General features: G+C 40.2%; 56 protein-coding genes (1 of these 56 cut by a window edge). 14 read left to right on the forward strand and 42 right to left on the reverse strand.

Annotated elements, in window-relative coordinates; all coding sequences use genetic code 11:
• Nucleotides 1–113 precede the first annotated feature (113 nt).
• Complete coding sequence (locus tag H0185_RS02890; protein WP_221871034.1) at nucleotides 114–602, forward strand: pyridoxamine 5'-phosphate oxidase family protein; 489 nt, start codon at nucleotides 114–116, stop codon at nucleotides 600–602.
• A 155-nt stretch (nucleotides 603–757) separates the two neighbouring features.
• Here the strand turns inward: H0185_RS02890 and H0185_RS02895 are convergent, their stop codons facing one another.
• The 14 genes from H0185_RS02895 to H0185_RS02960 all read right to left on the reverse strand — a co-directional run bounded on the left by H0185_RS02895 (nucleotide 758) and on the right by H0185_RS02960 (nucleotide 14,536).
• Complete coding sequence (locus tag H0185_RS02895) at nucleotides 758–1,288, reverse strand: chromate transporter (RefSeq protein WP_221871036.1); 531 nt, start codon at nucleotides 1,286–1,288, stop codon at nucleotides 758–760.
• Nucleotides 1,285–1,866 carry a chromate transporter gene (locus H0185_RS02900; protein WP_221871038.1) on the reverse strand — a complete coding sequence of 194 codons (582 nt, stop codon included), beginning with the start codon at nucleotides 1,864–1,866 and terminating at the stop codon, nucleotides 1,285–1,287. The genes H0185_RS02895 and H0185_RS02900 overlap by 4 nt, the downstream gene beginning before the upstream one ends.
• A 54-nt stretch (nucleotides 1,867–1,920) precedes the next feature.
• Complete coding sequence (ggt, locus tag H0185_RS02905) at nucleotides 1,921–3,573, reverse strand: gamma-glutamyltransferase (RefSeq protein ID WP_221871041.1); 1,653 nt, start codon at nucleotides 3,571–3,573, stop codon at nucleotides 1,921–1,923.
• Between the two features lie 90 nt (nucleotides 3,574–3,663).
• Nucleotides 3,664–4,869, reverse strand: coding sequence for an amidase (locus H0185_RS02910; protein WP_221871043.1), 1,206 nt, complete (start codon nucleotides 4,867–4,869; stop codon nucleotides 3,664–3,666).
• 51 nt (nucleotides 4,870–4,920) lie between these two features.
• Nucleotides 4,921–5,568: a GntR family transcriptional regulator gene (locus tag H0185_RS02915; RefSeq protein ID WP_221871045.1), complete on the reverse strand. Its 648-nt coding sequence runs from the start codon at nucleotides 5,566–5,568 to the stop codon at nucleotides 4,921–4,923.
• Between the two features lie 399 nt (nucleotides 5,569–5,967).
• Entirely contained in the window at nucleotides 5,968–6,714 is a 747-nt protein-coding gene (locus tag H0185_RS02920) for an SDR family NAD(P)-dependent oxidoreductase (protein WP_221871047.1), read from the reverse strand.
• A 105-nt stretch (nucleotides 6,715–6,819) separates the two neighbouring features.
• The gene (locus tag H0185_RS02925) at nucleotides 6,820–7,566 is read right to left on the reverse strand and encodes an SDR family NAD(P)-dependent oxidoreductase (RefSeq protein WP_221871049.1); all 747 of its coding nucleotides are present in this window, start codon (nucleotides 7,564–7,566) and stop codon (nucleotides 6,820–6,822) included.
• A 76-nt stretch (nucleotides 7,567–7,642) separates the two neighbouring features.
• The gene (locus H0185_RS02930; RefSeq protein ID WP_246628975.1) at nucleotides 7,643–9,355 is read right to left on the reverse strand and encodes an AMP-binding protein; all 1,713 of its coding nucleotides are present in this window, start codon (nucleotides 9,353–9,355) and stop codon (nucleotides 7,643–7,645) included.
• A 163-nt stretch (nucleotides 9,356–9,518) separates the two neighbouring features.
• A complete protein-coding gene (menB, locus tag H0185_RS02935) occupies nucleotides 9,519–10,358 on the reverse strand; it encodes a 1,4-dihydroxy-2-naphthoyl-CoA synthase (RefSeq protein ID WP_221871051.1) in 840 nt (279 codons plus the stop codon).
• Between the two features lie 12 nt (nucleotides 10,359–10,370).
• Nucleotides 10,371–10,775, reverse strand: coding sequence for a hotdog family protein (locus H0185_RS02940; protein WP_221871053.1), 405 nt, complete (start codon nucleotides 10,773–10,775; stop codon nucleotides 10,371–10,373).
• Between the two features lie 18 nt (nucleotides 10,776–10,793).
• Complete coding sequence (locus H0185_RS02945) at nucleotides 10,794–11,945, reverse strand: acyl-CoA dehydrogenase family protein (protein ID WP_221871162.1); 1,152 nt, start codon at nucleotides 11,943–11,945, stop codon at nucleotides 10,794–10,796.
• Nucleotides 11,946–12,138: 193 nt separating this feature from the next.
• A complete protein-coding gene (locus tag H0185_RS02950) occupies nucleotides 12,139–12,573 on the reverse strand; it encodes a DUF3888 domain-containing protein (RefSeq protein WP_221871055.1) in 435 nt (144 codons plus the stop codon).
• A 187-nt stretch (nucleotides 12,574–12,760) separates the two neighbouring features.
• Complete coding sequence (locus H0185_RS02955; RefSeq protein ID WP_221871058.1) at nucleotides 12,761–14,107, reverse strand: sigma-54 interaction domain-containing protein; 1,347 nt, start codon at nucleotides 14,105–14,107, stop codon at nucleotides 12,761–12,763.
• Between the two features lie 9 nt (nucleotides 14,108–14,116).
• On the reverse strand, nucleotides 14,117–14,536 hold the full coding sequence (locus tag H0185_RS02960) for a hotdog family protein (protein ID WP_221871060.1): 420 nt from the start codon (nucleotides 14,534–14,536) through the stop codon (nucleotides 14,117–14,119).
• A gap of 225 nt (nucleotides 14,537–14,761) precedes the next feature.
• On the opposite strand from H0185_RS02960, the gene H0185_RS02965 reads away from it, so the two are divergent.
• Complete coding sequence (locus H0185_RS02965) at nucleotides 14,762–16,474, forward strand: SulP family inorganic anion transporter (RefSeq protein ID WP_221871062.1); 1,713 nt, start codon at nucleotides 14,762–14,764, stop codon at nucleotides 16,472–16,474.
• Between the two features lie 94 nt (nucleotides 16,475–16,568).
• On the opposite strand, the gene H0185_RS02970 is transcribed toward H0185_RS02965, so the two are convergent.
• Both H0185_RS02970 and H0185_RS02975 read right to left on the reverse strand, forming a co-directional pair.
• Nucleotides 16,569–16,787: a helix-turn-helix domain-containing protein gene (locus H0185_RS02970; RefSeq protein WP_221871064.1), complete on the reverse strand. Its 219-nt coding sequence runs from the start codon at nucleotides 16,785–16,787 to the stop codon at nucleotides 16,569–16,571.
• Between the two features lie 10 nt (nucleotides 16,788–16,797).
• Nucleotides 16,798–17,289 carry a DUF2975 domain-containing protein gene (locus tag H0185_RS02975; protein WP_221871065.1) on the reverse strand — a complete coding sequence of 164 codons (492 nt, stop codon included), beginning with the start codon at nucleotides 17,287–17,289 and terminating at the stop codon, nucleotides 16,798–16,800.
• Nucleotides 17,290–18,033: 744 nt separating this feature from the next.
• Between H0185_RS02975 and H0185_RS02980 the strand changes: the two genes are divergently transcribed.
• Nucleotides 18,034–18,543: a hemerythrin domain-containing protein gene (locus H0185_RS02980; protein WP_221871067.1), complete on the forward strand. Its 510-nt coding sequence runs from the start codon at nucleotides 18,034–18,036 to the stop codon at nucleotides 18,541–18,543.
• A 231-nt stretch (nucleotides 18,544–18,774) separates the two neighbouring features.
• Here H0185_RS02980 and H0185_RS02985 read toward each other — a convergent pair whose 3' ends face one another.
• The 10 genes from H0185_RS02985 to H0185_RS03030 all read right to left on the reverse strand — a co-directional run bounded on the left by H0185_RS02985 (nucleotide 18,775) and on the right by H0185_RS03030 (nucleotide 29,604).
• The gene (locus H0185_RS02985) at nucleotides 18,775–19,719 is read right to left on the reverse strand and encodes an alpha/beta hydrolase (RefSeq protein ID WP_221871068.1); all 945 of its coding nucleotides are present in this window, start codon (nucleotides 19,717–19,719) and stop codon (nucleotides 18,775–18,777) included.
• Nucleotides 19,720–20,152: 433 nt separating this feature from the next.
• Entirely contained in the window at nucleotides 20,153–20,875 is a 723-nt protein-coding gene (locus H0185_RS02990; RefSeq protein WP_221871070.1) for an SGNH/GDSL hydrolase family protein, read from the reverse strand.
• 157 nt (nucleotides 20,876–21,032) lie between these two features.
• On the reverse strand, nucleotides 21,033–21,770 hold the full coding sequence (locus H0185_RS02995) for a CPBP family intramembrane glutamic endopeptidase (RefSeq protein ID WP_221871072.1): 738 nt from the start codon (nucleotides 21,768–21,770) through the stop codon (nucleotides 21,033–21,035).
• 15 nt (nucleotides 21,771–21,785) lie between these two features.
• Complete coding sequence (locus H0185_RS03000) at nucleotides 21,786–22,346, reverse strand: hypothetical protein (RefSeq protein ID WP_221871074.1); 561 nt, start codon at nucleotides 22,344–22,346, stop codon at nucleotides 21,786–21,788.
• An 18-nt stretch (nucleotides 22,347–22,364) separates the two neighbouring features.
• Nucleotides 22,365–22,844, reverse strand: a complete 480-nt coding sequence (locus tag H0185_RS03005; protein WP_221871076.1) for a MarR family winged helix-turn-helix transcriptional regulator — start codon at nucleotides 22,842–22,844, stop codon at nucleotides 22,365–22,367.
• Nucleotides 22,845–23,150: 306 nt separating this feature from the next.
• Nucleotides 23,151–24,053 (reverse strand): selenium metabolism-associated LysR family transcriptional regulator, encoded by a 903-nt coding sequence (locus H0185_RS03010; protein WP_221871078.1) that lies wholly within the window; start codon nucleotides 24,051–24,053, stop codon nucleotides 23,151–23,153.
• A 14-nt stretch (nucleotides 24,054–24,067) separates the two neighbouring features.
• Nucleotides 24,068–26,314, reverse strand: coding sequence for a molybdopterin-containing oxidoreductase family protein (locus H0185_RS03015; protein ID WP_221871080.1), 2,247 nt, complete (start codon nucleotides 26,312–26,314; stop codon nucleotides 24,068–24,070).
• A 4-nt stretch (nucleotides 26,315–26,318) separates the two neighbouring features.
• The gene (locus H0185_RS03020) at nucleotides 26,319–26,903 is read right to left on the reverse strand and encodes a 4Fe-4S dicluster domain-containing protein (RefSeq protein WP_221871082.1); all 585 of its coding nucleotides are present in this window, start codon (nucleotides 26,901–26,903) and stop codon (nucleotides 26,319–26,321) included.
• Between the two features lie 14 nt (nucleotides 26,904–26,917).
• On the reverse strand, nucleotides 26,918–28,780 hold the full coding sequence (gene modA, locus H0185_RS03025; RefSeq protein ID WP_221871084.1) for a molybdate ABC transporter substrate-binding protein: 1,863 nt from the start codon (nucleotides 28,778–28,780) through the stop codon (nucleotides 26,918–26,920).
• Nucleotides 28,781–28,797: 17 nt separating this feature from the next.
• A complete protein-coding gene (locus H0185_RS03030; protein WP_221871085.1) occupies nucleotides 28,798–29,604 on the reverse strand; it encodes an ABC transporter permease in 807 nt (268 codons plus the stop codon).
• A 400-nt stretch (nucleotides 29,605–30,004) separates the two neighbouring features.
• On the opposite strand from H0185_RS03030, the gene H0185_RS03035 reads away from it, so the two are divergent.
• Nucleotides 30,005–31,150 (forward strand): NADH-dependent flavin oxidoreductase, encoded by a 1,146-nt coding sequence (locus tag H0185_RS03035; protein ID WP_221871087.1) that lies wholly within the window; start codon nucleotides 30,005–30,007, stop codon nucleotides 31,148–31,150.
• 87 nt (nucleotides 31,151–31,237) lie between these two features.
• Here H0185_RS03035 and H0185_RS03040 read toward each other — a convergent pair whose 3' ends face one another.
• Nucleotides 31,238–31,789: a DUF4256 domain-containing protein gene (locus H0185_RS03040; RefSeq protein ID WP_425515807.1), complete on the reverse strand. Its 552-nt coding sequence runs from the start codon at nucleotides 31,787–31,789 to the stop codon at nucleotides 31,238–31,240.
• A 286-nt stretch (nucleotides 31,790–32,075) separates the two neighbouring features.
• On the opposite strand from H0185_RS03040, the gene H0185_RS03045 reads away from it, so the two are divergent.
• On the forward strand, nucleotides 32,076–33,506 hold the full coding sequence (locus H0185_RS03045) for a hypothetical protein (RefSeq protein WP_221871091.1): 1,431 nt from the start codon (nucleotides 32,076–32,078) through the stop codon (nucleotides 33,504–33,506).
• Nucleotides 33,507–33,768: 262 nt separating this feature from the next.
• Here H0185_RS03045 and H0185_RS03050 read toward each other — a convergent pair whose 3' ends face one another.
• Nucleotides 33,769–34,026 carry a hypothetical protein gene (locus H0185_RS03050; RefSeq protein ID WP_221871093.1) on the reverse strand — a complete coding sequence of 86 codons (258 nt, stop codon included), beginning with the start codon at nucleotides 34,024–34,026 and terminating at the stop codon, nucleotides 33,769–33,771.
• Nucleotides 34,027–34,323: 297 nt separating this feature from the next.
• Here H0185_RS03050 and H0185_RS03055 point away from each other — a divergent pair, with 297 nt between their 5' ends.
• Complete coding sequence (locus tag H0185_RS03055; protein WP_221871094.1) at nucleotides 34,324–35,160, forward strand: RMD1 family protein; 837 nt, start codon at nucleotides 34,324–34,326, stop codon at nucleotides 35,158–35,160.
• A gap of 109 nt (nucleotides 35,161–35,269) precedes the next feature.
• Here H0185_RS03055 and H0185_RS03060 read toward each other — a convergent pair whose 3' ends face one another.
• A complete protein-coding gene (locus H0185_RS03060; protein ID WP_221871096.1) occupies nucleotides 35,270–36,247 on the reverse strand; it encodes a S8 family peptidase in 978 nt (325 codons plus the stop codon).
• 569 nt (nucleotides 36,248–36,816) lie between these two features.
• On the opposite strand from H0185_RS03060, the gene H0185_RS03065 reads away from it, so the two are divergent.
• On the forward strand, nucleotides 36,817–37,017 hold the full coding sequence (locus H0185_RS03065) for an iron-sulfur cluster assembly accessory protein (protein WP_221871098.1): 201 nt from the start codon (nucleotides 36,817–36,819) through the stop codon (nucleotides 37,015–37,017).
• A gap of 90 nt (nucleotides 37,018–37,107) precedes the next feature.
• Here H0185_RS03065 and H0185_RS03070 read toward each other — a convergent pair whose 3' ends face one another.
• Entirely contained in the window at nucleotides 37,108–37,671 is a 564-nt protein-coding gene (locus tag H0185_RS03070) for a hypothetical protein (RefSeq protein ID WP_221871100.1), read from the reverse strand.
• Between the two features lie 87 nt (nucleotides 37,672–37,758).
• Between H0185_RS03070 and H0185_RS03075 the strand changes: the two genes are divergently transcribed.
• Nucleotides 37,759–38,676: a phosphatidate cytidylyltransferase gene (locus H0185_RS03075; RefSeq protein ID WP_221871102.1), complete on the forward strand. Its 918-nt coding sequence runs from the start codon at nucleotides 37,759–37,761 to the stop codon at nucleotides 38,674–38,676.
• Nucleotides 38,677–38,714: 38 nt separating this feature from the next.
• Here the strand turns inward: H0185_RS03075 and nagB are convergent, their stop codons facing one another.
• From nagB to H0185_RS03110, 7 genes are all read right to left on the reverse strand, one after another.
• Nucleotides 38,715–39,452, reverse strand: coding sequence for a glucosamine-6-phosphate deaminase (gene nagB, locus H0185_RS03080; protein WP_221871104.1), 738 nt, complete (start codon nucleotides 39,450–39,452; stop codon nucleotides 38,715–38,717).
• Nucleotides 39,453–39,458: 6 nt separating this feature from the next.
• Entirely contained in the window at nucleotides 39,459–40,619 is a 1,161-nt protein-coding gene (gene nagA / locus H0185_RS03085; protein ID WP_221871106.1) for an N-acetylglucosamine-6-phosphate deacetylase, read from the reverse strand.
• Between the two features lie 149 nt (nucleotides 40,620–40,768).
• Nucleotides 40,769–41,785: a MupG family TIM beta-alpha barrel fold protein gene (locus tag H0185_RS03090; protein ID WP_221871107.1), complete on the reverse strand. Its 1,017-nt coding sequence runs from the start codon at nucleotides 41,783–41,785 to the stop codon at nucleotides 40,769–40,771.
• Nucleotides 41,782–43,143 carry a PTS transporter subunit EIIC gene (locus tag H0185_RS03095; RefSeq protein ID WP_221871109.1) on the reverse strand — a complete coding sequence of 454 codons (1,362 nt, stop codon included), beginning with the start codon at nucleotides 43,141–43,143 and terminating at the stop codon, nucleotides 41,782–41,784. The genes H0185_RS03090 and H0185_RS03095 overlap by 4 nt, the downstream gene beginning before the upstream one ends.
• 46 nt (nucleotides 43,144–43,189) lie before the next feature.
• The gene (locus tag H0185_RS03100; protein ID WP_221871111.1) at nucleotides 43,190–44,041 is read right to left on the reverse strand and encodes a MurR/RpiR family transcriptional regulator; all 852 of its coding nucleotides are present in this window, start codon (nucleotides 44,039–44,041) and stop codon (nucleotides 43,190–43,192) included.
• Nucleotides 44,042–44,072: 31 nt separating this feature from the next.
• Entirely contained in the window at nucleotides 44,073–44,972 is a 900-nt protein-coding gene (gene murQ, locus H0185_RS03105; RefSeq protein ID WP_221871113.1) for an N-acetylmuramic acid 6-phosphate etherase, read from the reverse strand.
• A 316-nt stretch (nucleotides 44,973–45,288) separates the two neighbouring features.
• Nucleotides 45,289–46,152, reverse strand: a complete 864-nt coding sequence (locus H0185_RS03110; RefSeq protein ID WP_221871115.1) for a Cof-type HAD-IIB family hydrolase — start codon at nucleotides 46,150–46,152, stop codon at nucleotides 45,289–45,291.
• A gap of 264 nt (nucleotides 46,153–46,416) precedes the next feature.
• Between H0185_RS03110 and glcD the strand changes: the two genes are divergently transcribed.
• Genes glcD through H0185_RS03125 form a run of 3 tightly spaced genes read left to right on the forward strand, consistent with a single transcriptional unit; the run spans nucleotide 46,417 to nucleotide 50,312 of the window.
• Complete coding sequence (gene glcD, locus H0185_RS03115; RefSeq protein ID WP_221871117.1) at nucleotides 46,417–47,829, forward strand: glycolate oxidase subunit GlcD; 1,413 nt, start codon at nucleotides 46,417–46,419, stop codon at nucleotides 47,827–47,829.
• Entirely contained in the window at nucleotides 47,826–49,148 is a 1,323-nt protein-coding gene (locus H0185_RS03120) for a (Fe-S)-binding protein (protein ID WP_221871119.1), read from the forward strand. The genes glcD and H0185_RS03120 overlap by 4 nt, the downstream gene beginning before the upstream one ends.
• 60 nt (nucleotides 49,149–49,208) lie before the next feature.
• Nucleotides 49,209–50,312, forward strand: a complete 1,104-nt coding sequence (locus H0185_RS03125) for a CdaR family transcriptional regulator (protein ID WP_221871121.1) — start codon at nucleotides 49,209–49,211, stop codon at nucleotides 50,310–50,312.
• A gap of 174 nt (nucleotides 50,313–50,486) precedes the next feature.
• On the opposite strand, the gene H0185_RS03130 is transcribed toward H0185_RS03125, so the two are convergent.
• Nucleotides 50,487–52,493 (reverse strand): acetoacetate--CoA ligase, encoded by a 2,007-nt coding sequence (locus H0185_RS03130; protein WP_221871122.1) that lies wholly within the window; start codon nucleotides 52,491–52,493, stop codon nucleotides 50,487–50,489.
• Between the two features lie 266 nt (nucleotides 52,494–52,759).
• Nucleotides 52,760–53,995: a serine/threonine transporter SstT gene (gene sstT, locus H0185_RS03135; protein ID WP_221871124.1), complete on the reverse strand. Its 1,236-nt coding sequence runs from the start codon at nucleotides 53,993–53,995 to the stop codon at nucleotides 52,760–52,762.
• Nucleotides 53,996–54,550: 555 nt separating this feature from the next.
• Here sstT and H0185_RS03140 point away from each other — a divergent pair.
• From H0185_RS03140 to H0185_RS03150, 3 genes are all read left to right on the forward strand, one after another.
• Nucleotides 54,551–55,129, forward strand: a complete 579-nt coding sequence (locus H0185_RS03140) for a CD3073 family putative ECF transporter S component (RefSeq protein WP_221871126.1) — start codon at nucleotides 54,551–54,553, stop codon at nucleotides 55,127–55,129.
• A complete protein-coding gene (locus H0185_RS03145) occupies nucleotides 55,119–55,583 on the forward strand; it encodes a CD3072 family TudS-related putative desulfidase (protein WP_221871128.1) in 465 nt (154 codons plus the stop codon). Before H0185_RS03140 ends, H0185_RS03145 begins: the two co-directional genes overlap by 11 nt.
• Before the next feature lie 170 nt (nucleotides 55,584–55,753).
• Complete coding sequence (locus tag H0185_RS03150) at nucleotides 55,754–55,936, forward strand: YolD-like family protein (protein ID WP_221871130.1); 183 nt, start codon at nucleotides 55,754–55,756, stop codon at nucleotides 55,934–55,936.
• Nucleotides 55,937–55,977: 41 nt separating this feature from the next.
• Here the strand turns inward: H0185_RS03150 and H0185_RS03155 are convergent, their stop codons facing one another.
• The 3 genes from H0185_RS03155 to H0185_RS03165 form a co-directional block, all read right to left on the reverse strand.
• Nucleotides 55,978–56,574 (reverse strand): CPBP family intramembrane glutamic endopeptidase, encoded by a 597-nt coding sequence (locus tag H0185_RS03155; RefSeq protein WP_221871132.1) that lies wholly within the window; start codon nucleotides 56,572–56,574, stop codon nucleotides 55,978–55,980.
• A gap of 192 nt (nucleotides 56,575–56,766) precedes the next feature.
• Nucleotides 56,767–57,288, reverse strand: a complete 522-nt coding sequence (locus H0185_RS03160) for a GrpB family protein (RefSeq protein ID WP_221871134.1) — start codon at nucleotides 57,286–57,288, stop codon at nucleotides 56,767–56,769.
• A 32-nt stretch (nucleotides 57,289–57,320) separates the two neighbouring features.
• Nucleotides 57,321–57,671: the 3' portion of a YdeI/OmpD-associated family protein gene (locus H0185_RS03165; RefSeq protein WP_221871136.1), read on the reverse strand. The gene runs 234 nt beyond the window's last position; only the last 351 of its 585 coding nucleotides appear in the window; its start codon lies off the right edge, out of view; the stop codon is at nucleotides 57,321–57,323.

Consider the following 57,671-nt stretch of genomic DNA (forward strand, 5'->3'; position numbering starts at 1 on the left):
TCTTCAATTCGTTCATAATGATTGTTATAACTATTGTTCGATTTAATAGACAGCTATCCCTGAATAAAAGAAACAATAGAGGGTAGGTTATAAAAATAAAAGAGGTGATAAACATGGATAACATGATGAACCAAAATGAAATTGAAACTTTAAGAGAGTTAATTAAAGATGTAGACACGGCAATGTTGACTACAGCTACTGAAGAAGGACTTGTTTCTCGTCCCATGAAAACGCAGGAAGTAGAGTTTGATGGGGACTTGTGGTTTTTCACTAAAAAAGAGACAAATAAATATGAAGAAATATTACATAATCAAGATGTTAATGTAGCATATGTAGGTAAATCATATGTCTCCATCCGTGGAAAAGCGGAAATCGTTGAAGATATAAACAAGAAAAAGGAATTGTGGAGCAAAGTATATGAGAAAATGATGGAAACTTCTTATGAGGATCCTAACCTTATCTTGTTAAAGATAAACGTTGAAGCAGCTGAATATTGGGACTCAGGAAATCTTATTAAAAAGATTGGCTTTTACTATAAACGCATGACTGGGCAAAGTTCTAAGTCAACAGATATAAATGAAACAATTGAATTGAATCATTAACTTTCAAGTATGGGTTGTCTGGTATAGGACAATCCGTTTTGCTTTGAAAAGCCCTTCATGCCTTTAAGGACTTTATATCCCTACAAATAGTAGCCCAATTCTAATGCGAATTGGACTACTATTCAATGTTCAACTTCTATTGCTGTTCTGAGCTGTCACGCTAAAAAAATCGCTCCAAACACCAATCCTCCAACTATTACAAAGGCCGGATGCACTTTCCACTTTTCTAAAATAAATAAAGTTAAAATAGCGATAAAAAAGGTTTCCCATAGACCAATTGAAGAATAAGACTCATAGAAAAAGTCAAAAGTGAGCGTGCCCATTAAGATGGCAACAGCAGGTAAAACCACTTTGGATAATCTTTTGACTCTTGGGGAATCTTTATAGCGATAAATTAGACTTAATAATAAGACCATTAACAATAAAGATGGGGCCACCGTCGCAAATAAGGCAACAATCGCACCGAAAACTCCTCCGACTTCAAAACCAATATAGCCAGCCATTTTCGTTGCAATAGGACCTGGAAGAGAATTTCCTAATGCTAACACTTCACTAAATTGACTCGTCGTCATCCACCCATAATGGGTGACCACTTCATGTTCAATTAAGGGAATTGTAGCAGGTCCCCCTCCATAGCCAACAATGCCAGGGATTAAAAACGCTAAAAAGATGTGTAAATAAATCATAGTCCCTCACTTTTTCCTTCGACATGAACTTCGATTTTCTTCTTTTTATCAGGTAAAACTAAAGCACCTACCAACAACACACCAATGACAATTCCAGGATGTAGTTGAAGCACAATAATCGAGAGGAAACTGACAATTAACAAGATCCCGCCATTTATCCACCCTAACCCTTCCTTCGCCTTTTTCAAGAAACTCCAGGTGAGAACCCCCATCATCACACCCACAATGGGTACAACAGCATGGGTCATCCCTTGTACATTTGGATTGTCTTTAAATTGATTGAAGGAGGTTAGTAGCGCAAGCATTAGCAGAACCGTAGGTAAAACCGTTGCGAACATGGCAACGAGTAAGCCTAAGATTCCTGCGATTCGATAGCCTATATACCCTGCCATCTTAGTTGCAATTGGCCCTGGCAACGTATTTCCGAGTGCCAATACATCGCTAAACTCCTCATCATTCATCCATTTGAAAGTCCCAACCACTTCCTTATGAACAAGTGGGATCGTGGATGGGCCTCCCCCGAACCCTAACATCCCTGAACGGAAGAAGGCGATGAATATATTGATATAAAGTTTCATGATTATAAACCACCTTTTAAAAAATCACATAAGTACATCGATAGAGTCTGAGAGTTAAAAGCCTAATGCCGCGCCATCGCCACGAGGGTCAGCACCACCGAATTTTACACCAGTCTGTTGATCAATTTTAATTGCTCCTGCATGGCCCATCACGTCGGTAAAATCCTCAAGGACCTCCACTTCATGCCCTCTACTCTGCAAGTTTGAACGTATTTCTTCCTCAATTCTTCCTTCTAGCTTCAAGCTGTTTGACGAAGCACCCCATGTTCTTCCATACAACCATCTTGGCGCTTCAATCGCAGCTTGAATCGGAAACTTGTAATCTAGAATTCTCGTTACCAGTGCAGCTTGTGTTTGTGGTTGGCCTTCTCCACCCATCGTCCCGTACACTAAATAAGGAGCTTCGTTTTCAAACAACATTGCCGGGTTTAAGGTATGGTAACAGCGTTTTTTCGGTTGCAAACTATTCACATGTGTTTCATCTAATGAGAAAAAGCTGCCGCGGTTTTGGAGAACAATTCCGGTATCTTTCGGAATAAACCCTGAACCAAATTCATGATAAATGCTTTGAATCATCGATACAGCATTTCCCTCTTTGTCCACGACTCCAAGCCAAATCGTATCTCCTTTTGGATCCAATTGATGTTGTACAGATTTCACACTAGTAAAATCAATCGAATTGGCTAACTCGCTCCCTCTTTGAACCGATAAAAGTTCATCTAGTGGAATGTGCGCAAATTCTGGATCGGTTAAGTATTGATCGCGGTCGACAAACGCTCGTTTCGTTGCCTCCACAAGCAGGTGATAATAATCCGCCGACCCTTCTTCTGTAAGAGATAAATCAAACTGATTTAAGATGTTTAGAATACTAAGCGATGCAAAGCCTTGTGTATTTGGTGGCAGATTGTACACCTGATTGCCTCGATACCGAACGGATATCGGATCCACCCAATCGGAACGATGATTGTAAAAATCCTGATCTGTTAACAAGCCACCATGTTTTTGTAGATCCTGAGCAATCAGCTTTGCCAACTCGCCTTTATAAAGGTAGGAACTTCCCTCACTTGCGATGCCTTCTAAGGTTAAAGCTAAATCAGATTGTCTCATCACTTCCCCAGCTTGATAAGCGAATCCGTTCGCTTTTAAAAAAATCTTCGTAAACTCCGGAAACCGTTGGAGATGTCGAAATTCATCATCTTGTTGATTGAGATTGACATTACTCCAATATTCCTGACTCGGCGTGACCGGAAAACCCTCTTTTGCATACTGAATTGAAGTTTCGAGCAATTGACTCCAGTCCACGGTTCCGTTCATCTCTGTTTTTGAATACTGAAAAGCCTCTTCCCAGCCAGCCACAGCCGCCGGAACCGTATTCGCCGCAAGTGCTCCTCTAGAAGGAATTTTATGATAGCCTTGATCTTGATAAAAAGAAATCGTCGCCTTTTCTCCTGAACGTCCACTGCTATTTAAGCCTTTTAATTCTTTCTTTTTTGCATTATACACAAGCCAAAAATTATCTCCGCCTATTCCATTCATATGCGGGTAAACGACTCCAATTGTTGATGCCGCGGCAATCGCCGCTTCAACTGCATTCCCGCCTTCTTGAAGTACTTTCAACCCTGCTTGCGATGCCAAATAATGCGGCGTCGTGATCATCCCATTTGTACCCATTGTGGTCGGTCGATAAGAATGTTTCCTATCTTTCATTATAAAAGATCCTCCTCGTAGCAAAATAAGTATTTTCTCAAAGGAGCCGGCTCTAGGATGTACACAACAATAATTGTTGAAAATAGCTGACTATCTTTCAAAACCAGCAATATTTTTCTCTGACAGAATACTTACCAGTGTAGATACCCATTTCAATAGTTGAAGATCTTGATGTTGATTGCTAATAAACGATAACCCAATCGGCAGGCCTTGCTTATTTTTAAAAGGAATGGTGATTTGCGGAAATCCTGATAAGCCGGCGATACAAGTTAATTGCATCGTTTTCGTCCGATGTTGTTCCAACAGCTCTCCCTTTAAATTCATTAATGGGGCTTCACCAGGAGAAGTGGGAAGAACAAGCAAACCATTCTCTTTTAAAATAGTGGATAGGTGCTGCCTAATCTTTGCCTGTTTTTCCTTTAAAGCATGCCACTCTTCTGAATTTAACGCGGAAGTCCAGGCAAACCTTTCGGCTATTCCGGGACCAAACACAGGCCTCTCACTTTCAATCCAGCTTCCATGTTCTTTCCATATTTCGATTCCTTGGATGGAACGAAATAATTCAGCCCATGTTGAAAGTCCTTCAGGTGATAGCTTAACAGACTTCTTGCTACAACCCATTTCTTCTAAGATGGTAGATACTTGTAATAAACTATTTCTAGACTCCTCATCCATGAACGTCCATGCTTCTTCTTCAAAAAACACCTGTGTAAACGGAACATGGGTAGGGGCCTTCTGATTCATGAGGACTTCTCCTACTTTTACCAAGGTGTTTAAATCTTGCGACATCCACCCTACCGTATCAAAACTTTTCGCAAGCGGAATCACCCCGTCGATAGTAACCTTCTCATAAGTTGGTCGGAACCCATATACTCCACAATAGGACGATGGAATTCGCACAGACCCACCTGTATCCGTACCAATCGCAAAATTGACGGTTCCCGCAGCGGCTGCAACAGCAGAACCACTTGAAGAGCCACCTGGAATTCGTCCAGGAGCCTTCGGGTTCACGGGAGTGCCATAGTGGAAATTTTCACCATTTAAACTATACATCAATTCGTCCGTATGAGCCGTACCTGTTAGACGTGCTCCATTTTTTAATAGTGTTTCAATGACCGGTGCGTTTCGTTCTCCTAGTGAGTGGGTTATGTACCAATCTGGGTTCCCTGCCGTATTTTTATAATCTTGAATCTCAAATACATCTTTCACCGCAAACGTTAATCCATCTAAACTTCCTCTTCCTGTTGGTTCTAAAACTAGGTTTTGTTTAACAAACGCATTCCATCGATCTGCCAACTCAACTCACCTACCATTCTCGTCATCTTAAAGTTGTTCTCTGAAAAAGGATTAAGGCAACTTTTCTAGTACGGCATTACATGTCTTTTGAATATGATTCGTGGTTAATTCTAACAATAAATCAATCTCTTTTTTCCTCATATAATCAATCATTTGATAATGTTCTTTCTGTGATAACGATAGATAATAAGAAGATGTAGAATAGATATTCATATAAGGGTCCACTCTTCCCCAAACCGCATTCAACATTTCAAGCATAGGCTTAGAAGTAGAATAAGAATAGATTTTTGTATGAAATTGTTTGTTTAAACCATTCCATTCAATGGGAGAAGGAATGGATTGGTCCATTTTTATTACCATTTTTGTTAACTCTTCGATTTCCTTTTCGCCAATGTTTGGGTACGACCATTCCATTGCCATTCTTTCCAAATTGATGCGTATTTGAAAAATCTCTACTAACTCTTTCGCGGAAAGCTGGCTTACATAAATGCTTCTTCTTTCAAAACGGACAAACCCTTCCGATTGTAATTTGTTTAGTGCTTCTCGCACTGGCATTGTACTAACCCCATAGCGTTCTGCCATTTTCCGGATTGAGATTTTTTCCCCGGGCACCAAATCTCCATTCATGATGCTCTCACGTATCCTTGTATACACTTCTTGAGCAAGAGTTGGGACCGCTACAATTTCTTTTTGGTCCATAATGCCCTATTCACCTCATTTTGTGATATGTGATCACACTTTATAATTCTATTCTATCCTTATGTAAATTTTTTCCGCAATATGTTTGTTAGAAAATCTGTCAATGTTTTTATCGTTTGAAAAAAGGAACAGCTCAGAGGTAGAAACCTAGGTTTGTTAAAGGACATTTATGTCCAATTTTACTAGGCTCTTTTCTGGTACTTTTGTTGCTTTTTGATAACGAAATTGGTAAAAAAATGCTTTGTATCACTGGAAAGTTGCTTCTTAATGATGAAAATGGAGCTTCTAGACTTCCTATTAACCATAAAAAATAGCTTATTTTGCGTTGAAATCGGCTTTAGGATTTTACGCTTACAGTCTTCGTTTAAATAAACAAAAAAAGCACAGAGTACCCGTGCTTTAGACCATACTATGTCCCCCATTGACAGGAAGAACCTGCCCAGTGATCCAATCGGACGTGGAGGATAGTAAAAATAAGATACACCCCGTAATATCATCTACTTTTCCTAATCGTTTTAACGGGTATTGCTTAATGATTTTTGCCAGTGTCGCTTCATGAAAGCTCTGTCCTTGGTCGATAAGTCCAAGGGAAACGGTGTTGCATTGAATCCCACTACTGCCAACATCCTGCGCTAGAGATTTTAGAAAACTGATTGCACCACTTCTTGCTGCTGCGGATACGATTAAATTACGATCCCCTGTGCGTGCCGAATCACCGACAATATTGATAAATTTACCACTATTATTCGCAATCATATCAGGAACAAACGTGTAAGCGAGGTGAAGAACACCGTTCAAACAAACATCAAGTTCGCGTTGCCATTCTCTAGGTTGATAGTCAAAAAAAGACTTGAATTGGGCATAACCTGCATTATTAACAATTCCGTCCACTGTTCCTAAATCACGATTAATTTTGGTGCGCATGTTTTGAACATCCTCCAAAGAAGCTAAATCCCCTGTAACCAGGACCACCTTCACACCATTTTCCTCTATTAACCTCGCCGTTTCTATAGCTTCCGTCTCAGAAGTTTGATAATGCAAGGCAATATTCGCCCCTTCACTTGCTAATGCTAAGGCAATGCCTCGCCCAACTCCCTTTGCACCACCTGTAATGAGAATATTTTTCTTTCTAAGCTTAAGGTCCATCTACTATCCTCCATCCTACCAAAAGGAAGCAGGACACTTTTAAGAAAGGCCCTGTTTCCTTTTCACGATTCTTTGAATCTCGCAGATTGTATCCTAAGAACCCACTTATACCATCGTTAATCCGCCACTAACAGACAAGGTTTGCCCAGTGACAAATTTTGCGTCTTCCGAAGTGAAATAGGCGACGGCACCAGCAATGTCTTCTGGTTGTGCCAAACGTCTAAACGGTATCGCTTTTTCAAGGGCCGTTTTAATTCCTTCATTATAAGTACCGATTTCCTGAAACATTGGCGTATCGCTCGGTCCGGGGGCCACACAGTTGATATTGATTTTATGACGCGCCATTTCACGAGCGAGCGTTTTTGTCAAAGCAACGACTCCGCCCTTTGCTGCCGAATAAACAGCCTCTCCGCTTGAACCAACGCGTGCGGCATCTGAAGCGATATTAACCACTTTGCCGTACCCGTTTTCAATCATCACTGGTAAAATTTCTTTACAAGTATGAATTTGTCCCATTAAGTTAATATCGACAATTCTCTTCCATGTATCAGGTTCACTTTTTAGAAAGGGTTCGACCTTATCCCAACCAGCATTATTCACCAACACATCAATTTTCCTAAAAATATCGACTGATTCTTTCACTGCATTTCGAACACTCTCTAAACTTGTTACATCACAATTGATTGCCACTGCTTCCCCGCCCTGTTTTTTTATCATAGACACGGTTTCCTCAGCGTTATTAGAATGAATATCAGCAACCACAATTGTCATCGAACGTAATGCTAGTGTCTTAGAAATTTCTCTGCCAATTCCACTGCCTGCCCCTGTTACAAATGCGATTCTATTAGTCATAAGATTCGCCTCCTATTAAGTTAATGATCATCGAACTTTACCCTGTGAACCGTACATTGTTGCTTCTTTATTTTCACTATGAGTTTGTTTGTACCTTTGGATTAAGCTTTTCTTCAATTAGTTGTCGCAATCTAAACTTTTGAATTTTCCCACTCGGGGTCCGTGGAAAATCATCAATTACTTCTACGCGTTCTGGCCAATATTGCTTCGCCACCCCTTTTTCAGTTAAATAAACTTTTAAACTTTCTAAAGTAATAGGCTCTGTTCCTGGTTTCATCTGAATGAAGGCACAAGCCCTTTCTTGTAATCGCTTATCAGGCATCGCCACGATTTGCGCGATGGAGATGTCAGGATGTTCGTAAAGGATATTTTCCACATACGCAACCGGAATGTTCTCGCCCCCACGAATGATAATATCTTTGTTTCGCCCTGTAATCTTAATATAGCCGTCTTCATCCATTACAGCCTGATCTCCGGTAATAAACCATTCCCCGTCGTGCTCCGAAAGCGTTTGCTCTATGCGTTTTAAATAACCAACAAATAGCGCTGGCCCTTTGGTAAGCAGACTGCCTTCTCGATTAGCAGGGCACGGATTGCCATGTTCATCCACAATTTTTACGATTGTCTCAGAATAAGCTCTTCCATCAGTACCTGTCAGCTTTTCTTCTGTGTCAGAAGGAGATGTAAGCGTAACGAGTCCGTTCTCTGTCTGTCCCCATCCTGACATGATTTTACAAGGAAGCTTTTCTCTTGCCTCTTTTACAATCGCTCTTGGAATTGGCGCACCAATCGCCGAGAAATAACGCAGCGAGCTTAGATCGAATTGATTCATGTTTTCAACGCGAATGAAATCTTGTAAAAATGGGGTTGCTGCCGTGGTAAACGTGATTTTTTCTTTCTCAATCAGTTCCACAAACTCATTTGGATTCCAAATGTCTTGGTAAACTGCGGTCCCACCAATGATAATTGGGAGCAAGACACCATAGAGAAACCCCGTTTGATGAGCAAATGTGGATGCCATGAACACAATGTCATCACATGTTAGCGCTAAATGTGGCACCAATGCACGCGAGGATCCAAGCACTGTGTTGTGCGTATGCATTACGCCTTTTGGTTCCCCGGTGGTCCCAGAGGTGAAGATTATTTCATTGACTTCATTCGGATCAAGGACAACTTTATCTAATATTGCACAGTCTCTTTTTTCCTCCCACGGTTCATCCATTAACAAAGAAAACGATTTCATTTCACTAGGTGTTTTGTTCCCAAGTACAAAAACATGTTCCAATGATGGCCATTGTACCGATAACCGGTACACCATCTCGGGGTAATCGAACCCACGGAATTCATCAGGAACCACCAATATTTTCGATTCCGCATGCTTCACCATATATCCAATCTCTCTGTCCCGATAAATAGGAATGAGCGGATTGGAGACAGCACCTATTTTTGTGGCTGCCAGGTAGAGAATCACAAATTCATTCCAATTTGGAAGTTGAAAAGAAATGACTTCTCCTTTTCTTAACCCAAATTCATAGAGTCCTAGAGCGACACGGTCTACTAGTTTCCCCAGCTCTTGAAATGTATAGCGGCTCTTTTTATCAATCAAAGCGACTTTATCAGGATTGTTTTTGATTGCTTCATTCAAATAATCCACAATCGTTTTATTTGGCCAATCCGAATGATATTGTTTCCTATACTCTTCCGTTAAGATTGTCTTGAAACCCATCCGTTCGTTCCCTCCCCATTTATCGTGCATTAAACTATCGCCTTCATCGGTTACCTTTCTCATGCTCCTTGACTCTAGTTAGGGCACCTATCACCTTCATTGGTTACCTTTCTCCTGCTCAATCACTCCAGTTAGGGCACCTATCACCTTCATTGGTTACCTTTCTCCTGCTCAATCACTCCAGTTAGGGTATCAATCACATTAGTACCTCGCTGACTGAGCCACTTTACTCTCTAAATTTCTTAAAATCTACCGGTCTCTTTTCTAAAAAAGCATTCATCCCTTCTGCTGATTCATCAGTTTTGTAAAACATCGCGAGGCTTGCCATCGCAATCTGAGAGATTCCCTCAATATTGGCTGAATCGGCATTGAAGGAGTATTTCAGCATTTTAATTGCTGTTGGGCTTTTCTCAACAATCTTCGCGGCCATTTCTTCTGATGCTGCCATTAATTCTTCTTGTGGGACAACTTTATTCACTAGCCCCATCTCTTTCGCTTCTTGAGCGGTATATTTTTCACACAAATACCAAATTTCCCGTGCTTTTTTCTCGCCTACGACCCTCGCTAAATAGGCCGTACCTAAGCCAGCATCATAGCTTCCTACCTTTGGACCACTTTGACCAAAGAGAGCACTTTCTGCAGCAATCGTTAAATCACAAATCACGTGAAGCACATGACCACCACCAATTGCATAACCATTCACGGCGGCAATCACCGGCTTTGGAATTGCACGAATCGTCCGGTGAAGGGCTTCGATCTCCAGTCCGATTCCACCGTTTAACCCTCCGGAACCATCGTAGCCATCATCGCCTTTATTTTTTTGATCCCCACCCGTACAAAACGCCTTTTCTCCAGCCCCAGTTAAGATCACCGCTCCAATGCTGTTGTCATCCCATGCATCTCGAAAGCACACAATTAATTCACTAACCGTTCTTGCCCGAAACGCATTGTAGACTTCAGGACGATTGATGGTGATTTTTGCGATTCCATTGTTTTTCTCATAAAGTACATCTGTTAATTGGTTGTTGATTTCCTCACCATTTGATTTAGTGTTTGTATGTTCCATCACTGATTCCTCCTATTTAGTGGTTTCAAATATTTTTAACATAATCTGGCCGATGACCACTTCTTTTCCTGTTGCATTCATGCAGGTTACTTTTTGTGTAATCCAGTTCCTCTCTTGATTGACATCGATTGTTTCCACTTCCGCGGTCACTTTCTCCCCAATATGGACTGGGGTAAGGTACAGAAGTTCTTTTTTAACTAAGCAACAGCGTCTGTTTGCAAATTCTTTACTAATGGCTTCGATGATTAACGCTTCACATAAAATCCCTGGAACTAAAGGTTTCTCAAAATAAATAGTTTCTTGATACACTTCATTTTCATCATGAGTTAAGTGACTCCATTTGCGGACATCTTGCACAGTAAAGGTTTTTTGAACTCGGCTAATTTGACCGATAAAAATGGTTTCGGTTTGGTTCATCTCGTGAGCACTCATCTTTTAATATGGTTTAAATTCTTTTCCAATTAACTCTCGAGCAATGACCATCTGATTCGCTTGTGCAGTCCCATCGCCAATTTCTAAACCAATGACATCACGCAAGCGTTGCTCAAGGGGCATTTCTTTTGTATAGGCATAATGACCATTCAACAGCATGCATTCATGAATTGCTTCTTGGGCGTATTTTGGTCCCAACCATTTAACAGAGGATGCTTCCTTCGAATGCTTTTTGTTCTTGTCACGAAGCCAAAGTCCCCGGTAGGCCTGCCATTTGATTAATTCTAATTGCGTATAGTGGGTAACGATGGGAAAGGAAACGCCCTGATTTTTTGCTAGTGGTTTTCCAAATGCGTGTCTCGTTTTCACATGCTCAATCGTTTCATCGAGACTTTGAAAAGCTGCACCCGCGCACTGTAACCCAATAAGCAACCGGCTTAAGTCAAATCCATTCATCACTTGGAAAAAACCATTGTTTTCAAGACCAATTAAATTTTCTTCAGGCACCTCAACATCGGTTAAATAAATGCTGCCCCGACCAATCGGTACATTGCCCATGTCCTCATAGCCCTTGCATTCCACTCCCGGTAAATCTGCTGGGACCACAAAAGCACTAATTCCCTTACTTCCAGAGTTAAGGTCTGTTTTTGCAAAGACAATGAATGCATCTCCAATTGTTGCGACACTGATTCCTGACTTTTCGCCATTTAATATATACTTATCTCCTTTATGTACAGCTGTTGAGCGGATTCCCGCTGCATCGGTCCCAGCTGCTGGTTCCGTAATGGCAATGCCCATAATTTTGTTACCGTTCGCAATTTCCGGGAGCCACGTTCTTTTCAATTGGTCAGTTGCATGATTGGTAAGGATTTCTGAGATGAGCGCGTTTAACATGACTCCATACGTTAAATTAAAATCGCCCCGACCAATTTCCTCTGCAGCAATCCCCGTGGTCACACATTCAGCCCCACTTCCGCCAAACGCTTCAGGAATTCGTAAACCATTCACCCCAAGTTCACCAAGTTTTTTCCATAGATGCCTCGGATGGGTGTTTTCTCGATCCCACTTCGTATAATGAGGAAGCAACTCGCTCTGCGAGAATTCTCTTAACATGGCACGAAAATATTCTTGTTCATCACTAAAGCTAAAATTCACCAAGATTTCTCCCCCCTTTGTCTTTGCCTATCTATAATGCAAAAAGCATGCCAAGTAGCACGCCCTTATTTTTCAAGGTTTATGAGTTTTATATTTTTGCAAAGCTGCTATTTTTTGCAAGATTGCGAATCAGATTTGCAAAATGAAAACAAAAGTACAGAAAGACAAGGGGTTTCACACCTTGTCTTTCCGGCTATCTCAAAATGTGTTTCCAATGAGTAGGAAGTTCAAACGTTTCAAGATGCTCAAACTTTACTAGTTTAAACTGACTGAGATTTATGCCGGGGGCTATTTCAAAGGTGAATCTGTCTTTGCCAATTTGTATATGGGGACCAACAACAGGGATTACATCCAGAACCAATACAAAGGAAAATGTACGATTTCCCCCAATTCTTTCAGCCTTTATTACCTCAATCTGATACGGATACACAGTAGATTTTTCAGTAATGATTTTTGAATAATAGTCGTTTACTTTAGCATCAATCACAGGGCCCAACAAAGTCATTAACATATCTTGATAAAGCAGTTCTGTTGAATCTAAAAAATCATTTATTTTCCCTTCCGTATGAGGGATTGGGTAAGCCAAATAAAAAGTAAGAATAACCCCTACAAAGAAAGCTCTTTTCATATCATGTCTCCTAAAACAGTCGTGAACATATTTTTCCCAACAAATGAACACCTTATCACTTTCTTAGGGTGTATCCCTATTCAACTTGAAGTTAGGGACAAACATTATGACAAAAAGAAAAAAGCAATGGATTCACCATTACTTTTTCGACTTTGATTATGGATCACAAGGTTTCCGTGAGGTCCCCCTAATTGATTTTATATTTAGAAATTTTCCGGTAAAGGCTTGCTGGGTGAATTTTTAATCTTTGCGCCGCTAATGTTTTATCTCCATTCGTTTCTTTTAGCGCCCATTGAATGGCTGCCATTTCTGCTTTTTTGACTTCTTCCTCTAAGCTTTTGACGTTGGAAAGCGTCGAGGTCGCGTTGGTTGGCGGTTGTTCAGCACGATCGGATAAAGAGGTGAAACGGAAACTATCCAACATTAACGTGTCTCCTTCCACGATATTCATTCCACGCTCAATTATAGCCCTTAGTTCGCGAATATTCCCTGGCCAGTCGTTGCTGACTAACCATTCTTGAAGGTCTGGGCCAATATACTTTACTTCACGATTAAACAGATTGTTATAATAGTTAATAAAATGCTCCGTTAAAGTCAAGATATCCTCTTTTCTTTGCCTTAGCGACGGAATTTTCAACTCGAATACATACAGGCGGTAAAATAAGTCCTGCCTGAATTTCCCTTCCTGCACCAAGGATTTTAGATCCCGATTGGTTGCAGCGATGATTCGTATGTCGACCGTTTTCGTGCCAGTGCCGCCAAGCCTTTCCACTTCTCTTTCCTGCAGAACACGTAAAAGTTTCCCTTGAGCCAGGTATGGCAGCTCCGAAATTTCGTCTAAAAATAATGTACCATTCTGGGCTAATTCAATTTTCCCAGGCTTCCCTTCTCGCTTAGCTCCACTAAACGCTCCAGCCTCATACCCAAACACCTCAGATTCAAATAAATCCTCTGGGATGGCCGCACAATTAACCGCGACAAATGGATGGTCTTTTCTCGAGCTTAACCCATGAATTGCCTGAGCAAATAATTCCTTTCCCGTTCCACTTTCTCCAGTGAGTAGAACAGTTGAATTACTCGTTGCAATGCGAGCAGCAAGCTCTTTTATTTGCATCATTAATGGCCCATCACCGACAATGTCCTCAAAGCTATATCGATTGTTACTATTTGTCTTTTTCTGGACTTTTGGCTTGTTTATGGAATTCATAAAAGAAGTAATTTCATAGAGGTCAATTTCAGAGTTTTTCACAAGGATGGAGTAACAAGTGTGTTTATTTATTTTCTCTGTTCGAATGAGGCAGGGTTGGCCGTTAATCACACCAAAGAACACATTCTTTCTTCCAACAACAGAGGATGGTCTCGGGGTTGTCTCTTTGATGATCGCGTCGACTGAAAACCCTTTCAAATCTGTTGGAGTAAGGCTGAAAGAATGATAAAAATCTGAACTTATCTCCAGAATCAATCCACTATCATCAACAACTAAATAATCCGATGGCTTTAAATCAGCTTCTATTTTTCTTTCAATTTTCACCATTTATATCACCTAAGAACTCTGTTCTGATAAAATTAGAATCACAACCTGACCCTTCACTACTTCCGTTCCTAACTGGTTATAACACGTCACTTTTAATGTCACCCAATTTCTTGATTCATTAATATCAATAACTTCAAGCTCCGCCATCACTTCATCGCCAATATGGAGAGGGTAATAGAACACCAATTCCTTCTGAAGCAAAATACATGGGCCCCCAGGAAGTTTCTTGCTGATCGTCTGATGAATCAACCCTTCCGTTAATAGTCCCGGAATGATTGGCTTCTGGTACTTATCTCCAAAATAATTTTCCTGATAAATCGGACTATAATCTAAGGTCAATTCTGAGCAAAGCTTCACATCGACTTCCGTAAAAACCCGCTTTGACCGGGCAATTTGTCCAATAAACATTTGATTGATTGAGAGACTCATATTTTCAATCTCCTATACGAAAAATTTAGAATATTAACTCTAATTATAACTATACAGCTGTCCCCTGATGAAAGCAAGACGACTGGGGAAGTACCTCTTCCGGACATTCAGTCCTTCACATGCTCGCAACAGGGCATGCATCCCCTACCCATTCATCCTTAAGTCATGCTATTATAAATAGAATGAAAGAATGATAAGCTAACTTTCTGATAGAAGGGATTTTTGATGAACAACAAAAGTATTCATTTTCCAAACCAATTGCCAAATCTAAATCGAGCGAATGTCACAAATGATGTTTTAGCTGGACTTACGATTTTCATCATGCTCGTACCACAAGGGATGGCCTATGCGATGCTGGCTGGTCTACCGCCTGTGATGGGACTGTACGCTTCAACCATTCCCTTATTTCTTTATGCCTGGTTTTCTTCTTCGAAGCATTTGTCGATTGGTCCAGTCGCTACCACCTCCTTACTGGTCTTTACAGGGGTATCGATGTATGCAGAACCAAATTCGACGAATTATATTTCTCTCGTACTTACACTCACCCTCATGGTAGGGTTCATTCAGCTTTTATTTGGACTTTTAAAGGTCGGCTTTATTGTAAAATTTATCCCTCACTCTGTTTTAAATGGTTATACATCCGCCGCGGCCATTGTGATTGCGATGAGTCAGATCAAACATTTGCTTGGGGTAGAAGGTTCAAGTCATTTGCAAATACATCTTCAATTGGTTGAACTTTTTAAACACATTCCAGAAATGAATCTAACTACCGTTCTGATTGCACTAGGGAGTATTGCCATGCTTCTTGGTTTTAAAAGAATAAAAGGGTTTCCAGGTGCTTTTGTTGTTGTGATTTCAGCGATCGCTCTTGTTTCTTTCTTTCACTTAGAGGGAAAAGGAGTAGATATTGTTGGGGAAGTTCCAACCGGCTTGCCATCTTTTGCCTTTCCACACCTAACGTTAAATACTGTCCAGATGTTATGGCCAATGGCGTTTACGATTGCGATCATTAGTTTTATGGAGTCGCTTGCGATTGCCAAAGCAGTGGCGCGGAAAGCAAAATATAAAATCTATCCAAATCAAGAACTAAAGGCATTGGGGATAGCGAATTTGATTGGGGCCTGTTTCCATTCTTACCCGATTAGCGGAAGTTTTTCGCGAACTGCTGTCAATAAGGATGCAGGTGGGTACAGCCAACTCACTTCTGTCGTGACTGGTCTTTTAGTGTTAGTGACCATCTTATTTTTTACTTCCTTCTTTTATTATTTGCCTTATGCTGTGCTAGCGGCAATCATCGTGGTATCTGTTTATCGCTTAGTCGATATAAAAGAATTAAAGCATCTATTTCAGGTGAATCCATTTGAAGGATGGACATGGATTACCACTTTTACTATTACTTTAGTCATTGGGATTCAGTGGGGCATTTTATTAGGATCGATTTTCACCTTGATGCTAATTTTAATGAAAAGTACCAATCTCAATATTGTTGAATTAGGTTATTTAGAATCCAAAAAGGCGTTTCGAAATGTCAATCGATATCCAGAAGCCAATACGCTCGAAGACGTGTTATTGGTTCGAATCGATTCTTCTTTACATTTTGCCAATAGCTCTGTTCTAGATGAAAAAATCAAAATGTTTCTTCGTAATAAACCAGAAGCGAAACGGGTAATCATGGATATGTCCGGCGTCAACGACATCGACACCATCTCCGTTGAAACAATCGGCGAGATGATTGAGTATTACCAAGAAGAAGAAAAGATTACCTTCTTTTTTGTAAATATGAAAGGTTTGGTCCGGGATAAAGTCAATAAAGCAGAATGGCGAACCTCCTATAAAGAGTCGATCAACTTATCATTAGAAAAAATGCTAAAAGAAAAAGGACTCAACTACAAAGACAAACGCAAATTCATTCCAGATGTACTGGATTATCAAATCTAATAAAGAACAGAAACAAAAATGGGACAAGGATTTATTCCTCGTCCCATTTTTTGTTTAATAGGCTGTTTTCAGACACCTACTTTGTCCATGCTTATTATTGAATATCCTCATCGTTTTTGTATTCTAAAAGATCTCCCGGTTGACAATCTAAAGCCTTACAAACGGCTTCTAATGTGGATAAGCGAATCGCCTTTGCCTTGCCATTTTTCAAGATTGACAAGTTCGCCATCGTAATTCCAACCTTCTCCGAAAGTTCCGTGACACTCATTTTTCGTTTCGCCAACATTACATCAATATTTATTATTATCGCCATCGTAATCACCTCAGACCGTTAAATCATTTTCAGATTTTATATTGATTGCTTCTTGTAATAGCCTTTGGAGAACAGCAGCAAAGACTGCAATAACCATTGCCGCACCCACAACTACCAAATTAAGTAACGCGAGACCTGGCGCGTCATCCCACTCTGCAATGATAAAAACGAATGGCAGAGCTACCACATACAAGCATGTAATAGTGATGGCACATTTTTTTATGCTTTTAAGCGCGGTTACTGAAATCTGCGAGAACGCTTGGTTCTTATCAATATAACTTAACAGTTTTAAAGCTTGATACAAGGCGAAGTAAAATGGGATGGCCGAAACATACATGATGATTACAAGTGCAAATACCATATAAGCAAGCGTTGGACCATCAGTTACATGTTTCATTGCTAATTTTGCTAGGTTAGGTAACAAAAAGATGCAGGCCCCCAGCACAGGAATCCCCATAATAATAACAGCCAATTTTAAAAACAGTGTTGATCCTTGTTTCATTCTAAAAGCACCTCTCTAATTTGATTTCTTTTTGATTTTAGCACCGAATTTATCGTTTTACAATAAATTTTTATCTTGTTTTCTATATTTTTTATTGTTATCTCACCCTACAAAAATATGTAACCGGTAGAAACATTCCACATTTATGTATACATTCCTATATTTCCTAGAGGATCCTAGGGAAGTGATAGTTAAAGGGTGTGTTCGGACTGTCCCGAGCAGAAAACAAAAGCTTGAGTCCGAATGTGAATTGTGTTCGGACAGCATCAGCTTAAAAATCGGAATCTGAGTCCGAATGTGAGTTGTGTTCGGACAGCACCAGCTTGAAAATCGGAATCTGAGTCCGAATAAGGGTTTTGTTCGGACAGCAACAGCTTAAAAATCGGAATCTGAGTCCGAATGAGGGTTGTGTTCGGACAGCAACAGCTTAAAAATCGGAATCTGAGTCCGAATGTGAGTTGTGTTCGGACAGCCACACCTTGAAAAACAGAATCTGAGTCCGAACGTACTCCCGCAGGAGACTCCGTGCTACCGCTCCAATCAACGTAAGAAAAAACAATGTACTTTAACACAGCCATTTTAAAAAAGTTCCTGAACCTAATGGTTTTCCCAATTTTTTATTCGTGATGAGTATCACAAAACCATCAAGGTTTTTGATATATGCTTCAAGAAGGATAAATAAGATTGAAGTCACACTAAATGATAAAAAGATTTTTAAAAAAAGAACGCTAGGAGGGATTGGTCATGAAAGCTTCGAACCATGTTTTCTCTGCTCCACTTCAACAATTAATTAACGAGCATGTATCCTTAAGAGCAGATATGGACATCTTCTATGAAATGACCGAAGAGATTGAATGCGAATCAGGCCCTATTGTGGTTCAATTGTTTGCGGAATTGTACAATCTAGTTTCAGATTTTACTATTAAGCTGAAGGCCCATTCCACCCGTGAGGAAGAAGGATTATTTCCGTTCATGAATCGCCGTCTTGGAAAGAATGACACTACCATAGAGGAGATGGAGGAAGAGCATGAAAAAGCAGAACAGCATCTAGAGGATTTTCTAACCGAAGCAGCCCAAGCAGGTTCGAACTTAGATGAAGAGTATGCCCAATTCATTTCAGTTTTCGCTGTACAAGCCTATGCAACCTTGACCCAACACTTTGCTAAAGAAGAAAAAGTACTATTTCCATTGGCAGAGAAGATCTTGTCAAGGAACGAGATGGAGGAACTTGAAAAATTGGTTCAGGTAGGTTAATCGAATGTTGTGATAAAAAGTAAAAACTGCTAACGAAAAACAAATAAAAGCTTGTAGAGGAGACAACTCTCTACAAGCTTTTGTTCTCAAAAAAGTCGTTGAATGATTGTATGGCCATGTATGAATCAGATACAATTATTTGCTGTACAGTCCCCCTATAAAATGAGCCAAATCACAGTCTCCCAAGCATGCCACTCATATTTACTAGCTATCTCTGATACAAATTCAATTTCAACCTATAGCTTTTTCAAATATCTTTTGCAATCCTTTTCCAGCCTTTTCTAATGCATCCTTCCCTAAATCAATCACAGCTGCCATGCTTGCAAAGCCATGAATGGTCCCATCATAGCGAATACACTCAACTTCTACACCTGCGTCCGATAGTTTCTTGGCATATGCCTCTCCTTCATCACGCAAAGGGTCAAACTCAGCGGTGATGACAATTGCGGGAGGAAGATTCTTGAAATTTCCAAAAAACATTGGTGTCACAAGTGGATTATTTTTATCTTCCTCCTTTTCTATATAGCATTTAAAAAACCAATCCATCATTCCTGAGGTGAGCATATATCCTTCCGCATTTTCCTGTCTAGATGCTGTTAGCGGTGTAATTCCTGCGCCAGTGCTTGGATAGAGCAACACTTGATAACAGATGGCTGGCGTATTTTTTTCTTTCGCAAGGTGTGCAACGACAGCTGCAAGGTTTCCGCCTGCACTGTCACCCCCAATTGCGATTCGGGACTGATCTACTTGAAATTCGTCAGCATGATCATAAACATATTGTACAGAAGCGTAGGCATCTTCCACTGCGGCCGGGAATTTATTTTCAGGCGCAAGTCGGTAATCAACAGAAATCGTGACACAGTTCGCATGGTTAGTAAGGGCACGACATATCCCATCGTGTGAGTCAAGATTTCCTAACACCCAGCCGCCCCCATGAAAATAAACGAGGCCAGGATAACTAGGTTGGACGTCCTTTGGATAATAAACCCGAACAGGAATATCCCCATCAGGACCTGGAATAATTCTATTCTCTACTTTTCCTACCGGTTCAGGTTCCTGCCCCTGCGGTAAGGTTTGTGCCATCCTTGCTTGTTCTAGAGGTAATGTTTCGAGTGGTGGGATACCTGCTGCTGCCATTTGGTCTAATACAAACTTTGTTTGTGGATCAAGTGTCATCGCTTTACCTTCCTTCTTACAGAATATTCTTGCAATAAAGTATATTAATAGACCTGTTTCATTAGACTTGTCTAAATCCTTCCTAAAATACCTACCTTATAGTCAAAACAATAATGGTTACTTACCTAGTTTGGAACCTACTAAAATCTTTACTATTATCTTACCAACCGAATATTTACGCTAAACGACCTCCTCCTAAAAAAAAGGAGCTCAAATGAAGGAACATCCCTAAGGAGTGCATTCATGTAAGCTCCACATTTCTGTTGAATTTTAAACTTATTCCCACAATAGTACATTATTAAAACGCTATCAAGGGTTTCTACCAAACTCAAAGATTCATTTTCAACACCAATTTCTGAAAATCAATTTCCTTTATTTGATAACCGACCTTATTTTTTTAGGTTCCTATTAATAAAAATTCTAGAAAATGCTATCATTTCTCTGCAAGCAGTTTCGTATCGCTGCCCAAAACACTACTTAACTTTTGAAATACTTCAGTTGCAAAGACTTTGTAACCTTTTTCAGTTAAATGAATGCCATCAAGACTAATTAGGTCTTCTAAATCTCCGGCACGACTTATTGCACTTCTCACATCAATACTCATAACATCCAACTCATGGGCAATCGTTTTAATGGCCGCATTGTATCTACTATGCCAATGCTCAATTCCGCCAACTTTGCAAATCCAGTTGCTCACTTTAGAGCTGAAATTTTCCGTAATTCTATCATAGTACCGAACTGGATCTAATGGTGGTAAAGTAGAAAGAATGGGTGTCATTCCCGCCTCTTTAATATTGATAACGATTGATTTTAGGTTGTTTATATACCTATCTAAGGGAACGGTGGCATGATGGACAGCATCTGGTTTACTAGCAACCTCTGACCATGCAAAGTCACAGTCATTCCCGCCAATTTCAATGATGACATAATCCGGTTTTGTTTCGATTACATCCCGTTCTAATCTCTTAATAAGGATATCAGAATTATCATTAAATGCTCCTTTATTCATTACGAGAATATCATTTTCATCATTATTATTGTTATTTAAAAATAATTCTTGGAGGATTTTTGGATAATTGTTTTTCAAAATCTTTAACCGTCCATCTACAAAAGAAACTCCCCGTGTCAAACTATCTCCAAAACAAATAATCTTCATATCCCATTCCCCTTACGCTCTGACATTACTATATTATAATATAATTTATTATAAAAAACTCGTTATATGCTTTATCGAACTAAAGAAACAATGCCTGACCCCCTGTACAGCGTTACTGCACTAGAAGTCAGGCACTAGATCTTTCCCCTAAAATTCTTTATCCTTGCTTTTCTTCTTCATCCCCAATTTTCCCAACATAATCAATTAAAAAGTGTAATACAATCAGCGGAAGGATGGACCCTAATCCGACATACAAGATGGCAAAAAATAGACCAATAAGGCTGGTTCTTACTACATTTCCTACCCCTTGATACGTATGAGCGAGACCAAATACGAAAGCGGAAAGAACTAAAATAATCCAGATAGACAAGGAAGGAAACAACGTGGTTAAGGCATAGATCAGAAAGCCACGATAGATGATCTCCTCGGTAAACCCAGCTGTCCAAGAAACATAGGTCCAAACCTTTTTATCTTCCTTCGAGACTGGCATAATATCAGTGAACTTGCTTTTCTCAAGCTCTCGCTGTTGTGCTTGAATAAAAGAGTTTCTTAGCTTTTCACTTACTCTGGATCCAACTAGATAATAGATAAGAATGAGAAAGTTTACAACCCCTACGCCTAATGCGAAATAAGTGAACCACGGTCCTAATGTTTGCGTATCCAACTGGATGCCACTTACCCCTATATCTACAAAAGTGAGCGGTCCCATCAGGACCATGCCAAAGATGACGAGTGTCGGCACCCAAAGCGCTACCATGATTTTTTTATAATATCGTACTCTTTCCTCTGGATGAAGACGGACCCTAGCTGTAAATTTCTGATAGTCAAAATAACCATAAACTGGTTCATAGAGTAATAGAAACAGAATGAGCAGCCAATACCAAATCTCCATCATTTTTCCCCCAGTACACTATTTTGAGATTACCTTTTGTCTCTCAGTTATCATGTTGTAGAAAGCATCCTTCTCGTCTACACTGAGGAAAATCCTGCTAATCATATGACTTTTCCCAATGAGTGGCTTGCTATCAATTGGTTCGATTAATTCTATTTCAAAGGTGGGTGCATCGAAACCTAGTAAAGATAAATCAAGCACCTCTTTATTTTTACGGTCATTTTCATAATGAATGCTTCCGTTTCTCAGTTCTTTTATGTTTTTTACATCAATGAGTACCTTCTGCCGAATTCCGATTTTCATTCCTAGTTCGTTGTCTTTAAAAGAGATTGGATTTTTGACGACTGCTTTTAAATCCACAATCAAGAAACTCCCTATAAAAACACAAAGAATCAAATGCAACCAATGTAAGATTGGGCTCCATTTATAAAGCAAAAAAGAAACTCCAACAGATTCAAGTACAATTACACCAATCATCGCATAGGTAAACCCAATATAACCAGATTGCTTGTGATAGGTAAAAAGACGAACTTCATGTTCATCGTGGTGAACATTCGTTTCCATTGTGGACTGATTCAAGATACACCCACCCCTTTTTTAAATTAAAGGCTCCTTCTCTTCATCTTCTGTAACAATTTCATGTAATTTCTTTAGAATCTCGTGGTATTTTAAAATATCTTCTTTTGGCAACTTCATAAAATACTTTTCTAGCACCATTTCATCGATGGCATTCATTTCTTCATAAAACTTTTCCCCTTGTATATCCAATAAAACAAAAACTTCTCTGCGGTTGTCTTTGTTCACCTCTCTTTTCACATATTGTTTACTCTCCAGTTTGCGGATAAATTGACTGGCAGCACTTGGAGTCGCGTTTATTAGTTCCGCTACCTCATTCATGGTGAGCTTTTTCTTCATATCTAACGTACTAAGTACGAGAGATTGTTTCGTTGATAAGTCATTCTCATCTAAAAGCCTCTTATATTCATTTATGAAAACGGCTTTAATCCCCTCGGAATATTGATTTGCTTGTATTAGAATCTTTTTGAGGTCCATTTTGTCTACACCTAATCCTTTCATTTTCTAAACTCTTTAAAATTGTTTATATTTCATTTTAATTAATATTTAACTTTACTTAAGTATATGATAATTTTTCCAGATTATCAACCTGAATAAACAGAAATTTACAATTTATAACGCTCACGTAAAAAACCACCTAGTTTTCGGTAGTTATTCGTAATTCGAGTTAGTTGTTCTTTCTTTAAAAATCAATAAAAAACCCATCCGAGTGAAGATGTTCACCGAACGGGTTTCCCTTGTTCCTATTCATTTGGGGAGTTCAAGAATACTCCTACAAACCCCTGAGCCACCTATAAACCAGCCCTGCTATTTTTTCTCGACACATTCACGACCAACTAACTCAATAAATCGTCCAATAAGTGGATTCTCTTGCTTTCCTTTTAGATAGGAGAGGTAATACCTTTGCTGAAAAGTTGGCTCTATTGGGATTTGTTGCACCCGTCCTGCTTCCATGGCAGGTCTGGCTGCGAAACTTGATACAAAACTAATCCCCAATCCTGCCTCAACGGCGGCAATAATAGCCTCTGTGCTCCCGAGTTGGGCCACAACTTGTAAGTCTTTTACTTGAATCCCTAAAAGGTTCAATCCTGCCTCCATTGATTTTCGCGTTCCGGAACCAATCTCACGGAGAACAAACGGATATTGTACTAAACTCCCTTGATTTTGATTTAACGGAGATAATGTCAAAGGATGTCCTTTTGGAGCAATGAGTACGAGGGAATCGGTCGCAACTAACTCTGAAATCATCTCAGGCGAGTCAGATTTATCTCCAGTAACTGCAATGTGGATATGCCTGTCCATCAGCCATTCTAGATTTTGTTTTGAATCCGCAATTTCATTTATCACTTCTACTTTAGGAAAAAGGTGATAAAATTGACCGATCCATTTTGGTAGCAGATACGTTCCCGGTATTGTACTTGCCCCGATTCGCAGGCTGCCTGTTAAAACACCCTGGAAGCTTTTCACCCCTTCCTGCATGTCGTTCGCCATCTCAAGGAGTTGCTTGCCTTGCTGGTACACAAAGTTGCCAGCAGGGGTTAGCTGAATCGAAGACGATCCACGTTCAATTAGCTTCACCCCCAAATCATGTTCCAAGCTTTTTACCTGGTTGCTAACAGCAGGCTGCGTCAGTCCGAGACTTTCTGCAGCGATAGAAAAGCTGTTTTTTTCCACTATCAAAAGAAATGCTTCAATTTTTTTTAGATTCATGATGTTTCCTCCACTTAGTTCCACGCTGCCCTCTCAATGGTTACCACCGTATCATTCCATGCTTGGCCGCCACCGACCGGATCCATTTTCGTCCGAATGATTGAATTAGGGTTATACCCTTTTCCTTTAGCATTTCGTCCGTACTGCCAATGGCCAAAACTAGCTGAAATCGCCAACACTCGTGGGTGAATGGCTTCGGTGATGAATGGCTTTACGGTGATCCTCGTATGCTTCCCATTCTGCTCCTTCGTAACAATAGTAAATTCAACATCCTTTTTGAGCCCATACCTCTCAGCCGTTTCTGGATGAATCCAACATGGATTGTCATCAACAATTTCAGTTAACCAGGCTTGGTTAGCTGTCCTTGATTGGGTATGAACATTCCATTTAAACGTTGTTAACATCAATTCATTCTCTGTTAATTGGTGATGATGCGGGATCGGGCGATACACAGGTAAGATTGGGGCATGCGATAGTTGGCCGATTGTATGTAGTTTAAATTGAAAGGTTCGATCATGTGTTGCAAACCCTTTGACAATCTGGTTCTTCCATACCCTGCCAATAACTTGTTGATTTCCCTTCAACCTAGCAATTCCATTTTCATCTATTATAATCGAAGGATCGTTCAGGTCATAACCTGTTTTTTCTAGGTACGGAGTAAAAGCTTTCGTTTTGGTTTTATCCACCCAAATCCCTTTTTCTATTAAATGGTCTACCCCACCCGGAACCACCTTCGCCCATTCAGTAATAAACTCCTTGGCATCTTCAAAATTAAAATAGTGAGCCATCTCTTCATCGATTGCTTTTGCTAAGCTAATCAAAATATCGCGAATATCTTTGCACTCCCCTGGGGGTGGAACAACGGGTTGCCTTAATCCAACATAAGGTTGCAGTTCATGGGAATTGCGCGCATCTAAATCCCATTTTTCTAAAAAAGTCGCGTCTGGTAAGACAATATCCGCCATTTCAACAATTTCACTATTGAAAGCATCCACGACAACATGAAAGGGCACCAAGTTTTCATCCATCAACACATCCCGGACAAAACTTGGACCTTCTGGCCAACTCATCGGTGCGTTGACATAATAAGAAAACAACGTGTCCACTTGGGCTTTTCCTTCTGCAATATACGGAAAAATGGTACTTGATGCCGCCTTTGGATACACTTGATTCACAAATGGCAATTCCGACGGATGAGAAAGTTCTGTTTTTACCGTAGGCTTTGGTGGAAGCGGACCAGGTTGCGGTGCGGACACGTTCACATCCCCAGGAATATAGCACCAACCACCCTTTTGCCCAATGTTTCCAACAAGCGCATTTAAACATAACACAGCCCATTCATTATAAAATCCATTTTCATGGGCATGTGCCCCTCGATTGGTGATGGTTGTCGCTTTTGGAGCAGCCTTTGCAAATTCAAGCGCGATTTCTTCAATTTTCTTAGCTGAAACTCCGCTTATCATTTCAGCATATTCAGGAGTATAAGGTTGATAATGTGCTCTCCATTCTTCTAATGAAGCGTTTGTCCAGTCGGTAATAAACTCTCTATCCTGCAAATTCTCTCTCAAGATCACATGGCCAATCGCCAAGGCAACCAGTCCGTCGGTACCTGGAAAGAGGGGTTGCCATTCATCTGATTGAGCGGCCGTATTTGAGAGTCGAACATCAAACGTCACTAATTTAGCTCCATTGCGCTTAGCTTCAGCAACACGTGTCATAATCCCAACATGACCTTGATGAGCTTCATAAAAATTGCTACCGAAATTAAGAATATACGATGTATTGGCAAAATCAGGGGTTTCCCAATCGGTATCAGCTATGACCGCGCGGATGGCCATTCGTTTGTTTAACGAACACAAGCCCCGATGGCCCAGCTTATTGGGCGTCCCAAATGCATTTGTAAATCGTTCAAGAAATCCATTACTTCGATCCCTTCCATAAAGCAGGACCAATTTTTCAGGACATTTCTCCTTCCGCAGCATGCGAAGCCGAGCTGAAATGGTATCAATCGCATCCTCCCAACTAATTCGTTCAAACTTGCCGCTTCCTCTGGGTCCAATCCGTTTCATTGGATATAAGATACGTTCGGGATCTTCCACCATATTGATGGCCGCTTGCCCTTTGGCGCATAATTTCCCCTTGGAATTCGGATCAAGAGGATTGCCTTCCAATTTAAGAATACGCCCGTCCTTCACTTTAGCAATCATCCCACACACCGAACTGCAATTAAGGCACATTGTGGGGATGTACTGAATCGTCATGGTATCACTTTCCTTCCAAATCATTGATTTTCTTTAGTTTTGATTCTGTATCCTGATTCAACCCCTTATACCATACACGCGGCTTTGTTGCTTCTCGTTCCCATTGGCTATAGCCCCGCTTTAACGCTTGTTGAATATACTCATCCTCTTCATATCCAAACAAAATCGCATCCGTTGGACACGTTGCCGAACAGGCTGGTACTCCACCAGCCTCCACCCTACTTTCACAAAAATCACACTTATCAGCCAATCCAGTAGATGGATCCAAATAAATGGCCCCATAAGGACAAGCTTCCACACAGGGTCCCGCCCCGATACAGCTTTCTTGATCAATCATGACCGATCCATCCTCCTTTTGAAAAATAGAGTTCGTCGGACAAGCCTCAAGACAAGGGGCGTCTTCACAATGCTGGCATAAAGTTGGCACAAACATTCGCTTTACATTAGGAAAAGCCCCGTTTTCAACATACTGTACTGTATGCCGAAAAGAATGTGTCGGGGCTCGATGTTCTGCTTTGCATGCGACCGAACAGGCATGACAACCACTACAACTGTTCAAATCAATGAGCATCATATACGTTGAAACCAATCTCTATTTCCTCCTCAATTTAACGGGTCATAGTTGTATTCTGCAAAAACAGTTTGACCTCTGTCCGAAAGCATCATCTGCATGAACTCTTCCGCAAACTCTTTATTTGGTGCTTTTGTTACGACAGAGATATAGTTGGTCGCCACAATGTTCAAGTCTTCAGGAATTTCAATCACCTGAACGGTTTTTAAGAACTCTGGGGTGACATCCGTTGTATACACAATCCCTGCTTCCGCTTCTCCTAAAGAAACCTTTTGAAGCACTTGTTTTACATTCGTTTCCAATGACACAACATTGTCCATGACCTTTTCATCGAATCCATCCCCGTACGCAACCGTAGCTTTTTTAATCACATCACGAGTATATCGACCAATCGGAACCGTATCGGTACCAATTACCAGTTTCATTTCTTTATTTCCTAAATCCTCTAATGATTCTATTCCAACCTTATTTTCTTTCGGGACCACTATGACAAGATGGTTATTTGAAACAGGAAAGAATTCTTCAATTAATCCCTGTTCTTTGACAGCTTCAATATGTTCTAAGTCCGCTGATAAAAATAAATCAGCTTTCGCTCCCTGCTCCAGTTGCGTTCGAATGATTTGCGTTCCAGCATAAGTAGCTTCCGCTTTTACATCAGGGTGATCTTGTTCAAATTCCACGATAAGCTTATTAAATGGATCGGTGGCATTTGCGGCAACTAAAGCAAACATTTCCGTTTGACTACCAACCTCTCCAGTAGCGGATTTAGAAGTAACCCCATACGTTACGACCATAAAAGCAAGAACGAAAATGATCGCAAACGAAGCCCATTTCCACTTTTTCGGTTTTGCTTTGAATTCTGTAGGAATCTTTTTCGGTTTTTGCTCAGGACGGACAGTTCTATCTTGAGAAATAGAAATAGGCCGAACCTCATTTTCTTCCACCCTTGAATAGATGTTTTCTCCATGCTGGAACCCTTCCTTTTCATAAACTTCAATCGGAATATCAGCATAGAAGGAAGAACTTCCGGTAATATGTAAACGAACAAACCCCCCAAGGGTAGCAATATCGCGAATTTCACCGTACCATTCGTAGGGTGAATTCTTTGCTTCACGACTCACCTCTGCCTTCCAGGGGTCAAAGGCTACATATTCTGGCAACCCTGGTTGCCTCTTTTCAACAGCCACTAAATTGGTCCCAGTAAACTCCGCAACAAAGTGATTGGCTGGATACTGTGCAATCTCTCGTGGAACGCCGCTTTGGATGATTTCACCTTGGTCCATAACTGCAACACGATCGGCCAATACGCGAGCATCCTCGTAGTCATGTGTAACGATGACCGTTGGAATTGAAAGCTTTTTTAGGATTTCCTTCAGCTCAGTCCTTACGTGTGAACGAGTGGAAACATCTAGTGCTGACAAAGGTTCATCTAGTAACAATAGTTTAGGTTGCGTAACCAAAGCACGTGCCAAAGCAACGCGTTGCTGCTCTCCCCCTGATAACATTGCTGGTTTGGAGGAGGCTAACGCTTCAATCCCTAAAAATGATAATGTCTCTTGGATCCGCTTGTTCTTTTCATCAGTAGGCAATCTTGAGATCCCGTAAGCAACATTTTCAGTGACAGTAAGATGGGGAAATAGTGCATAGTTTTGAAAAACAAACCCAATGTTTCTTTCTTCAGGTGGCAAGTTCTTTTTTTGCTTCTGATCGTAAAGCACCTGTCCATTGAGATCAATTTTTCCCTCATCCGGCCGTAACAGCCCTGCCAACATTTTTAACGTGGTACTTTTTCCGCAGCCAGAATGACCAATCAACACAAGCGTCTCTGTATCAATTTGCTGCGAAACATCAACTGTAAAATGACGAAGCTTTTTCTTAAGATTAATTTCTAACATTATTCTTCTCTCCAATTCTAGTTTGCAGCTAACTTATTTTTCATATACTTTTCTACAAGACTAACAAATAGAAGCACCAAGAACGACACACTTAAAAGCAAGGCAGATATAGCTGTTGCAACATCGGCATCCGATTCCATCGCAGTAAAGATGGCTAACGGCAACGTTTGGGTTTTCCCTGGCATATTTCCTGCAAACATCATCGTGGCACCAAATTCCCCTAATGCTAACGCCCAACTCAAAGCTACTCCAGAAATTAAACCCGGTAAAGCTAGTGGAATCGTCACACGCCAAAAGGTCTTAAATGCTGATACACCGAGAGTTCTTGACACAGCAAGTAGTTGATCATCCACGGCCTCGAACGACTGCCGAGCTGTATTAATATAAAAAGGTGACGCCATAAAAATTTGCGCTAACACGACGGCAATTGAGGTGAACGGAATCTCCACATCAAACAGGGAAAGCGTCCCACCCAAGAATCCATTTTGACCAAACACCAACAACAAACCGACCCCCACAACGGCAGTCGGAGCAACAATCGGCATTTTGAGACCAACCTCAAGCGCCTTCTTTCCAATGAATTCTTTTTTTGCCAGACAATAAGCAAGTGGCGTACAGAAAAGAATAATGAAAAGAATCGAAATAATGGTTGTTTGCAGGCTTAACATAAGTGCCTCATAAGCCAAACTACCATTAAGCTTCTCCCAAAGAACCGTCGGACTTTTTGAGATAAACACGGAAATCAACGGGAGAACTAAATATGTAACGATAACCAAAACAAGAAAAAAGAAAACAAACTGTCCAGCTCTTTGCAAAAATAACATGCTAGCAAACTCCTTTATTTACCAATTGTAAATTACCTGGTCTAGTATACTATTATAAATTTTTATTATCAATTACATAAAATTTTATTATACCATTCTTGTATTTATGCCCTGTTTTGTCTATCTGGACAGATTCCTAGCTTAGGTAACCCGCTGATTTAAGCACATTTCTCCGATTTACCTTAGGACCTCGCAAAGAATGAACATAAAAAAAAGTGCTTAATTTGTAAATCGTACCTTTCATCAAACTCTACAAGTCAAAAGATCAATTCTTAAGTCAGCTAATAGAAATAGGTTATCCTTAAATACAGCTTGTAATCTCAATTATTTCATAAATCTCATCCTCTTTGTTAAGATTAAAATGGTAAAAGACAGCCTATGAAAAACGGAGGACACCAACATGAATCAACAAAACCAAGCTTTCTTTACTCCTTTTACACTTCCAAATGGAGTTGAGTTAAAGAATCGAATCATAATGGCACCGATGACCAACTTTTCATCGAACCCGGATGGAATAGTTACTGATGCCGAAGTGGACTATTATGCTCGTCGCTCTGGTGGGGTTTCCATGGTGATTACTGCTTGCACGAATGTCACCCCAAATGGAAAAGGTTTCCATGGAGAATTTGCCGGTGATTCTGATGAGATGATTCCAAGCTTAAAACGCATTGCCACAGCGATAAAAGAGCAAGGAGCAAAAGCCATTTTACAAATCTTCCATGGTGGTAGAATGTGTCCGCCAGAATTGGTTCCAAACGGAGAAATTGTCAGCGCTAGTGATGTCCCTGCCCAAAGAGGTGGTGTTTCGACAGAAGAACCAGATGTTAAACCAAGAGCTTTAACAGAAGCAGAAATAGAGGAAATCATTCATGCCTTCGGGGAAACGACTCGACGTGCGGTTGAGGCAGGCTATGATGGGGTCGAAATCCACGGAGCAAATGGATATTTAATTCAACAATTCTTCTCCCCTCATTCCAATCGTCGTGAAGATCAGTATGGCGGTAGCCTCGAGAAACGAATGACCTTCCCGCTTGCGATTGTCGATGAGGTAAAAAAAGTTGTGAACGAACATGCCCCAGCAGATTTTATCGTCGGCTATCGTTTTTCACCAGAAGAACCGGAATCCCCTGGCATTACGATGGATGATACGCTTAAGCTAGTGGATACCTTAGCAGATAAAGGCTTAGACTATTTGCATGTTTCCTTAGGGGAATTCTTTTCAACACCAAGAAGAGGTGTAGAGGATCTCAATAAAACACGTATCGAATACCTACTTGAAACGATCAATCAGCGTGTGCCCCTAATTGGCGTTGGCTCTATTTACTCCGCTGAAGATGCACGCAAAGCCTTCGAGACTGGTGTTCCATTACTAGCATTAGGCAGAGAATTAATCATAGACCCAGATTGGGTTCAAAAAGTCGCAGAAGGAAAAGAAGCAGAAATTATTACCGAGATTGACAAGAGCAAACAAAAAGAATTGGTGATTCCTGATCCATTATGGAATGCGATTATCAATACACCTGGTTGGTTTCCGGGAGTGTCGTGAAAGTAAAAAAGGATCTGGTACTATTCACGACAGAAAAAAACGCAGAGTTTTTCTCTGCGTTTCCTTTTCAATTATTTACTTGTTCTATTAGACCCTTAATGACCCGCGGAATCCTCTGGCTCCGTAATAGGAGTCGGCTCCATTATGGTACACAAAAACAGTATCGTAACGACGGTCACAAAACAGTGCCCCACCAAGTTTACGAACATTCGCAGGTGTTTGCACCCAACTCGATGTTTTCAAATCGAAATTACCAAGTTTCTGTAACTCCCGGTATTCATCTTCCGTTAACATCTCAATTCCCATTTCTACAACCATATCCATCGCACTATTTTCTGGTTTATGTTTTTTTCTAGACTCCAGTGCCTCACGGTCGTAACAAATACTTCTACGACCTTTAGGACTTTCCGCTGAACAGTCATAAAATATGTACTCGCCCGTATTCTCATCTAAGCCAACAACATCGGGTTCCCCGCCGGTTCTTTCCATTTCATTCAGGGACCACAATTTTTCATTATTCCCGTCTAGCTTTGCCTGAACTTTGTCCCATTCAAGACCCTCGTGGCGGTTCATATGCTTCTCAAAACGAATCTTTAATGTGGTTAATAATTCTACAATTGTTTCTTGTGACAACTCCATACTTGTCTTTGTCAAATTCTTTTCCTCCTTATCATTTTATATTTAGGACTGACTCTTTCATTTAAGTAAACGTTACAAACTAAGTTTAACATAAACCATTTATCCTTTTGTATAACCATAGTAAAAGAGAGACTGCTAGCAATTATCACTTTGTTATTAGGGATGCTAACAAGTGCTAGAACCTACTATGACAATATTTCCATCCCTCTTTCACCTCCGCCCATATGAAAGCATACACTGTTTTACAGATTGCAAATGAGTGTTTTCATAAGGGGGCTTACTATAAATGGAATTAACAGCAGCACATTGGATGTATTTCATTGGTACGTGCATCATTATTTTAACAATGCTGCTAAGACAGAATGTGGTGGTGCCATCCATCATCGTTACTTTTTTAGTTGGCTGGATTTTCACCGGCTCATTTACCGTTGGGTTGCAAACCATTTTTAATGCTAGTTTAATTGCAGCAGGCGAGCTATTTAATATCTTTCTAATCATCACAATTATGACTGCTTTACTTCACTCGTTGAAATTACTGGGTACGGATAAGCAGATGATTACACCCTTTCAAAAGGTGATGAAAAATGGGCATATCTCCTTTTGGACATTGATTCTCGTTACGTACGCCATCTCCTTATTCTTTTGGCCAACACCCGCTGTTCCGTTAGTCGGCGCTTTGCTCATTCCAGTTGCTATACGTGCTGGACTTCCACCAATTGGGGCAGCCATTGCCATTTCACTAGCTGGTCAAGGGATGGCCCTTTCATCTGACTATGTGATTCAAATTGCTCCAACCTTAACAGCAACAGCTGCCGGTGTGGATGTAGGAATTGTTGCGGACCGGGCGTTTGTGTTATCTATTGTCACAGGTATTGCTGCAATCATTATCGCTTACCTAACGTTACGAAAAGGAATTTTATCCCCATCAGACAATCATTTATCAGCTTGGGAAAAACAAGATCTATCCAATGAAGAAATGAAGGAAGCCGCTGAAATTAACGAACCCGCGAAAAGTAAATACAGCTTCTTATTCGCCATTCTTGTTCCCCTAACATTTCTCATTATTATCGTCTACATGTTTCTTGCTAAGTTCTCCGATCTTATTCCATCGGTTGAAGGTGGAACAGGAGCCGCTTTAATCGGCGGGGCTTCAGCACTCCTATTGATTGCTGCTTCCATGTTTAAAAACCCACGCTCCTCCTTAAATGCCGTTAGCGACAATCTTGTTAAAGGATTTTTATTTGCCTTTAAAGCGATGGGCCCAGTTATTCCCATTGCAGGATTTTTCTTTATTGGAAGTGGAGAGTTATCAGGCAGAATCCTAGGAACCCCCGCAGATGATGCTCCGTCTTTCTTGTTTGATTTAGTCGTTTCTGGTCAGCAATTCATCCCCGAAAGCCCGTTTATTGCAGGCTTTGGTATTCTGATCATTGGAATGATTACAGGATTAGATGGCTCCGGTTTCTCTGGTCTTCCTTTAGTTGGGTCTTTATCCGGTGCATTAGGTGGCAGCGTTGGGGTTGACCCCGAAACATTATCAGCGATTGGGCAAATGGGCTCGATTTGGGTCGGTGGCGGAACATTAATCGCCTGGTCGTCCCTCGTCGCAGTAGCCGGCTTCGCCAAAGTCCCGGTCATGGAGCTGGTTCGAAAGAGCTTTTTCCCAGTAATCATTGGACTGATCCTGTCCACCTTCGTTGGGTTATGGTTTTTTTAAACCTTAACAAGCACCTGGCCTAGTAACAATTTGTTTAAGACATTTTTCAAGGAATAGTGTATCCTTCCACTATTCCTTTTCATTTTAGTATTCTTGGATTCTTGGATCCTCGATCTTTACTTACATAGAAAGAAATCATTATTCTATATGATTACTATAACGCAACAGGCTCTCTACCTAATCAAGGAAGAGAGCCTGTGCTATTATCGCAAAAAAATTCAAATAAAGGTTAATTAGGAAGTCAAATAAGGATTGCAATCATTTAATTACACTTTTTAACAATGTAAATTAATTGCTTTGAATTCGGGATAGTATACGATCCTCCATCATTTCGATGAATAAACGATTCGAGTTTTTTCGTAACTAAATAGCGGGATGTCATATCTCCTTCTTGAAAGGAAGAAGTGTCTTCACTCAAAACGAGTGCATTTGTATTGTTGTTCATGATCTCAGCAAGGTCTCTCGTTGTATAGATCGTTCCTTTTTCCAAGTCAATCAGTTCATTTTCCATATATCCCATCGTTTTTTCCCTCCTTTTATTAATCATTCGCTAAAAAGAGTGGAAAATCCTGCTGTTTTTACCCTTCAAAAGAACATTTAATCTTATTATCAAAAACTTAACCAAAGCACATGGAGCATTCCCCTCGCAATCATTGAAATCTCTTGCAATCTTTCATGGGAAACGTTCACATATTCAACTCAGTGCCCCAGATTTCGAAAGGAAATTAGGAAGATGATCTGCATTTTTTTAGCAGGCAAATTCCTCTTAGATGGCGAATTAAATGATTAAAAAATCCCCTCTGAAAGAGTGATTCCAATGAGCCCCATTACCTTTAAAGCATTTGCCATCACCAATGAAATCGACTTAAACAAGCTTGCCGTAGATTGTGGCATACCAAAAAAATTCACATGGGAAGAGCCTTTAATTCTAAAAGGTCGTATTCTAAGCTCGATCCTTCATAAAGAAGTGAACGATTTCCAACAAGTGCTTGTCTTTTCCTTCGGAAGCATTGTCTTCATTAATACTTCAAACACAGATGAGATGAAAAGCTTTTACTCCTATATTCATACCTTTGAACCTGAGATTGACCTCAAGCAAGTAGAACGATATACAGACGATTATTGTCTTCATATCAAAGAAAATGAAAGTATTGAGTTAACAGACGAATATGTAGTGGTTCCAGAGTTTGACTCAATTTATCCAGAGTTAATTTCAACGGTTCTTGCAAAGTCAGTGGCACTCGAGAAAACCGAAGAAGCCTTAGGGCAAATCCATGATAAACTCGAAACGATGATTGATAGGTTGGAAAAAGGAAAACTTCGAATTGGCAATAAAGAATTGGCAAGGACTACCGCCAAGATTGTTCGACACGAATACAATACCATTGCCTATATCATGATTTTAGATAAACCTGATATCACTTGGACTAATAGTACCGCAGGAGAATTTTACGATAACATGGCAGAGTTTTTTGAATTAACGGACCGATACAAAATCCTAAAAAACAAAACAGAAACACTGTATAGCATTATGGATGGATTTTCAAATATCAGCCATTCTATACGGGGGCTGTTTGTAGAATGGGTCATCGTGCTCCTTATCCTCTTTGAGATTGTCCTTACGCTACTAGAAATTGCAGGGTTACTACCATAATTTAATAGCATAAATGAAACGAACCAAGGCCCTTTTAAGGCCCTTGGTTCTACGAGTTTACACCAGCCATTATGCAGAGAGTATAAGAGGGTTCGTTCAAAGCTTACTATCAGGATATCGTACTCGTCCCTTTCTCATTGAACTCAGCTACCTTCTCTAGTAGATTCAGCTTGAGAAATCCGTTTCCTTCTGAACTTTTACGGAAACCAAGTGGGACTGTTCGTCTAATCAGTTGTGCATACACCTCTGCTTCACTTAATGTTCTATTAAACTCATTTTCACTTAGGTTAATGATTAAAGGAAGAGCGCCGGCTATATGCGGAGCTGCCATTGAAGTTCCAGATAGTTTTGCATATTTATTGTCCGGGTACGTTGACATCACTTCTACACCAGGGGCGACAAGATCAATTTCAGTATGGGTATTGGTAAAAGGGGCAAGCTTCAAATCCATGCTTACAGCTCCGACGGAAATGACTTCGTTATAAGCTCCAGGATAAGCGTACTCAAAGGTTTCTTCTTCGCCATCCCCTTCATTTCCAGCCGCTACGACGACGGAAATATTTTTTTGAACGGCATGTTGAATTGCCTGATGCATTTCAGGAACATCACTCGGACCACCGAGAGACATACAAATCACACGAACTCGTTCCTCTTGAGGGCCACGCCAATCAACAGCGAAGTTTATCGCATTGATAATCCAGTCATAATTGCCTGACCCATCACCTGTTAACGCCTTTAAACTTAGAATTTGCGCACTAGGTGCAACACCGGCAACTCCTTGCTGGTTTAAACTAGCAGCAATTGTTCCGGATACGTGAGTACCATGACCGTTATTGTCTTCGAAAGCGTCAGGATTTCCTTGAAAATCGGTTGTGAAATTTCTCCCACCAATGATTCGATCCCTCAAATCTGGATGATTTGTGTCTATCCCAGTATCAATAACGGCAACGACAATCCCAGCCCCATGGTTGCTTTCCTCCCAGATCTCAGGAGCCTGTACCAACCGAATTCCTTCTGGTATTTCATCAGCGTGTTCGACGACCTGTTGAATCGTATACGGAATTAACTTCACTTGTTTATCTCTCATCCTTTTCCTCCTTCGAATTTAATAAACAGGGTGTTATAACCTTACCCACTAAAGAACATTTGTTCTATTTCATTATACATTAAACGCTTCACTGAATATAGTAAAAAATCAGTTTTTTCTAAAAACAGGAGATTCTCCCCATCTATTAACCTAAATGCCCTCTTATCAATCCTTCCGCTCCCTCTGGTTCTGTTGATTGGAATCAACAGAACTGGATTAATCTATACTTTAGTTAACATAATACTATTATCGTTACCTTTTGCCTTTCTATGAGATTAACCCCAGTCGTACTGTTCACACCCTTTATAAAGAGAAAGGAATTACATAAACTTTGGACTAAACAAATACAAGTCAAATTTTAGACAATAGAAATGCAAATTGCGATAATAGAAACGATCATAATTGATTTATTTTTATGAGTGACTTAAGATGGGAATCTTATTAATGAGGTGAAGAAAATGAAAGTAACGATAACCCAAAATGCAAACCAGCAGCTAATTAGCAAACTAGGCGAAGAACCGACTATTCGGCTTAATGAAGTTCGCACATCTGGTTGAGGTGCCACATATGTGTATGAACTTGCTCAGGGTGAGCAAGTAAAAAGTGACGAAGTTTTTAAAGACTATCCTATTACCATCCTAATAGACCCATCAGTGATTGGCCATCTAGATGGTGATGTGGTCATTGACCATCATAATAATTATGGGTTTATCCTTAAAAATAATTTTGAAACCTTAACCTTTGGAATGAAATTTACTCAAAACACTTAGAAGCAGGGGCAACTCCCCTGCTTCCTTTTTTAGATTGCATTTTTTTATCCAAAAATAGAATTATCCCTAGTTCTGCTAGAAAACTAGGGATTAACGCCCGTCTAAAAAACGGCCCTTAATTGGTCCATATTCAAATAACTTTCCTTCATATACCTGATGTAGTCTGTCATTGGTTCTGAAATCATCAGGGGTAACGAGCGCCGGGAGTTTCCCCCATAGTCGAACTCCAGATCGATGAAGGATTTCCGCAACAAACTGGGAACAAAAATAAGAATTACTAAATTCAACAGGTTCTTTCAAGGAAACACCGATAACACCTAGTAGATTATAAAGAAATTTGTGTTGATTTTTTTTAAAGACATTTAACACACGTTTCATTTTTACGATTTCTCGCTCGGATACTTCAAGTCTATAAATAACACAAGTTGTTTCTGGATACTTGCTGTAAGTACCTTCGAAAATATCTTCCCTTACAAAGCCACCGTTCATAGGGTTACTCGGGTGTTTCCGTCCAAAACTATATAACTCTTGCAAATCTGGGTCAAAGGAGATTGATGCATGATTATATGGCGCCCTTGTATACTTCTTTATCGATTTTGTAAACAAGGTTCCTGTGTCTGTGAGCATAATATATACATTTTGGGTTCCATCCATCTGTTTTCCCTCTTTTAAAAATGTCATTAATAACCTATATTTATTATACATAACTCATAAAAAAATAGGTATAAAGTTGGTGGAGAAATGAATAGCGCACTTTGGACACAATTTATCATTTTTATAAGCTTACTCATTATTAGTCTATTATTTCAAATCATAAAAAAGTGTCAGCCAAATAAGGATTTTACCTCTCTCTCCTCGCGTGTTAAAACCTGGTGGGGAATGTTTGTAATTTTTGTTTTCGCCACATTATTTAACCCTCTCGTTTCCTTACTATCCTTAATGGTGCTTTGTTTTTTTGCTTTAAAGGAATTTTATTCAATGATTCGAACAAGAAAAGTTGATCGAAGAGCCTTTTTATGGGCTTATCTATCCATCCCAGTTCAATTTTATTGGATCTACATTGAATGGTATGGAATGTTTATCGTCTTTATCCCGATTTACGTATTTCTATTCTTGCCTATCCCTCGAATTCTTGGAAAAAAAGGAACTGTGGGCTTTCTTCGCTCCGTAAGCTCAACCCAATGGGGACTGATGCTCATGGTATTTGGCTTAAGTCATTTAGCCTATTTCCAATTTGCATCACCTGAATACGGGGCGAATTTAGTGTTATTTTTGGTTTTACTTACGCAACTGAACGATGCTATCCATTTTTTAATTACTTTGTATTTTGGCAAACGAAAAGTCATTCCAACAGCAAACCCAAATATCTCATGGGAAGGATTTATCGGAGCCACTATCGTCACAACGACCGTTGCTTATTTTGTCTATCCCTATTTAACTCCCTTTGACCAAACCTTTGGCATTATTTCAGGATTGCTCATAGCAGTCGGAGGCTTTTTTGGAGCATCAACGATCTCCATTTTAAAACGAGACTTATTAATCGGGGATGACGAAAAATCTACATCATTAAAGGAAAGTTATCTCAGTCGTGTTGATAGTTTAACGTATACTTCACCAATCTTTTTCCACATTATTCGTTACTTTTTTGATTTTATGTAAACCGTAAACAGCAGATGTTTACGGTTTTTCTACCTATTTTAGTTGCCATATTCCCTACACCTACAAGCGGCCTCATCAGCAATAATAATCACATTGGGATGTCTGTTGAGAATGGATGCAGGGAACTCTTCAGATACCTCACCGTTTATTAATCGAGCTAGCGCTGTTGCCTTTTTCTCCCCAGAAACGAGAAGGAGAATTAATTTGCTTTCGGTAATCGTATCAATTCCCATGGTAATCGCTTGAGTTGGAACTTCATCCACGCTGTCAAAAAATCTAGCATTGGCCAGTCGGGTTGATTCCATTAAGTCAATCACATGTGTCCTGCTAGAAAAAGAAGTTCCAGGTTCATTAAATCCGATATGTCCGTTTAAACCTAGGCCTAATACTTGAATATCAATTTGACCAGCTTCACGAATTTGTTGTTCATAATTTTGGCATTCTACTACCAAATCATTGGCTGTTCCGTCTGGAATGAACGTTTGCCCAGAGCCAATATCGATGTGCTTAAACAGCTTTTCATTCATAAAGTAATGGTAACTATTCGGGTGTTGACGTCCTAGTCCGACATATTCATCTAAGTTAAAGGTCTTTACATGTTTAAAAGAGACTGTTTCCTGCTCATAAGCTTTAATTAAAGATTGATACATCCCAATCGGCGTTGACCCCGTCGCCAATCCAAGCACGGGGTCTGCTTTCTTTGCAATTAAGTCCAAAAGAACGGAACTCGCTTTTTGACTCATTTCTTGATAATCTTTTACTTTTACTATTTTCAAATTCCTTCATCCTTTGTATGCAATGACACCCTTACATATGGTGTATTGAATATTCATGTTGTCATCTACCAGCAAAACGTCCCCGTCTTTTCCAACTTCAATGCTGCCTTTCCGGTCAAACAGTCTGATCTGTTTTGCCGGATTCACTGAAGCCATTTCAATAATCTCTCTAATGGAAACACCATTTAACCGGAGCATGGCTTGAGCTCCTTCATTCATTTTTAATATGCTGCCAGCAAGCGTTCCATCTTCTAACACAGCACGATCTTCCGTCACTTTTACTGGCTGACCGCCTAGTTCATAATCACCAGGCTGTAGACCCTTCGCTCGCATTGAATCCGTAATCATGATGAGTCTCTGACTACCAATATGATCAAAAATCAACTGCATCATTTCCGGGGATACGTGGATGCCGTCACAAATCAGTTCAGACTGCAATTCCTCAAGTTGGAAGGCTGCCCCAACAACACCAATGTCTCGATGATGAATCCCTGACATGGCATTGCATAGATGAGTTACCTGGCGAACCCCTTCAGATACTGCCTTTTTCATTCCTTGAAAGTCAGTATCCGTATGCCCTGCCGACACATTTATTCCATTACTATATAATGTATTGATAAATGATCCATCTTGGCTGTGTTCCGGTGCCATCGTAATCGTTTTGATTTTATCGTCCGCAAGATTCTGCCACTTGTTGAAAAGATTCAAATCAGGTTCAACAATATATTGCTGCGGTTGAGCACCTGCCCGCTTCTTTTCAACAAATGGTCCTTCCAAATGGACACCAATGACTTCTGCATACCCACTCTTATTTTGATAGCTTGCGATATTCATCAGTGCTTTTTCAATCATTTCAGGTGCTTGCGTAATCGTAGTTGCGAGGAAGCTTGTTGTCCCTTCGGATGGTAAATAGGAAGCGATTTTATCCAGTGCCTCCTCCGTTGCATCCATCGTATCCGCTCCATTCGCCCCATGAATATGACCATCAATAAAACCAGGAATTAGATTAAAATTTGCCCCATCAATTACATTCTCATCATCAAGCCTAATCTTTGGCTCATCAGAATATATCTCTGTAATCACGCCGTCTTCAATCAGTACAGACCCCTTTTCAATGACCTGATTAGTCGTAAAAACCTTTGCATTTTTAATCAATAATTGTTTCATTCTATAACAAGATCCCTTCTTGAAAAGCAGAATAAACGAAACCCTGCTTCTTCGCTTTAAAATCAGTTAGGACATAAACTTCCCCATAAAACCTAGAATCGTCCAAGTCTCATGAAAAAAAATCCAATCAAAGTGATTGGATTAGATTTTCAAGTCCTACTTACAAGTTCAATGACCATTCCCGGCTTTAGATACGATAGCAATATGACATCGTCTGCGGTAAGTTTTCCAATAACGTTAACCCGTTCATCTGCAGGTAAGTCACGTAATGTAATTTGGATTTCCCCTCGGTAACGGCCGTAATTGTTATTATCCATGGTAATCGAGCCTGCCGGACGCGAAACAGTATGCTTAGGTCCTACCGATTCGTTGGTTCTGGTATTCATAAATCTCAGGACATCCCGGGACAAATCTGGTCGCAACTGATAGTGTCCACCATGAGTGAACCCGTCTTCGACAGTGAGGCTCACTGTTTTTTCACTGGCCATTCTCATTAGCTTTTCCAATAACCCATGACCATGGTCGGGATCACCAATATACACTTCATCCACCCCAGAATGAAAAAGCTCTAAAGCTGCTAAAAATGAATCTGTATCCCGGTGTTTTTCAAGTGTCGGCAACCCTTCACCTATCGGGCCCCGCTTTTCCCCTGCCCCTGGGATATAGGCACTAATCGGAATGTTATATCGTTTATACAGTTCATTCTGCTGAGTGAAAAAGGCTTCACTTAAACCTGTTTCTGCCCTTGGATAAAAATTATGCCATCCGATCAACTGCTCGGCGTTTAATCCACTGTTTAATAGTTTCTTTAAGTCTTCCTCAAAGAATATACTTGCGTTCACTGCAAGTTTAAATTCAGTTGCTAAAGAAATAATGTGTTCATGGTCAAAAAAGTCATCTAATCGCAAGCCCGTAACACCCAGCTTTTTCAATGCAAATAAATCATCAAGACCTAAATGGGCTGGTGTATGGTAAGATACATCGGCGAAAACTTCAATTCCGCTGTCTTTCGCGAGCTGCAGTAACTTTTTTGCTCGTCCCGCAAGGTCACCTGATTCTTCTGGGATGTGAAGCGAGGTAAATGCTCGCTTCACACCCATTTCTCCAGCCTGTATGATTCTTTCTTCAGCTAAACTATCATTCAAATAGAACGAAATGCCAATCAATCAAATTCACCTGCCATTTCATCTTTAAACCCGAATAGGTAAGTAAAGACAAAACCTGCTGCGTAGGCAATGAATACACCTACTAAATATAGAAAGACTTCCCCATTATTTACGATAAACGCAAGTGGTATACCGGAAACACCGACCGCTACAGTAGCAATGTCAAAGTAGGCTTGGAAGGCCCCACCAAAACCTGCTCCTATACAAGCGGTAATAAATGGTCGTCCAAGTGGTAGGGTGACACCAAAGATGAGTGGTTCACCAATTCCTAAGATTCCAGATGGCAGTCCGCCACCGATTGCTCTTTTAAGACGTGGTTTTTTTGTTTTTAAATAAATCGCAAAGGCCGCTCCAACTTGACCTGCTCCACCCATTGCCAAGATTGGCAGTAATGGATCATCCCCAATGCTATTAATCAACTCGAGGTGAACAGGTGTTAAACCTTGATGTAAGCCTGTTACTACTAACGGCAAGAAGGTTGCGCCTAGGACAAATCCGGCAACAATTCCGCCCATATCTAGAATAGAAAGCAAACCTTTTGTGATAATGTCTGAAATAAAACCACCCACTGGCATAAACACTAAATACGTAACGATCCCTGTCACTAATAGAGCAATCGTAGGAGTAATAATGATATCAAGTGATTGTGGCACAAATTTGCGCACTCTTTTTTCAACAATCGCGATAAAAATAGCTGCAAGTAAAACGCCAATCAGACCGCCTCGTCCTGGAAGCAATTCCTCCCCAAACAAAGTAATCGTAGCCGCAGCAGGATTAATAATCAATATCCCCGCCAAGCCTCCAAGTGCTGGCGACCCACCAAATTCCTTCGCGGCATTTATCCCTACTAATATACCAAGATAGGCAAATAATCCTCCGCCAATTACGGTTAAAATCGTTGCTAGTTGGGATTCTTCTGGCAACCAGCCTGCTTGAATAACAGCTTTTGAAATCCCTGTAATTAACCCGGAGGCAACGAGTGCAGGAATTAACGGAATGAAAATGCTTGCAATTTTCCGTAGGAACAATTTAAAAGGAGTAGCGTTCTTTTTATTGATTTCCCCTTTCACTACTGCTGCACGGTCCTTTAAATTGATTTCCCCTGATGATTCTATTAGTTTACCAAACTCTTCTGTTACTCTGTTCACTTTACCTGGTCCAAGAATGATTTGCAGCGTCTCTTCTTCAACGAAACCAATAACGCCTTCAATCTTTTTTATAGCCGCTTTATTGACAAGTGACTCATCATGCGGTGTAACACGAAGACGAGTCATACAATGTGTATAGGACTCAATATTTCCGGCTCCACCTAATTGTTCTAATATTTTTTCTGCAAGAATTTTGTTTTCACCAGCCATGACCGGCTCCCCCCATCATCATTAAAAATAGGATCGATCATCTAGATTATTGATCCTTTAAAAACTGGATTGCTCCCCTTGTCTTATCAATGTAATGAACCGTTTCTTCATATTGTTCGGTTGCAACGCTTAAAAACAATACATCAATAATAAATAACTGCGCTAACCGAGACGAAGTGGCCGCACTCCGGAAAGGGGCTTCCGCTGAATAGGAAGTATACAAATTTATATCAGCTAAAGACGCAACAGAACTTTGACCATATTTCGTCAAGCTAATTGTTTTTACTCCATGTTCCTTTGCAAGTGCAACCACATTGGTGACTTCGGGTGTTTCTCCTGAGAACGAGATCGCAAACACAACATCGTCCTTTTCTGCATTCGCAACTAAGGTCGCTACCATGTGGGTATCGGAAAACGCTGTTGCCCTTTTATTGATACGAAGTAGCTTTTGTTGGGCATCAATTGCAATCACATGGGAAGCACCAATTCCAAATAAATGAATATTCTTTGAAGCTAAAAGAGCTTGAACAGCTTTTTCAAGTTCGTCATGATTAATGATTTCTGCTGAATCCCGCAAGCTCTGGATACTGTTACTCAGCGTCTTTTGAACGATGTCTTCTGATTTTTCCCCTTGTTCAATATCTCGATAGCCCTGTTCTTTCGGCTTTCCAAGATCTCCAACAATTCGAACCTTTAAATCTTGAAACCCTTTCACCCCGAGGGATTTGCACAGCCTGATGACAGCGGCACCGCTTGATTGGGTTTTTGTTGCTAATTCGCTGACTGTGCAATTCACTGCTTCATAAGGATATTCCAGAATATACTGAGCAATTTTTCGTTCTGAGGCTGGTAATTGCTCTAGCATATTTTTAATCATTTTCATTCCGCCAGTAACCACTGTGACACCACCTTTTTACGCAGGTTTTCGATTATGATTCGATTGCCTTTCGGACATAACCTTGTGATTCTTCTAAGAGCTTTATTGCTTCCGCTTTGTCAAGCTTCTTTTTAATCATCACGATGGCAACCTTCACTTGAAGATCAGATGCCTCAAGCGCTTCCGATGCTTGTTCATAGCTAACATCTGTTACTCTCATGATAATATTTATGGCTCGCTCTTTTAACTTTTCATTGCTGACATGAACATCAATCATCAGATTTTCATAAGCTTTTCCTAATAAAATCATCGATGAAGTTGAGATCATATTTAGAATCATTTTGTGCGCGGTGGCTGCTTTCAATCTTGTTGACCCTGTTAGAACTTCCGGTCCAACTATCACTTCAATCGCCGTGTCTGCTTCCTTGCTAATCCGTGCATTCTCGTTACAAGACAATGCAACCGTTTTCGCCTTCACGCTGCGTGCGTATTGGAGTGCTCCGATGACATAGGGTGTTCTCCCGCTTGCAGCAATCCCAATCACGGTATCGTTCTCAGTTAAGCCAAGTTTTTTTAAATCCTCTTCGCCAGCTTCTGGTTTATCTTCCGCCCCTTCGACTGCTTTGACGAATGCATTTTCACCGCCAGCAATAATTCCTTGCACCATGTTTGGGTCGGTACTGAAAGTCGGTGGACATTCAACCGCATCCAGGACTCCTAAACGACCACTTGTTCCGGCTCCCATGTAAATTAACCTTCCGCCTTGTTTAAAAGACTCAAATGCATAGGTTACAGCGGCTTCCACATCTGGAAGAACCTTTTCCACTGCTTTTGCAATTCTCTGGTCTTCTTCATTCATGATTCGTAGTATATCCATTGGTTGTGCTGTATCAATTTGCATTGAACGTTCATTACGGGATTCTGTTGTCAACGCTTTCAAATCTGGTTTCATTCCCCATCCTCCTTGCTCGTATCGTCGGACTTTCGTTTATTTAACAGGTTCATTATAACGCGAGTGAAATATTAATTCAACTTCATTTGGAAAATAGTAAAATATTATTTCAAAACCTATTAAATCTCAGCTTATTTCAAGGACTTTGTTAGAGATAGCTGTTTTAGTTCCACTCCAGGAACGAGCGGTTCGCGGGTGTGAAACAAAGTAAAATCCGATCTCTACTCGTCTCGGAGAGCCACATAGTTTGAGAAATGAGCATAAAAAAAGAAAGGAGAGCTTCTATTATGCTCATCCTTTCCCTTCTTGAAATAAGCTACGCTTTTATAATGGTATTAATGGCTTTCGCGACACCCAATTCATCATTTGTAGCCGTCACCATATTTGCTGCTGCTTTCACATCTGAAGGAGCATTGCCCATCGCAATTCCTAAGCCGGCTAACCGCAGCATGTCTAAATCGTTAAAATTATCCCCAATCGCTGCCACTTCTGACATGTGTATGCCTAAAGTATCAATGAGCACGTTTAAACTTGTTCCCTTTGTTATTTTAGCAGGTGAAATTTCTAGATTCGAAAAGTCTAAACTGCTGCTAACTTCAAATTCAATCTTTTCACCTAAAAGATACCTTGTAAATTCTTGAAAATTCCCTTCCTCTTTTCGGAAAGCGGCAAACTTTAGGATCGTCGGGGTATTCCTTTCAGCATAGTCTTCTAGACTGTCAATCTGTTTAACAGTACAGTTACGTCGAAAACGTTCACAACTCTCCTGGTTTCCCCCCGATAAAGCAAATGCTGGAATATTGTTTTCAATCCAGTTTTCATTCCACTTATTTCTCTCAGGTACTAATAATGTATTCCCTTCATACAATTGCCCATATACATTGAACGTTTCACAAGCCTTAATAAAGGTTCTAATCCCCCTTTGTGAAAAAGCAGCTTGTGAAAGAACCTCTCCGTCCGCCGTTTGAATTACGGCTCCGTTGTAAGCAATGATCGGGTCATCAAGACGAAGTGTCTCTGAGACCCACTTCGTTGAAAGTGGCGAACGACCACTACAAATGACTACTTTTCCCCCATGCTTCTTAAACTCATAGATTGCTTGAATCGTTTCATGATCCATTTCTTTCTTACTATTAAATACAGTCCCATCTAAATCTAGCGCTAGTAATTTGTATTCCATTCTTTCTCCTCCTATCTGCCTCGCATTCAATTTTTTCGGAGTATTAAAGTTACAGCTACTATCTCAAAACTTTATCGTGATTGCAATCGGTTCCTCTCTAGAATCCTACATGAAGTTCCATTCTATCAAAGTTTAAAATCATCCTCATTGTGTTTATACACAAAAATCATTGTTTTCCATTTGCATATTTTGTATAAAAGTCCATAGCGTATGCTCGTTTCTTTTTTTATACTTAAAGTACTATACCATTGGGAGAGATGTTTCATGTTAACTAGTGAATTGAAACAAAAATTAATACAGATTGTTGGCGTAGAAAATTATGAAGATACTAAAGCTACTCGTCTAGTCTATTCCTATGATGCCACACCAAATTTTCAAGCCATGCCAGATGCGGTCATTAGTCCGCGCAACACGAAAGAAGTTTCTGAGATTGTAAAACTATGTAATCAGCACAAGATTCCGATTGTTCCAAGAGGTTCTGGTTCAAATCTATGTGGAGGTACTTGCCCAATTGAAGGTGGAGTGGTGCTTCTTTTTAGGCATATGAATCGACTTCTTGAAATTGATGAAGAAAATTTAACAGTAACTGTGCAGCCAGGCGTGATCACTCTTGACATGATTAAAGCGGTTGAGGAAAAAGGATTATTTTATCCTCCAGACCCTTCCTCTATGAAGATATCTACTATTGGCGGAAATATTAATGAAAATTCAGGTGGTTTACGCGGACTAAAGTATGGAGTCACCCGAGATTACGTGATCGCACTTGAAATTGTTCTTGCAAACGGTGACATCATCCGCACCGGCGGAAAATTGGCGAAAGATGTTGCAGGCTACGATTTAACACGCCTGTTCGTTGGTTCGGAGGGTACTTTAGGGGTGATAACAGAAGCCACACTGAAGTTAATTCCGATCCCTGAAACGAAAAAAGTCATGCTTGCACTCTATCAAGATATTGAAGCAGCTGCGCGGACGGTCTCCAAGATCATTGCCAATAAGATCATTCCGGCGACCATGGAGTTTCTTGACCAACCAACCCTTAAAGTCGTTGAAGACTTTGCTCAAATCGGCTTGCCAACGAATGTAAAAGCCGTTTTACTGATTGAACAGGACGGCGCACCTGAAGTAGTCGAAAACGATATCCAAAGGATTGCCGACATCTGTACAGCAGAAAGTGCGGTGTCAGTCCAAATTGCAAAGTCACCAGAAGAGGCGGAGGCCTTAACTACAGCAAGACGGTCTGCCCTTTCCGCCTTGGCAAGGTTGAAACCAACCACCATTCTAGAGGACGCGACCGTTCCTCGATCAGAAATTGCCAAAATGGTGAATGGAATCAATAAAATTGCTGAAAAGTATCAACTTGATATTTGTACCTTTGGTCACGCTGGTGATGGAAACCTCCATCCTACCTGCCCAACCGATTTACGAAATCTTGAAGAAATGGAACGAGTGGAAGAAGCATTTGCTGAAATATTTGCCCTGGCAATTGAACTTGGGGGAACGATTACGGGGGAACACGGAGTCGGTGTGATGAAGGCGCCCTATCTTGAATGGAAACTTGGTCGAGAAGGAATTGCCGCCATGCAGGCCATCAAATCTTCACTCGACCCAACAAATATTATGAATCCTGGCAAAATGTTTGCGAAGGAAAGCAGAAAAAGAGTGGTGGTAGCAAGATGACAACAGTAAAAGAACAACAAATCATTCAAGCACAATTTCAAGAACGAATGAATCAGGATGAATTATTAAATTGTATGCGTTGCGGCTTTTGTCTCCCATCATGTCCGACTTATATTGAATCAGGCTTTAAGGAAACTCATTCACCAAGGGGCAGGATTGCCTTAATGAAAGCGGTCGTCGACGGTCTCATTGAACCAGATGAGGATGTTGAGCGTTCTCTTGAATTATGTCTTGGGTGCCGAGCATGTGAACCTGTTTGCCCTTCGGGTGTAAAATACGGTCACCTTCTTGAAGAGGCACGAGATATCATTCAACAAAATAAAAGACATTCGCTACCAGTAAAACTCGTCAGAAATGCCGTATTTAAAGGGCTCTTTCCTCATCAGGAAAGAATGAGAATGGCAACGGGACTTCTAGGCTTTTATCAGCGCTCTGGTTTACAAACGGTTACAAGGAAGACTGGTTTCATGAAGTTGCTTCCTGAAAATCTAGCAACCATGGAAAAAGTTCTTCCTACGGTTCCAAGTATGAAGGAAATGAAAAATCGTCCAGAATACCTTCCTCCACATGGAACCCAAACGAAGCGAGTCGCCTTTTTTAAAGGGTGCTTAATGGATACGATGTTTCTTGAGTCAAACAATAGTACAATGAAACTACTGCAGCTTGCTGGCTGTGAAATTGTAATTCCAAAGAACCAGACATGCTGCGGGGCTCTACATGGACATAGTGGTGAAAAGGACTCAGCCAAAGACCTGGCCAAAAGAAATATCCAAGCTTTTGAAGAATTAAATGTAGACTATATCATTACGAATGCCGGTGGCTGTGGAGCCTTTCTAGTTGACTATGACCATCTTCTTGAGAAAGATGCAGACTGGAATGAGCGTGCGAAGGCTTTTACAGAAAAAATCAAAGATATTTCAGAAGTACTGTACGAATTGGATTTTCATAAAAAGCAGAAATTAGAACTACCCTATCAAGTCGTAACCTACCAGGATTCTTGTCACTTGCGGAATGTAATGAAAACGGCCTCTGCTCCAAGAGTCTTGCTTGAATCAATCAAAGGCATGGAATATCGAGAAATGAAGGACGCTGATCGCTGCTGTGGGTCTGCAGGAATTTATAACATCGTTGAATCAGAAATGTCGATGCAAATCCTTGATTCCAAAATGGAACAAACTAAGGCAACTCATGCAACGACAATCGTTACCGCTAACCCCGGGTGTCTACTACAGATGAAACTCGGCATTGAGCGCGAAGGATTGAGCGACAAAGTAAGAGCCATCCACATTGTCGACCTCCTAATCGAAGCATCAGCATAACGGGACAAGGGGACAGGCACCGTGTCCCCGTTGTCCACATAACTAAACGAGGTATTGCTTATGTTAACACCTGAACTCGCTGAGAAAATTATTTCAGAAGTGAGGAAATTTCTAAATGAGGATATCATTGTTGTCAACACTCTAGGAATCATCATTGCTAGTACGGATGAAAACCGAATTGGTCAATTTCATGAGGGAGCAAAGATTGTTTTACAAACCAAAGAAAAATTAATCATAACAAAAGATACTCAGGAAGTGTTGCAAGGAGTGAAACAAGGAATCAATCTTCCCGTTTTCTTTCAACAAGCAGTAATTGGAGTCATTGGAATTACTGGAAATCCTGACAAGGTGGCCCCTTTTGGCGAAATCATCCGTAAAATGACGGAACTTTTAATAAGTGAAAGCCATTATGCTGAACAATCAGATTGGCATTTAAGAGCGCTTGAAGGCTTTGTTTTTGATTGGCTTCAAGAAAAGGAATGGGATTCTGCCTTTCATGAACGAGCCAAGCTGTTGAATATAAACCTAGAGATCCCACGGCAAGTCATCATTGCCAAATTCGGTTTAAACGATGAGTACATCCACAGAGATGTTTGGAACCATCTGTATGCTTGGACTGGTAAACAAGAGCAAGATTTTATTATCCGTTGGGGAATTGACCGCGTGATTTTATTATTGGATACTTCATCCATATCCTTACAATCGTCTGCAAGAGCGAAGATCACTGAGTTCTTCGACTACCTTGGCTACCTACTGAGAATTCCTGTTTCAGCCGGAGTAGGAAAAGTGGTTCCTTCTTCAAGACTGATTCAAACGTTTCGTCAAGCCGAAAGAGCTTTAAGAACAGCTGAAAAAGAGTCAATGCTTGTTTTTGATGAAGATTTAACATTGGAAATGATTTTAGATGATTTATCAGCTGAAACGAAGTCAGAGTTCATTACAAGAACAATTGGAAAGCTATTACCTGAGGAAGAACTAATCGAAACCTTAAAAGAATTATTCAAGCAAAACCACTCTTTGAAAAAGACAGCCGAAAGCCTACATATTCATGTAAACACTCTTCATTATCGAATGAAAAAAATTCACGATATAACGGGATTAACTCCATCCAATATACAGGAATTATTCATTCTTCATCTGGCCTTGATTTTTTTAGAAGAGTAAGTTACGCGTCCTTTTCTTCCGCTTCCCTTCCTTATCAGGTTTAAGTAAAGAATAGAACTTGCTGTAACAACAAAAAGATCTGTTCCTTAAAACAGAACAGATCTTTTTTAGACACATTTACTTTTCACCAATACTATCAAGCTGTTATATTGAAGAACAATTATTCTATCTTCCTTATTTCTTTGTAAAAAGTTTTTCCTCATTCTGCTCATTCAATTGATTTGCTAACTCTAGGAAAAATGCTAGCGACTCTGGATTACTCATTGAATCAGGATTGATCGCTTTCTCAAGTTCAAAACCTAGTAATAACTTCCGAATCGGAACTTCCATCTTTTTACCATTCAGTGTTTTTGGAATTTGCTCAACAGCATATAGTTCATCTGGCATAAATCGCGGCGAAAGCGTGGATTTGATTTCTTCTCGAATCTTCGTTTTCAGCTGATCGTCCAATTGAACTCCTGGTTGCAATACGGCAAATAATAATAACGATGACTGTCGCCCTAATACCTCTAAATCAATCACAAGACTTTCTTGAATTTCGTCTAGCTTCTCAACAATTCGATAAATGTCACTTGTCCCCATCCGAACACCTGAGCGATTGATGGTTGAATCGGAGCGCCCGTAAATGATTGAACTGCCATCCTGCTTAATTTTGATCCAATCCCCGTGCTTCCACATACCAGGATATGTATCAAAATAACTATCAAAATACCTCTTATTATCTGTATCCTTCCAAAAGTAAAGCGGCATAGAAGGCATTGGCTTTGTAATGACTAATTCCCCTACTTCATCGGTTAAGGCATTCCCATTCTCATCAAAGGCCTGAGCGTCAACTGCTAAACCTCTTCCCTGAATTTCACCAATCCTTACAGGTAAAATTGGTACTCCCCCAACAAACCCTGTACAAACATCTGTCCCGCCACTCGATGAACTCAGCCAAACATCCTTTTTCACATTTTCGTACACCCAACGAAATCCATCTTCGGTTAACGGAGCCCCAGTCGAATTGATGGATCCTATCTTGGATAGATCATATTTTTCATTTGGCCGCACCTTTTGTTTCATAGAGTTAATCAGATAGGGTGCACTTGTTCCAAAATCTGTTATTTTAGCATCCTCTGCCAGTTCCCATAAAACGTCCATCGAAGGATAAGCCGGACTTCCATCATAAAGGACAACTGTTGCGCCAGTAATTAAGCTCCCCACAAGCGTATTCCACATCATCCATCCCGTAGTGGTAAATTGGAACGTAACCGATTCAGGTGTTAATCCTTTTTGAACCACCATCATCTTTACATATTCAACCGTGATTCCTCCGTGACCATGGACAATTGGTTTCGGCATGCCTGTCGTACCTGATGAATAAACAATCCATAGTGGATGGTCGAACGGCAAACTTTCAAATGTCAACTCTGCTTTTTCTTTTAAAAGCTCTGGATATGGAATACAGTTATCTAGTTTCTCATCCAGGTGCTCCTTCTCCACATATGGCACCAAAATCGTATGCTCGAGAGATGCTCCTAATTCTTGTTGAAGTTCAGCGACAACAGACGTTTTGTCAAAGGTTTTGCCATTATAATGGTAACCGTCGACAGCAAATAATACTTTCGGTTCAATTTGTTTAAAGCGATCCACGACACTTTTTGTGCCAAAATCCGGGGAACAACTTGACCAAATCGCCCCAACACTCGCTGTGGCAAGAAAAGCAATCATCGTTTCTGGGATATTGGGCATAAACGAAGCTACCCGGTCCCCCGGCTTTACGCCAAGCTGCCGGAGCGAGTGTGCCACGGAAGCCACACTTTCTTTGAGTTCATTCCAAGATATAATACGTTCGCGAATCTTTTCGGACCGAAAATATAAAGCTGTTTTATCTCCTTGATCTTTTGCCAATAGATTCTCAGCAAAGTTTAACCTTGCACCCTCAAACCATTTGGCACCTGGCATTTGTGAATCTGTAAGAACATTATCATATTTTCTAGTCGCCTTAACAGCACCAAATTCCCAGATAGTTTCCCAGAAGTCCTCTAGTTCATCAACCGACCACTTCCATAAATCTTGGTAGCCTTCAAACGTCAAACCCTTTGTTTCCTTTAACCAGTTCATGTATCGTGTTAAAGTTGTATTCTCAATAAATTTCTGTGAGGGTTCCCACATTACTTCCCCTATGTTTCCTACCATTTACTAGCTCCCCCTGTTAGATAGATTTGTATCTAGCAGCACTTCTCTGGTTGTCTCTCTACTAAAATCATACGAACCGCCGGAAGCTGTGTCAATGATTTGAACGAATTTTCTAAAAATTATAGTAATATAAGAACCTACATTTTGGCCCTCACGAAGAATTCACATGAATGACTCACACAACGTTTTGAATGAAATAAAAACTGCATCCGATTGTTGGTATTAATCACAATCGAATGCAGTCATCTCTATTCATTCACTATTTATCATGCCATCTTTTGTTCTAATGCTTCCCCTTCTTTTCGGAGCTCTTTATATTCAGCTGCTGCTGTGAAAACGACATCTGTAGAAGAGTTAAGAGCTGTTTCAAAAGAATCTTGGAGTACCCCAATGATAAATCCTACTCCGACGATCTGCATCGCCACTTCATTTGGAATTCCAAATAAGCTACACGCTAGAGGAATTAATAATAGAGAACCACCTGCAACTCCTGAAGCACCACATGCACTAACAGCTGCCAAGACGCTTAAGATGATGGCTGTAGGAATGTCCACTTGAATGTCCAAGGTATGAACGGCAGCAAGGGTTAAAACTGAAATCGTCACGGCTGCTCCGGCCATATTAATGGTAGCACCTAGTGGAATGGACACTGAATAAGAATCCTTGTTTAAGCCTAGCTTTTCACATAATCTCATATTTACTGGGATATTTGCTGCTGAGCTTCGAGTAAAGAACGCTGTCATCCCGCTTTCTTTTATCGCTGTAAAAACTAGTGGATATGGATTTTGGCGTGCTACTATATACACTAAAATAGGATTAATCACCAAGGCAACAAACAACATACAACCAATTAATACCCCAAGTAATTTCCCGTATCCAAGCAATGATTCAAGACCATTTGTTGTGATAGACTCAATCACAAGTCCCATAATCCCAAACGGTGCGAACTTGATGACCCATGAGACCATTTTCGAAACTGCTTCTGAAACGTTCGAAATTACTGTTTTTGTTGTATCAGGAGCATTTCTTAGCGCAAATCCAAGAACGAGCGCCCATGCTAGAATCCCAATATAGTTAGCATTTGCAAGCGCATTTACGGGGTTATCGACTACGTTTAACAATAAGGTTTTAAGTACCTCAACTACTCCGCCTGGAGCTGTCAGGCCTTCAGCACCTGTAGCAAGTGTTAAATTCACAGGGAATAAAAAGCTTGCGATCACCGCCACTAATCCCGCTAAAAAAGTACCTGCAAGATAAAGCGCTACTACAGTTTTCATATTGGTTTTCGTTCCACTTTTATGTTGGACAATCGCCGCCATCACTAAAAAGAAGACTAAAATTGGTGCAATCGCTTTTAACGCACCCACAAATAAAGATCCTAATATCACAACAGGTTTTCCTACATCCGGAACCACAACAGCTAGAATGACTCCAACAATTAACCCTATCAAGATTTGTTTGACCAGACTCAAACGATTCCAAAATCCCCACAGACTTTTCATCAATACCCCTCCAAAATTCTCTATATGTAATGGTGTGTACAGGAAACAATAAAAAAAGAGTTTACATTATCTATTTTTTCGCTTTGTAACCTACTCACCGCCACAGTCTTTCGTAAAAATACAATTGTCCTTCTGTAATAGATTATAAAGGGTATTTTCGTATATTACAATATTATCATTGCTATTTTGAAATGTTTTAATAATCAAAATATTAATTTTAAAATAAAACCCAAGCTTGATTCCTGTCCGCCATCCATAAATAATCGTTCATTTTAACGTCTTATTCCGCTTGAACGTGCAAATAATTTTGCTATCAAGAAAATAATGAGCGAGATGCCGATTTTTTTATTTTGTAATTAGCACATAGTGTAGGGAGCAAAAGTATGTGCTGAGAATGAACCGTTTGTATCTAAAAAATAGATTGGTAGTTATCGATGCTATTGAATAAATGTATTTTATTGTAAAGACGACCCTCATATAATGAAGATGCTAGAAGGAGGAATACAAAAATTTACAAAATACAAATTTACCAGGTGTACTAAGGAGGGAATCAGAATGCAGAAGGCAAGGACATTGGTGTTAACGTATGGGGCCATGTGTATTGTTTTAAATGTTGTCCTTGGAACAGCTGTATCAGCACTAAAAATTCCATTGTTATTTCTTGATACGATTGGAACTGTGCTAATGGCCGTTCTGTTTGGACCATGGTGGGGAGCGTTAGTAGGATTATTAACGAATGTCATCCTAGGGATAACCGCATCTCCAACAGCTATCTTTTTTGGAATTGTGAATGTGGCTGTGGCCATAGTCGTAGGCTTGATGGCACGAAGGTTCAATTTTACCAAATGGTATATTGCTGTTCTCACAGGATTATTGTTATCCGTTGTTGCTCCTTTGATTGGGACGCCGATATCAATCGCGCTAACGGGAGGAATCGATGGAAGCGGCATGGATATCATCGTTCTTTGGCTAAGAGCCACAGGTGAAAGTGTGTTTGCTTCAACTTTTATCTCCAGAATTACAGGAAATTTTGTTGATAAAATCGTCACCTGTCTTCTGGTTATGTTTTTCATATCGAAGATTCCTAGTTTCTTAAAAACGTATAAAGGAGGAACAAAAAAGGATGCAGCGTAGTAAGAAAATCCTTCTTGTCTCTCATTGCATTCTCAATCAAAATACGGTCATAAAAGAAGAAGCCCGCGCCTTAGGAGCCATTCCGTCTGCAACAGATTGGATCAAAGAAGAAGGCTTCGGTGTTGTCCAACTTCCCTGTCCTGAATTTACGTTTTTAGGATTAGATCGTCCACCTATGACCTATGAAGAATATGACAATGAGAAATACCGTTCACACTGTCAAAAAATTCTAACGCCTATTATTGAACAACTCACAGAATACCGTCGAAGTGGCTATGAGATTACCGGTGTTCTTGGCATTCAAAGCAGCCCATCCTGTGACCAAACTAGAGGAGTGTTCATGGAGGAGCTACAAAAGCTTTTTCAAACCCACCACATTCCACTTGAAAAGCAATGGTATCTCCCAAATACGGAAGATCCTGTCTTTAATAGCAATGAGCATGTTAAAAACTAAGAACTCGTAAAATAAATACAAAGAGCTTTTCTCTCCTGTCCCCTATTCTCTGGGGGCCTTTTTTATTTGGTCCCCTGACTCTTTACATCATTTTAACTCCTTCTCAATCTTCGCTTAACGTTTCCCTATTAAAATAAAGGAAAGATTAATAAACATTTTGGAGGATACTAATGTTTTTAAAAAAATTTGCTAAAGATGTGCCAATCACAATTTCCTACCATCAAAACGGCTTTAAGCAAACCTGTACTGGCAGATTACACAAACTTGACTTAGTAAAGCAAACTCTTTTATTGAAAGATGAAAAACAACAAATTTATTTTATTCATCTATCTGGAATTCAAGAGATTGATTGATTTCAATTATCCAATTATTGATTGACTTGTCCATTCCTATCTTATACCTTTATAATTTTCTTTTGCGTTGCAATTGTAACAATATAGTTGTAAACCATATGCGCAAAAATGGAAGCCCAAAGTGTTTCGGTTTGAATAAATAATATACTCGTAACCAAAGACAGTAGAATCACATTTAAATTTAATACAAATTTGGTTTTATATTGTGGAAGATGAATGGCCCAAAATACAATTGTTGTTAGGATGATAGCCCAAATTGCATTGGTAAAGTGCTGAATAAACGGCAGCACAAATCCTCTAAACAACACTTCTTCAAAAATGCCTGGGAGAATGCCGACGATTAGCGCACCATGCTTTCTCATCATGATTTTTTTCAGTTCTTCATTATCTTTAGCTTCAGGTATTTTTGTTCCTGTCACCTTTACTAGAGGTATTGCTACGAGAGCCAACGCTATCCCCAATCCTCCCCCAACGGCTAAATTCATGACGATTTTACTAACATCAAACAAATCTAGCACATACTCAAAACTATTGGATTTTTGCCAAATAAAGATACAAATAAGAGCAATAACCCCAAGAAAAGCAAAGGACGCAATTAAATGGCTAAGTTTAATTTCTTCTTTCGATTGATCTGTCAATTTCATCCCCCCAAAAACACACTAACCATATTGTCATATATTAGTATAAACGAATACAGAAATTCTGGGCTAAACAATCTTTCACCTATGGAAATAAGATTAAAAGCTCCTTAAGCAATGTATAACTATTTCACGTAAAAAGAAGTAACCGGACCAAAATTTGAAAATAAAAACCTACAATCAAAGGAAGTACTAAATTTTGCTTCCTTCTTTCATGGCTTGTCGTAGCACCTCCTGTATGAAATCCGCTTTATTCTCAGTATAAGACGCTCTATCAAAGCGAAACGTATTTGCCAATTCAATCTTTAACTGGTGATATTCTATTAAAACTTCAGGATGCGTGCTTAAATAATTTCTGAACAACAATTGATTGTTCCAGTGTTCTCCTTCGAAAAGATAAAAGTGCAAATGGTGTGTCCCAGCTCCCCATTGTCCTTTTCTGAAGAATCGTCTTTCAGGAAAACTTTTATGATAAACAAATTCATATCCCATTGGTTCTAAAAGTTCAACAAATTCGCTAACAACGTTTAAATCATTCACCCCAATGGCAATATCTAAGATTGGTTTAGCCCCTAACCCTTCCACAGCTGTACTCCCTATGTGTTCAATCGCAATAGTCTTGTCAGCTAAGATTTCCTGTAATTTCTCTTTTTCTTCCTCAAACTGGCTTGGCCAATTTGAGTTATAGTCTTCAATTATGATTTCCTTTCCCACTTCTTCCTCCTAGACCATTCCTGGGCTATAACCTAATCATTCAATCCCTTGCCATCGAGAATATTTTGCCTATATTTTTCAATTCTTGCCTCTCGTGTTTTGGATTGTTTGGCTTTTGAGAAATAAAGGATGTATGCTCGTTGCCGTCCTGGCGTTAAGGTATAAAAAGCAGATTTCAAGCTAGGCATTTCATTAAATTTAGTTTGTAATTCTTCCGGGATAATGAATTCTTCCGTTTTTTTAAAGTTCACCTCTAAGCCCGATTTTTCAACTACAACAGCCTGATTAACATAGTCTTTCAAAACTGTTTTCATTTCCATAATCTCCTGAGCATCAGTAAAGCGAATTTGGCGTTGCGCCTGTGAGTTCTCACCCGGACGAAC

Source organism: Mesobacillus maritimus (assembly GCF_019749255.1).
Classification (GTDB): Bacteria; Bacillota; Bacilli; order Bacillales; family Cytobacillaceae; genus Mesobacillus_B; species Mesobacillus_B maritimus_A.

Excerpts from the sequence above, each read along its gene's own strand:
- H0185_RS02890 (WP_221871034.1), top strand. The coding sequence starts at position 114 with ATGGATAACATGATGAACCAAAATGAAATTGAAACTTTAAGAGAGTTA.
- H0185_RS02895 (WP_221871036.1), bottom strand. The coding sequence starts at position 1,288 with ATGATTTATTTACACATCTTTTTAGCGTTTTTAATCCCTGGCATTGTT.
- H0185_RS02900 (WP_221871038.1), bottom strand. The coding sequence starts at position 1,866 with ATGAAACTTTATATCAATATATTCATCGCCTTCTTCCGTTCAGGGATG.
- ggt (WP_221871041.1), bottom strand. The coding sequence starts at position 3,573 with ATGAAAGATAGGAAACATTCTTATCGACCGACCACAATGGGTACAAAT.
- H0185_RS02915 (WP_221871045.1), bottom strand. The coding sequence starts at position 5,568 with ATGGACCAAAAAGAAATTGTAGCGGTCCCAACTCTTGCTCAAGAAGTG.
- H0185_RS02920 (WP_221871047.1), bottom strand. The coding sequence starts at position 6,714 with ATGGACCTTAAGCTTAGAAAGAAAAATATTCTCATTACAGGTGGTGCA.
- H0185_RS02925 (WP_221871049.1), bottom strand. The coding sequence starts at position 7,566 with ATGACTAATAGAATCGCATTTGTAACAGGGGCAGGCAGTGGAATTGGC.
- H0185_RS02930 (WP_246628975.1), bottom strand. The coding sequence starts at position 9,355 with ATGAGAAAGGTAACCGATGAAGGCGATAGTTTAATGCACGATAAATGG.
- menB (WP_221871051.1), bottom strand. The coding sequence starts at position 10,358 with ATGGAACATACAAACACTAAATCAAATGGTGAGGAAATCAACAACCAA.
- H0185_RS02940 (WP_221871053.1), bottom strand. The coding sequence starts at position 10,775 with ATGAACCAAACCGAAACCATTTTTATCGGTCAAATTAGCCGAGTTCAA.
- H0185_RS02950 (WP_221871055.1), bottom strand. The coding sequence starts at position 12,573 with ATGAAAAGAGCTTTCTTTGTAGGGGTTATTCTTACTTTTTATTTGGCT.
- H0185_RS02955 (WP_221871058.1), bottom strand. The coding sequence starts at position 14,107 with ATGGTGAAAATTGAAAGAAAAATAGAAGCTGATTTAAAGCCATCGGAT.
- H0185_RS02960 (WP_221871060.1), bottom strand. The coding sequence starts at position 14,536 with ATGAGTCTCTCAATCAATCAAATGTTTATTGGACAAATTGCCCGGTCA.
- H0185_RS02965 (WP_221871062.1), top strand. The coding sequence starts at position 14,762 with ATGAACAACAAAAGTATTCATTTTCCAAACCAATTGCCAAATCTAAAT.
- H0185_RS02970 (WP_221871064.1), bottom strand. The coding sequence starts at position 16,787 with ATGGCGATAATAATAAATATTGATGTAATGTTGGCGAAACGAAAAATG.
- H0185_RS02975 (WP_221871065.1), bottom strand. The coding sequence starts at position 17,289 with ATGAAACAAGGATCAACACTGTTTTTAAAATTGGCTGTTATTATTATG.
- H0185_RS02980 (WP_221871067.1), top strand. The coding sequence starts at position 18,034 with ATGAAAGCTTCGAACCATGTTTTCTCTGCTCCACTTCAACAATTAATT.
- H0185_RS02985 (WP_221871068.1), bottom strand. The coding sequence starts at position 19,719 with ATGACACTTGATCCACAAACAAAGTTTGTATTAGACCAAATGGCAGCA.
- H0185_RS02990 (WP_221871070.1), bottom strand. The coding sequence starts at position 20,875 with ATGAAGATTATTTGTTTTGGAGATAGTTTGACACGGGGAGTTTCTTTT.
- H0185_RS02995 (WP_221871072.1), bottom strand. The coding sequence starts at position 21,770 with ATGATGGAGATTTGGTATTGGCTGCTCATTCTGTTTCTATTACTCTAT.
- H0185_RS03005 (WP_221871076.1), bottom strand. The coding sequence starts at position 22,844 with ATGAAAGGATTAGGTGTAGACAAAATGGACCTCAAAAAGATTCTAATA.
- H0185_RS03010 (WP_221871078.1), bottom strand. The coding sequence starts at position 24,053 with ATGAATCTAAAAAAAATTGAAGCATTTCTTTTGATAGTGGAAAAAAAC.
- H0185_RS03015 (WP_221871080.1), bottom strand. The coding sequence starts at position 26,314 with ATGACGATTCAGTACATCCCCACAATGTGCCTTAATTGCAGTTCGGTG.
- modA (WP_221871084.1), bottom strand. The coding sequence starts at position 28,780 with ATGTTAGAAATTAATCTTAAGAAAAAGCTTCGTCATTTTACAGTTGAT.
- H0185_RS03030 (WP_221871085.1), bottom strand. The coding sequence starts at position 29,604 with ATGTTATTTTTGCAAAGAGCTGGACAGTTTGTTTTCTTTTTTCTTGTT.
- H0185_RS03035 (WP_221871087.1), top strand. The coding sequence starts at position 30,005 with ATGAATCAACAAAACCAAGCTTTCTTTACTCCTTTTACACTTCCAAAT.
- H0185_RS03040 (WP_425515807.1), bottom strand. The coding sequence starts at position 31,789 with ATGGAGTTGTCACAAGAAACAATTGTAGAATTATTAACCACATTAAAG.
- H0185_RS03045 (WP_221871091.1), top strand. The coding sequence starts at position 32,076 with ATGGAATTAACAGCAGCACATTGGATGTATTTCATTGGTACGTGCATC.
- H0185_RS03050 (WP_221871093.1), bottom strand. The coding sequence starts at position 34,026 with ATGGGATATATGGAAAATGAACTGATTGACTTGGAAAAAGGAACGATC.
- H0185_RS03055 (WP_221871094.1), top strand. The coding sequence starts at position 34,324 with ATGAGCCCCATTACCTTTAAAGCATTTGCCATCACCAATGAAATCGAC.
- H0185_RS03060 (WP_221871096.1), bottom strand. The coding sequence starts at position 36,247 with ATGAGAGATAAACAAGTGAAGTTAATTCCGTATACGATTCAACAGGTC.
- H0185_RS03070 (WP_221871100.1), bottom strand. The coding sequence starts at position 37,671 with ATGGATGGAACCCAAAATGTATATATTATGCTCACAGACACAGGAACC.
- H0185_RS03075 (WP_221871102.1), top strand. The coding sequence starts at position 37,759 with ATGAATAGCGCACTTTGGACACAATTTATCATTTTTATAAGCTTACTC.
- nagA (WP_221871106.1), bottom strand. The coding sequence starts at position 40,619 with ATGAAACAATTATTGATTAAAAATGCAAAGGTTTTTACGACTAATCAG.
- H0185_RS03095 (WP_221871109.1), bottom strand. The coding sequence starts at position 43,143 with ATGGCTGGTGAAAACAAAATTCTTGCAGAAAAAATATTAGAACAATTA.
- murQ (WP_221871113.1), bottom strand. The coding sequence starts at position 44,972 with ATGAAACCAGATTTGAAAGCGTTGACAACAGAATCCCGTAATGAACGT.
- H0185_RS03110 (WP_221871115.1), bottom strand. The coding sequence starts at position 46,152 with ATGGAATACAAATTACTAGCGCTAGATTTAGATGGGACTGTATTTAAT.
- glcD (WP_221871117.1), top strand. The coding sequence starts at position 46,417 with ATGTTAACTAGTGAATTGAAACAAAAATTAATACAGATTGTTGGCGTA.
- H0185_RS03120 (WP_221871119.1), top strand. The coding sequence starts at position 47,826 with ATGACAACAGTAAAAGAACAACAAATCATTCAAGCACAATTTCAAGAA.
- H0185_RS03125 (WP_221871121.1), top strand. The coding sequence starts at position 49,209 with ATGTTAACACCTGAACTCGCTGAGAAAATTATTTCAGAAGTGAGGAAA.
- H0185_RS03130 (WP_221871122.1), bottom strand. The coding sequence starts at position 52,493 with ATGGTAGGAAACATAGGGGAAGTAATGTGGGAACCCTCACAGAAATTT.
- sstT (WP_221871124.1), bottom strand. The coding sequence starts at position 53,995 with ATGAAAAGTCTGTGGGGATTTTGGAATCGTTTGAGTCTGGTCAAACAA.
- H0185_RS03140 (WP_221871126.1), top strand. The coding sequence starts at position 54,551 with ATGCAGAAGGCAAGGACATTGGTGTTAACGTATGGGGCCATGTGTATT.
- H0185_RS03145 (WP_221871128.1), top strand. The coding sequence starts at position 55,119 with ATGCAGCGTAGTAAGAAAATCCTTCTTGTCTCTCATTGCATTCTCAAT.
- H0185_RS03150 (WP_221871130.1), top strand. The coding sequence starts at position 55,754 with ATGTTTTTAAAAAAATTTGCTAAAGATGTGCCAATCACAATTTCCTAC.